The organism is Salinimicrobium aquimaris (genome assembly GCF_035607535.1).
GTDB lineage: Bacteria > Bacteroidota > Bacteroidia > Flavobacteriales > Flavobacteriaceae > Salinimicrobium.
In genome coordinates, this window is record NZ_JAYDZX010000001.1 from 1 (window position 1) to 57,671 (window position 57,671).

Consider the following 57,671-nt stretch of genomic DNA (forward strand, 5'->3'; position numbering starts at 1 on the left):
CGTTGATAGGTCACAGGTGTAAAGGCAGTAATGTCATAGCCGAGTGATACTAATAATCCGTATAGCTTAGTGCACTTCCCGGCCTGCAAAGGCCGGGAGGAACAACCTAAAGCTTTATAGCCTTGCTCAAAGTGTTTTCTTATATTATTATTTTCCAAATATGTCAACTCATTAGGTATGACATCTAGTAAGTAATCAAGAGGCTACTGCCAACTGATCACTGAACACTGCATACTAAAGACTTAAGGTGGTTATAGCAACGGGGCTCACCTCTTCCCATTCCGAACAGAGAAGTTAAGCCCGTTAGCGCAGATGGTACTGCTATCTTGTGGGAGAGTATGTCGCCGCCTTTTTTATAGAAGACCCTTACAGCAATGTAAGGGTCTTTTTTTTGGTCTAAATTTAAAACTCAAAACAGCTCTCAGCTTCCCCTCCTTGGCAGGAAAACGAAAACTCCAGATTTGTGTAGCCGGGGAGGGTCTACTTTTCCGAATTTCACTTCAAGATATCGGTCCCATGCACCACCCCGACCTGCGGCCACCCCTCCTCAGGGAGGAGGGAAACGTCAGCGCCAAAGGAAGGTCCATTCCCTCCACTTCTGATTGGGAAGGAATTTCAGTACAAAAGCTAAATCTGGAAACAAATCTAAGCACCCCTCCCTTCCAGGGAGGGGAAGGCACCGCCATAGCGGAGACGGGGAGGGTCTTCTTTTCCGAATTTCACTTCAAGATATCAGTCCTATGCACCACCCCGACCTGCGGCCACCCCTCCTCAGGGAGGAGGGGAACATCAGGGCCAAAGGAAAGTCCATTCCCTCCACTTCTGGTTGGGAAGGAATTTCAGTACAAAAGTTAAATCTGGAAACAAATCTAAGCACCCCTCCCTTCCAGGGAGGGGAAGGCTCCGCCATAGCGGAGACGGGGAGGGTCTTCTTTTCCGAATTTCACTTCAAGATATCGGTCCTATGCACCACCCCGGCCTGCGGCCACCCCTCCTCAGGGAGGAGGGGAATATTTCAACGAGAAACTTTCTTAGGATACAACTCTCAGCTCCCCACCCTCTCAGGGAGGGGAAGGCTCCGCAATAGCGGAGACGGGCAGGGTCTATTTCCCTGGATCCAAGTCAAGGAGCAGGACGGGGAGGGTCTGTCTTCAGGAATTCATGTCATCTATTACCAACAAAAAAAACCGGCACTGCCCCTACACCAGTACCGGCTTCAACAATCTCTTAAAAAGAGATTTCTGTTATTTTTTTCCTCCTACCTCAAACTCATGGTAATAACCACTGGCCATCGAATCAGGCCATTCAGCTATAAAGGCATATTTTCCGGGTTTTAGCAATGCCTGAAAATATGTGGTTCCTCCTGCAGACAATTCCTGAGCACCGCCTAAGAAAGTAAATCCTGCTGGTGCCGGAGTCATCATTCCTTCGTTTGGGGCTCCAAGATTATTCATCCAGAACATCCAGGTATTTAATAGTGCTAAATTCTCTTCATTTCCATCATCAAACCTTATCAGATGTACATCTGCAGTTAGTGCACCTTCATTGTTAACGGCAAAAGTATGTAATCCAGGACGGTTAATTTCCTTATCTATGACATAGCCATTGTTAGTTGTAACATCAATAGTAATATTTGCCTTTGGTTCTTTTTGCTTAGCTTTTTCTGTGGTAACTGTCAATTGCTTTACCATTCCAGTAGTTTCATTAACAGGAAAAGAATGAAATACTCCCCCTGGTCTCTCAAATCCACCACCGGGCATCTTTATATAACATTCCATGATGTAATTTCCTGGAGGTAAATTTATTGAAGTTACAGCAGTTTGGCCCGGATCCACTATACCTGATCCTCCATAATTCAATGTCTGACCAAACCAGTCCGGAAAATCTGGAATAGCCTCTGGATTGTCGATTAATTCCCATAACCACTCGTTAAACGGTATGGTTAACTCTGTACTATAGCGTTCAAGAGTTATATTTTCTGGTACTTTTACGAGGAGAAAGAAGTGAGGTGCAGCGGAATTATTAGTGTATTCAAAAGTATTCCATCCCGAAGGAATCTCATCGGGTGCAAAAAAGTTCATACCCGTGGAGGTGATTTTCACCGTATTCATTGATTTTAAACTGGCATTTGCAACTTCTAAATTCGTAGTGTCCACTTCTTCTTTTTCACAACTCATGGTAAAAGTTGCCAATAAAAAACATAAGAAGGTCTTGGCCAACAAGCCTTCGGTAAATACATGTAATTCTTTCATAATCTGACGTTTTTAATGGTTAACGTTATAAAAATATATTGGTATCATGGGTTCGTTTGAGGCTAATGTATAGAGGTGGCCTCTCTATTTATAATTGGTAATCCTTCAGGTTTTGAGAGATTATGAACCATTTATACAATAGAATTTGTCACTCATAAAGAAGGTCGCCTGCCATTACATTCTTTTTTGTAATTTAAATTGCAATCTATTCCTATGATACGATCGGTAATTGTTGATGACGAAGTAAGTGCGATAAAGAGCCTGCAATGGGAGATCAATGCTTTTTGTCCCTGGATAGAAGTCTGTGCCACTTATTTAAGTCCAAATGAAGCTATAAAAGGAATAGACCTTATAAAGCCCGACTGTGTTTTTCTCGACATTGAGATGCCGCAAATGGACGGTTTTCAATTGCTGCATAGTTTAAAGTTTCGAAATTTCGAATTGATATTTACCACAGCTTATGATAATTATGCTTTGCAGGCATTTAGAGAGAATGCAGTAGATTATTTGCTAAAACCTATAGACTCAGATGATCTTAAAGTTGCTGCCGAAAGGGTGTTGGACAGAAAAAAGAACAACCGCCTGGGTGAGCAACTGCGAAATATCATGCAGGACATGAGGAAGCAACCGGCTCCCAGGAAGATCCCATTGTCCTTCGTTGATAAAACGCTATATGTACCGAGCGAGGATATCATCTATTGCAAATCTGACGGCAACTATACGGAAGTCTATATGAACGACGGAAAAAAAGAAGTGCTGTCAAAGAAGATTAAAGAAGTGGAGGCGCTTATAGATAACCCATCTTTCTACCGCACTCATCATTCTTTTTTAGTCAACTTGAGCTGTGTCACCGAATTCGTTAAAAGTGATGGACAGTACCTTATCCTTAAAGATGGTTCTAGCATTCCGGTCTCCCGCTCAAAAAAGCCCCATTTACTAGAACTGCTTGGAAACTGAAACCTTGGAAGTAATCTTAGATATTATACGTCAACCTTTTACAAGCGGGCTACTCACTTTTTTTGCCGGGGTTCTTTCCATTCTGGCCATTTATCACTTCCTTCTTTATTTTCAGCAAAAGATAAGATCCTACCTTTTCTACAGTCTCTATCTTTTTCTTGTCCTGTTTTCGATACTTAGGTTTAGTAGTGGAAGATATCAGGAGATTTATATTGCTTATTTCAGGGATTTCATGTATCTCCTTACAGAAATCATCTTTGTGGTTTATCTTTTCTTTGCCTACAGCTTTCTGGAAATGAAAAAGTATGAGCCTCGCTGGAACAAATATGTTCTACGTGCCAACTGGATTTTCCTGTGCATAGCACTTTTTGTGCACTTTGTCTCTTACCTGGTGGGTGGTACTTATTTGCGGTACCTGGGCTATAACTTCTTTCTTTTCTACATGCCGATACTGGCAGCATTAGCATATTATCCAATCCTAAAGAAGCCAATCCCCTTAAGATTTTATCTTATTCTTGGTTCCTTGATCCTTTTCCTGGGATGGCTCGGTCCGGTCCTTATATATCAGCTTAACCTGGGTAAGGAAAATTTCAGGATAGCTTCAGGATTCTTTTTGCTTGCAGGAATAGTAGAGAATCTATTGTTCTCATTAGGACTTGGGCATAAGCAGAAATTGCTGTTGCAGGAAAATAGGCAGGCCAAACTTGAACTAATAAGGCAGAATGAGGAAAATGAAAGACTAAGAGCAAGAGTTCAGCAAAAACTGGAAGAGAATGTCGAAATTTTGAGTAAACAGGTAGAAAGGGATAAGCTCGAAAAACTAACTGCGCAGTATGAAAGAGAGCTCGCGGAATTGAAGGTCAATTTTCTGCGTAGTCAAATGAATCCGCATTTTATTTTCAATTCCCTTAATAGCATCAAACTATATATTATAAACAATGAAAAGGAAAATGCTGTTTACTATCTCAACAAGTTCTCAAAGTTCATCCGGAAGGTACTTGACGCGACCAGGGAGAAAGTAAGTACTCTGGCAGAAGAGATCGAAACAATTCAGCTTTATGTAAATATTGAGAACATCAGGTTTGAAAACCAGATCAAGTTTAATGTGAAGATCGGGGAAGGATTGGATTTGCAAGGGATAAAAGTTCCTTCTCTCATCCTACAATCCTTTGTGGAAAACGCAATTTGGCACGGTCTCTCTCCTGTACCCGATAAGCAGCTTTCAATTCTTATTGAAAAGCACTCTGAAAAAGAAATATCGATAGCAATTGAAGACAATGGCATTGGGATGAAGAGATCCAAAGAAAAAAACCGACAAAAGTTTCACCGTAGAAGGTCTGTAGGACTACAGATCACCAGGGAAAGACTTCAAATTTTCTATAAAGATTATGAAGGAAATTATTCTTTGAATTATGCCGTTCTTTATCCCGAAAAAGTCAATACGGGTACCCGGGTGGAGCTACGAATTCCTCTTAAGTAGGATCATTGCTCAATAAAATCCCTGTATTCAACAAAAAAAGCTTCCAGGGCACTCATTTTTTCAGCCAGCCACTCCTGTACTTCAGGCCATTGCTTTTTGTTGTGAATATTCACTCCCTTCAGGGTGACATAGATGCGGGAGATGATCTTTCCGCTCTCCAGTTCATATTCTTCAGCGAAAACAGCGTCGGGTAAAAATTCCCCTTTCAGGATATTTTGCAGGCTCTGAAGCTTTTCGAAGTAATATTGCCTCATGATCTCATCGGAAGCATCAAGATCTATAGATACTTCAGCAATTCTGCGGGTAAAAGTGAATTTCAGGGCAAGATCTTTTATCCTGGTATTGTATAAGAGCCATTTTCGGGGATAATTTTTTCCGAAGCTGGTCCAGAATTCCTGGCGAACCTTTTTACTTTCTTCGCGGCTGTACATTTTTTATAGGAAATATGCTATAAGGATCCCGGCAATGACCACTGCAAGTTTGGTGGCATTAAAACTGTGGTTTTTGGAAGCTTCAAAAAGTATTGTGGTGGAGACGTGTAGAAAGATCCCAATTACCATAGCGTTTATATAGGCAGTTTGAGCTTCAGAAATTGCAAAATTGGCATTAATAAAACTTCCCAGCGGGGTCATCAATCCAAAGATGATAAGAAAAAGAAAGGCTTTTATTTTTCCTATTTTCGAATGGAATAGAAAAGCTGCAAGTATTGCCGCTACCGGGATCTTGTGAATTACGACCCCGTGAAGCAAGTCGCTGCTGCGGGTAAGGGGAAAACCTTCCAGCAAAGCGTGTATGGACAAACTAAAGAGTAACAGAAAGGGAAACTTCACCGAATCCCGGTTATGATGCATGTGCCCGTGTTCCACGCCTTTGGAAAGGAATTCCAGAAAGATCTGCAAAAGTAATCCTGCCATAATAAAGATCCCAACCTTGTCAAAACCTGAATTATACACTTCCGGCAACATTTCAAAAACGGTAACCGAAAGCAGGAAAGCTCCGCTAAAGGAAAGCAGTAACTGGAAACCCGTTGAAGAGGAAGGTTTGAGAAATAGAGATATCACATATCCTATGACTACCGCTAACAATGGCAGTAAATACAGCATTATCTAAAAACTAGTATTAGTCGGTCAGAAGTATCTTCGTCGTAAGGTTGCAGGTCGTAGTTTCCAAAGGTGTGAACCAGTTCAATACCGGCCTTGAAAAAATATAACCGGAACTTCTCCAGCGTAAGGGCCATCACTTTCTCAGTAAAGGCATGATCTTCTCCCTGATCCTCGAACTCGATATCTTTAAGAATAAAGCCATTTTCGACACGACGGGTGATATGAAAATCAATTCCTTTCACTGTTTTAACTTCTGAAGGTACAAGATTCTTTATCACCTTTTTTACGTTCATAAAATCTATAACTCCCCAGCCACCTTCTTTAAGTTCTTCCTTAATGGCAAAAATACTTTCAAGATTCTCCTTTTCCTCATCAAAGTATCCAAAGCTTGTAAAAAGGTTGAAAACGGCATCGAATTTCTGTTCCAGGGGAGCACACATACAGTGTGTGTGAAAATGCAAATGCTCATTTTCGAACTGTTTTGCGTAGGAAATGCTGTTTTGTGAAAGATCAACTCCCGTGACATCATAGCCCAGCTTATTGAGAAAAACAGAGTGCCTTCCTTTGCCGCAGGCCAGGTCAAGAATACTGGCGCCTTTTGGTAACTTTAAAAAATCAACCAGATTTTGCATGAATTCTCTGGCTTCTTCGTCACCTCTGTTCTTGTATAAAATGTGGTAGTAAGGAGTGTCAAACCACGAAGTGAACCACCTGTTTTCTGCTAATTCCATATCCTGCAAAATTAATGTATTTTTGCCTCTCACAGAAACTGAGAAATGGGAAATAACTTTAAAATGGTAGCCAAAACTCTTTTTGGCTTTGAACCATTGCTGGCAAAGGAACTACGGAATTTAGGAGCGATAGATGTAAAGGAGGGAGTGCGTTCTGTTTCCTTTTACGGGGATAAAGGTTTTATGTACAAATCCAATCTATCCCTGCGCACCGCCATAAAGGTGCTGAAGCCCGTTACCACCTTTAAAGTTTTTTCTGAAGATGATCTGTACCGGGAGATCAGGAATATTGCCTGGGAAAAATGGATGGACGCCAATCAAACTTTGGCCATAGATGCCACTGTGCATTCAGACAGGTTCACTCATTCCAAGTATGTGGCCCTTAAATCGAAAGACGCAATAGTCGACAGGTTTAGGGACCGGACCGGGGAACGCCCGGGAATTGACCTGGATTATCCCACCTTAAGGATCAACATCCATATAGAAAAGGAATTCTGTACAGTTTCCCTGGACAGTTCAGGACAATCCCTTCACAAGAGGGGTTATAAGTCGGCCACCAATATCGCACCTATTAATGAAGTTCTGGCTGCAGGAATGCTTTTGCATTCAGGTTGGGACGGGCAATGTGATTTTATGGACCCAATGTGTGGTAGTGGAACTATCCTTATTGAGGCTGCAATGATTGCATGTAATATTCCGCCGAATATCAACCGAAAGGAATTCGGATTTGAAAAGTGGAAGGACTGGGATGAAGATCTTTTTGAGAAGATCCAGGAGTCGGTGCTGAAAAAGGTCAGGGAATTCCATTTTACGATAAAGGGATATGATAAGGCTCCTTCGGCAGTTCAAAAAGCTAAGGATAACATTGAGAATGCAAATCTTGCAGAATTTATATCGGTAGAGCACGAGGATTTTTTTAAGACTGAAAAGCAAACCGAAAGGCAATTGCATATGGTGTTCAATCCGCCATACGGAGAGCGATTAAACATCGATATGCCTGAATTTTATAAAGCAATTGGAGATACTCTGAAGCAAAGTTACCCGGGAACTCATGCCTGGTTCATCACCTCAAATCTTGAAGCTATTAAACATGTGGGGCTGAGACCTTCCAGAAAGATCAAGTTATTCAATGGTTCCCTGGAGTCCAAACTTCTTAAATACGAGATCTACGAAGGTTCCAAAAAGGCCAAAAAACAGGAAGCTTGATCTATTTCTTATAAAGAGGGATCAAATAGGAAATGGAATAGCCATAGCCCACTCCAACGCTGCTGCCGTCATAGGTGCGGTTGAAGCCGGGAATGTAAAGATTGTCGAAATTAGTAGGCTCGGTTTCATTGACCATCCGCTTTAGCTGAACATGAACGCCAAGGTAAAGATTGTTCAGGACTTCAACCTTGGTGCCTAGCTGTAACTCCAGCCAACCTGCAGTAAGATTGGAATATTCACGATCCTCGGTCCTAACATCTGGTTCAAAATAAGGGTCACGGTCATAGATGGAAAACTCCCGCAGTTCATTTGAGAAGGTGGCAAAACCGTAGCGTGCACCAATGAAAATCAGGTTTTGCATCCCGGTCCAGTTTTCATAGAAGTTATAGTTTCCACCCAATTTGATGTAGCTGCCTTTTGAAAACGCTGTCACATTGGGTTCAGAAATTACATTCTGTTCATTTCCTATTTCTCCTGCCAGGTAGATATCCTCGTACAACCTGTAATCTGCCGTGAGTTCTAACCCTTGATAATCTTTTTCAATAAAGGTCCTTGCCGGTTTGCTAAGGTCGATTCCTACCCGCAGACCATATTTCTCACGGACATCAACAGTGTCAACTGCCTGAGCCTGCTGAGCAAAAATTGCAGAAGAATGAAACCCAAGATTAATGAGTAAAATAAATATGAGCTGTTGTTTCATTTTCTACGCTTTCTTGTAAAACAGTTTCTGAAAGGATCCAATTGTCCCCATCTCCGGTCACAGCCACGTCCAAACTGTTGTAGTTCACCTTGAATCCACAGGCGCGGTTGAGATATTGAGGATCTGGAGAATAGGTGAAGGAGACAACATCTTCGTTCTCTTCATCACCCCCCGAATCATAGGTAAAAACATATTCTGTAAAATTTTCATCTGTTCTTAGCGGAATACTTACGGTATTGACGGTTGAAGGTCCCAATAGTACTTCTTCCTTTCCGCTGGCGCGAACCATGAGATTGGGAACAGCCTTTAAACGGGTAGGGTCCAGAGGGTCATAGAATTCTATCACCAGCAGGGGAGTGGTCTCAGTCCCTTCGGGGCAAATATCATCTTTTTGACACCCTAAAGCGACAAAAATAAACCCTGCTAAAAAAAGCCATTTTTGGAACCTGTTCATGATCTTCTTTCTAAGCACACCACGTTCTCAACATGGAAAGTTTGTGGGAACATATCTACTGCCTGTGTACGGGTAACTTTGTAATGTTCATCCAGCAATGCAAGATCTCTGGCCTGTGTGGCCGAATTACAGCTCACATACACAATTCGCTGAGGCAAGATACCAATTATTTGTGCAACTACATCCTTGTGCATTCCATCCCGGGGAGGATCGGTTATAAGCACATCGGGATGCCCGTGTTTATTTACAAATTCACTCGTAAACACCTTCTTCATGTCACCAACATAAAATTCGGTATTACTGATATTGTTATTTCTGGCGTTCTCTTTGGCGTCTTCAATAGCTTCGGTCACAGCTTCCACACCTACAACTTTAGCTGCTTTTGCAGCTACAAATTGAGCGATTGTTCCTGTACCTGTATACAGGTCGTAAACGAGTTCGTTCCCTGTCAATCCGGCGAAATCCCTGGTAATCTTATACAGCTCGTAGGCTTGAGCGGAATTTGTTTGATAAAAAGATTTCGCGTTGATCTTGAATTTCAAACCTTCCATTTCTTCAAAAATGTGATCTCGGCCTTTATAGCAAATCACTTCCTGATCGTAGATAGTATCATTACCTTTAGGATTGATCACATACTGAAGGCTGGTGATCTCGGGGAATTCTTCAGCTACGAAATCGAGCAGCAATTCCCGCTTTTCTTTATTTTCTTCAAAGAACTGAAGCAGCACCATGATCTCTCCTGTAGAAGCAGTCCTTATCATTAGCGTGCGCAGCATTCCTTTTTGATCCCGCGTATTGAAGAAAGGGATCTCATTTTCAATGGCAAATTTCTTAATGCTGTTCCGAATGCCGTTACTTGGCGCCTGCTGAAGGTGACATTCCTTTATATCCAAAATTTTGTCCCACATCCCCGGAATGTGAAATCCCAGAGCGTTGCGATCTTCAATATCCTTCCCACTTTGGATCTCTTCCTGTGTTAACCATCGGCTGTCGCTAAAGGAAAATTCCATTTTATTTCGGTAGAAATAGATCTCTTTGCTGCCAAGAATGGGAGTGACTTCGGGTAGTTCTATTTTTCCAAGGCGGGTAAGATTGTTCAGCACCTCTTTTTGTTTATAGTACAACTGGTGCTCATAGCCCATGAATTGCCATTTACAGCCGCCGCAAACACTAAAGTGGATGCAAGGCGGCTCAACACGTTTATCTGAAAACTCATGGATCTTCGTGGCCGTTCCTTCGTAATATGCCCGTTTTTTCTTAGTGGTCTGCACATCTACCACATCTCCCGGCACTGCATTCCCAATAAAGACCACCTTCCCATCGGGCGCTTTGGCAATGCTCTTTCCTTTTGCACCTGCATCAATGACCTCCAGGCCTTTAAATTCTTTATTTCTGTTCTTTCTTGCCATGCCGCAAAAATAGGATAAATGCCAAGAATTAATAGGCGCTGGCTTTAAAAAATCAGGAAACATTTAGTAATTTGCGACTTCTGAATTCAGGATGATTTCTCTCCTCAAAATACCTTTTTTACAGGTATTTCCGGAAAGCAGGAATTTCTTTTTTAGTAACTGTAAATAAATTGAAAATGAAGATTTCAGAAAAAATTTCTTCCCGCGAGGCTATTGAACTGGAAGACAAATATGGGGCTCACAACTATCATCCGCTTCCGGTTGTTCTGGAAAGAGGGGAAGGAGTGCATGTTTGGGATGTAGAAGGGAAAAAATATTACGATTTCCTTTCGGCTTATTCGGCCGTGAACCAGGGGCATTGTCACCCGCGAATTGTTGGAGCAATGACCGAGCAGGCGCAAAAACTAACGCTTACTTCAAGAGCTTTCCATAATGACATTTTAGGGAAGTATGAAAAATACGCGACAGAATATTTTGGTTTTGACAAGCTGCTACCAATGAATACGGGTGCAGAGGCTGTGGAAACGGCTATAAAGATCGCCAGGAAATGGGCTTATGAGAAAAAAGGAGTGGCAGAGACAGAGGCACAAATTGTGGTATGTGAGAATAACTTCCACGGAAGGACAACCACCATTATCTCTTTTTCAAATGACGAAGGTGCCCGCAAGAACTTTGGTCCTTACACCCCCGGTTTCCTGAAGATCCCTTACAATAATACTGAAGCGCTTGAAGAGGTGCTCAAGAACAATGATAATATAGCCGGTTTCCTTGTAGAACCAATCCAGGGTGAAGCCGGAGTCTATGTTCCTTCTGAAGGTTTCCTTAAGCGTGCAAAAGAACTGTGTGAACAGCATAATGTACTTTTCATAGCCGATGAAGTGCAGACGGGAATTGCGCGTACAGGAAAGTTGCTTGCCGTGGAGCATGAAGAGGTAAAACCAGATATGCTTATCCTTGGAAAAGCAATTTCCGGCGGAGTTTATCCTGTTTCGGCTGTACTTGCCAATGACGAGGTTATGAACGTTATCAAGCCGGGGCAACACGGTTCGACCTTTGGAGGAAACCCCGTAGCCTGTGCTGTTGCCATGGCCGCGCTTGAGGTGATAAAGGATGAAAAGCTGGCCGAAAATGCCGAGAAACTTGGGAACCTCTTTAGAAGAAAGATGAATGACTACATTCGCAGTTCAAATATCGTAAACCTTGTAAGAGGTAAAGGATTACTGAATGCTATTGTCATCAATGATTCAGAAGACAGTTCAACTGCCTGGGATATTTGTATGAAGCTAAAGGAAAACGGCCTTTTGGCAAAACCAACTCACGGTAATATCATAAGATTTGCACCTCCACTGGTGATGAATGAAGAACAGCTCCTCGACTGTGTGAATATTATAACCAGGACCCTGCAGGAATTTGAAAAATAACAACCTGTAGAAAGTTTAGAAAAAAAGGGCTGTCAAAAATGACAGCCCTTTTGTTTTTGGTTCAGGAAGGCCTAGTAACCGGCCCCACCACCGTATTCTCTCATCATTTCCTCCTGCATTTCCTGCAATCCTTCAATTCCGTAGAAGGCCAGCCCAACTATAGTCAGGATAAGATAAATAGCAGAAAGAACGATTCCAATGATTGCCAGGATCCTTCCCGTTTTCACATTGCTGTATCCGGAGTACAATTCCGGTTCTGCCAGATATTGTTGTTTGGCTTTTTTTGCCATCACCAGGGCCACGATTCCGAAGATTAGGCCAAGAATTCCGTAGCAACAGCAAGTAACAATCGAGAGAATCCCGAAAATGAGGATTAAAGTCGAATTGGGTAAAGTTTGTCTTTCCATAATTATGTTGGTTAGTTGATCAAAAAACTCATCTTATAAAAGTATGCGGCAACAATAGTTGTAGCGCTAATTATTATTAATCCTGCTTTCACGTACCAGTCTCCTTTAAACTTAAAGAATAAATTAATTATAAGAAAAAAGAGGAGGAGAAGAATAGGATAAATGGCAGGGAACATTTTGAAAGCTGCTATGAACTCACCCTTGAAAACAAGTACAAAAGCGCGTTGTGCACCACAGCCAAGGCAGTCTATGCCAAAAAGTTGTTTGTTTAGACAGGGAAGCATGAACTCTTCCATAGAAACTAGTTGTTGTATATAGAGATTTTTTTCACCGTTTTTTGATTGTCCATTCCCGTCACCTTTACAATATAAACTCCGTTAGGCCAGGGTAGGGTTGAGATCTCAATAGATCGCCTGTTGTCAAAGTTGCTGCGATACAATATTCTTTTACCCTGCAGGTCAAAGATTCCGATCGCCTTCACCGGAAAATAATCGTTGCCAATGATCTGAAGTTCTCCCTGCCGGTTATTCTGAAAAATATCAAACTTTGGAGCCACCGTTTCATCTTCAAAAAACTTCTGTGGCAACTCTTCCTGCGGAATCTTTTCGGCAAATGCTACCTTATAACGGCCGTGATAGGTTCCGGGTTCCAGCTCTAAAGTTAAGGGTTCTTTAGAAATAGAAAAATAATCGTTGGATTGAGTGTCTACTATGAAGATTTCGCGGTTTGTAGCGTTCGTAGCATTACCTTCTGAAAATGTCATTTTTGGAAGCTGTTCTTCCACCTGTATAAACAGCGGGATCTCTTCAAGAATGTCAAAAGGCCTCACATCGATCACAAAACTTTTGTCATCTAGCAGCCAACCGGCATCTGTAGGTGCAACTTCAAAAGTTTCGGCGTCCATGCCGGGATCTATGCCGGGTGTGGCTTCATTCCAGAAGGCGAGGCTCAAGCTCCTCTCGTATTGATCATTTACTGAAACGTTTATTCTTAGAACCGATAATTGCCGATTTTCCTCTGAATGTAAATGTTTCTTTTCTGAATTTGCCGGAATTGAACTGCTTTTTACAGAAGCATCCGGGATGAACCTTCTGTGAGCATTTCTGAAGATCATTTTACCGTTTTCCGCTCCCTGAACCATGAATCCCTGTGCTACGGGAAGATCTCTGCGATGGAAATATTTTCCTTTGCTGCCATCTTCGGCTCCGCTGATCTTCTTAAAAACAGGCGGTTCATAAACTCCGGTGGTACAGGGATCGATGGGGCTAAAGGCTCCATACCCGCCCATGTAATCCTCCAGGTAATGAGAATTTCCATCTTTTTTGGAATCCCAGAAGTACGCGATACCTGTGGTGACATTTCTCCTGTCAAGCTCTGCATAACAATTTGATTTCAGTACTCCCGTACCCGAATTTTCCAATAGGAACAGACTTAGATCAAAAGCTGAAGGATAAGGATTACCTACCAGCACAAAATTTTCGGGAGAAATAGGGATCTCAATAACCCCTGAATTCGGTTTTCCGCGGAAGTCATAGCGCTGCGCGTTTCCCGGATTGTTAGGCCGGCCATCAACAGAAACAGGGTCTTGCCCGTCTGTACCTTTCATAGTAAAGCCATAGGCAGGAGGGATGCCGGTGCTACCGCCAATAAAATTCCAGTTGGAATATTGATTTCCGGTAAAGGTGTAGATCCAGCGGGTCGAAATGGTGAGGGGATTTGCTGTTCCATTCAATGCGGTAGTAATTTGCGCCGGTTTACTAATGATATCCGAAACAGGAGCGTGCAACAGAGAGATTCCAAAAAGGTCATTTGCGGGTGCTGTTACAGGAGAGCTCCAGTAGTTATAGTCATAGGCGTTGGTACTGCCTTCCGCAAAAATGGAAATACTTCCGGTACCGGAATTGGCCTTTGTTTGCTGTTCGCCCTGTAAAAGTTGGGCTCCGCCTCGCAAATATATTGAGGACTCACTTCCCGGCTCCGGATTTTTCATTAACCGTATATCATTCTGAACATATAGTACATCTCCCTTGACGTAGAGGTAATTACTTTTTTGCCCATTTCCGGAAGGATTTACATTTAATTGAGCAAAGAACGGTTCAAAAACAAATAATAAGGCAGTAACTAAGAATATTCCTCTCATTTTCCCGAAATTTGCAGCTCGAATATTGAAGTTAATATTCTTTCCTGAGTTTAACCTGCTGGTAAACATAATATTATGAAAAAACCTTCTGCTCAATTTATCAACTCCATGCTTATTTTAGTGGGTGGTGCGATCCTGCTTTACGAAATTTCGGGTGAAGAGAGAAATGTGTACTCAATGATCGTAGGACTGGTGTTGTTAATGTACGGGCTTTTTAAAGCCACCAATTTTTGGGTGGAAACGAAGGATGACCACAAGGAAGAGCCGAAAGATGACAACCTGGACAACAAACTTTGATCATGCTAAAGCCGGGAGATAGAGTAGAGGTGCTTGATGAAGATCTGGAAGGGAAGGTGCTATCTGTTTCAGGACCTGAAGTTGAGATTGAAACTACCGAAGGTTTTGTCTTGTCTTTTAATGCTAAAGATCTCGTCAAGACAGGTGGTTCTCTACCCGATATCCTGCCGCCCGAGGTAGATAGTATTTCAGAAGTTATAAAGGAAAAGGAATCCTCAAAAAAGAGGAAATCTGTACGGGTGAAGCCAAAGGAGCGCACTCAACCTCCAATGGAAGTAGATCTTCACATAGGAAAACTGGTTGCTAAAACCGGCGGCCTTTCAAATTTCGAAATGCTTAATATCCAGATGGAAACCGCCAGGCGACAACTGGAATTCGCCATGAAAAAAAGAATTCAGAAAGTAGTTTTTATTCATGGAGTAGGAGAAGGAGTCCTGAAAGCTGAGTTGGAAACTCTTTTTCACAGGTATGAAAATCTGAAATTTTACGACGCCGATTATCAGAAATACGGCTTAGGGGCTACCGAGGTTTATATTTTCCAGAATTATTGATCTTCTTCTTCCTCTTCCCCGCCGTTTTCACCACCGGTAGGTTCGAGAACAATATTCTGTGTGGGGGAAGTGATCACTCCCAATTCATAATCCTGTAAACGAATTTGTTCCCCGTCTCCTCCCTGGTTCACGAGAGTTAAATTATTTACTGTGACGAGGTATCTAAAGCTTCTGCTAATACTGTTCTCACGTACTCCTTCAACTTCAAAAGAATCTGTGATAGCGGGATTCAAATAGTAGGCTAAACCTTCAGTATCCTGATCATCTGCCGGGTTCAGGTTTAGGTTCCAGTCTTCATTTCGGGTAGGTACGCCATCGTCGTCATCATCGGGATCCAGGTAATCTGGAATCCCATCGTTGTCAGAGTCTGGATAAGTATTTACAAAGTTTTCTGCCTCTACAGCTCTTTCCACGCGAGTCAATATATTGTCACCATCATCGTCGATGTCGAGGTAATCGGGTATTCCATCATCATCAGTATCCTGTTCAGAAGCCATATTTTCGGTTGTTGATGGCACACCATCCCCGTCATGATCTGTAGCGTTGGCAATAGTGGAAGTAATTATAACCTCACCTCCCGTCGTGCTCCTAAACTCCCTGGTGACCTGTGGCGAAACCGGCGGAATCTTATTACAAAAATAATCCCTGTTTACTTCCCCGTCAAAAACCCGGTAAACCACCTGATTTGTAGTAGAATTCAGCGGAATTCTTACCTGGCCTTCTTCAGCCAGAAAAAACTGAGGGGCGGTTGTGGTAAGATCAAATCTAAAGGCGATGGCTTCATTAACGCCGCTGTTGTTGATCTTGAACAGTACCTGCGACTGGTTATCCCCACACCAGCTAAGCTGCGGATCCTCAAAATTAAAGTCGGTCACAATAATATCCCCGTCATTACACGAAAACAGCAGCAAGGCTGCAATAGAAAGAGTCAGAAATTTTCTCATAAGACGGGTTTTGGGCAAAATTAAAAGTAATATATAATTTAACAGAGACTTCTTTAAATAATTTTAAATCTGCTATTTTTGTGGACCATGAAGAAAGTCTATTTTGATAATGCTGCAACCACGCAGATTCGCGAGGAAGTGGTCGACCGTATTTCAGAGGTAATGCGGGAAGTGTATGGGAATCCTTCTTCCAGTCATGCCTTTGGTCGCAGTGCAAAAACTCTTATAGAACAGGCTCGCAAAACTGTTGCAAAAATTCTAAATGTTGCTACTTCTGAAATTATATTCACCTCGGGAGGTACAGAAGCCGACAATCTTATTCTTAATTCGGCTGTAAGAGACCTGGGAGTGAAGCGAATCATCACCTCCAGGATCGAACATCACGCGGTTTTGTACACGCTGAATAAGCTGCACGATGTTTTTGGTGTGGAACTGCTTTATGTAGATCTTGATGACTGCGGAAGAGTAGACCTGAAGCATTTGGAGGAGTTGCTATCGGCTTCTGAAGAGAAGACCCTGGTAAGCCTTATGCACGTGAACAACGAGGTAGGGAATCTTCTGGATATCAAAAAAACGGGAGATATTTGCAGAAAGTATAATGCTTTATTTCATTCCGACACTGTGCAATCTATAGGTCATTACGAGCTGGATCTTTCTGAAATTCCGGTGGATTTCACTGCTGTTAGCGCACATAAGTTCCACGGACCGAAAGGAGTTGGCTTTGCTTATATCCGAAAGAACAGTGGCCTGCAGCCATTGATCTTTGGGGGAGAGCAGGAGCGTGGCTTTAGGGCAGGGACCGAATCTGTGCACAATATCGTAGGACTTGAGGAAGCTTTGAAGCTTGCCTATCAAAATCTCGATGAAGAGCGGGAATATATTACCTCTCTAAAAAGGCATTTTACAGACCTTTTAAAAAAGGAAATTCCGGAAGTTAAGTTCAATGGGGAGTGTGATGATTTCGAAAACAGTACCTACACCTTAATAAACGTGTGCCTGCCTATGTCCCAGGAAAAGGCTTTAATGTTGTTGTTCCAGCTGGATCTTCACGGGATCGCCTGTTCAAAAGGAAGTGCCTGTCAAAGCGGAAGCGACCAGGGATCACATGTTCTAAGCGCATTTTTATCTGAAGATGACCTGAAAAAACCTTCTTTAAGATTTTCTTTTTCACATTATAACACCAAAGAAGAGGTAGAGTATGTGGTCAAGGTGCTGAAGGAGTTTATTGAGAAATAAAAGTGTCAGAGCACAGAACTCAAGCTCCAAAATTCTAAGCACCAAATTCCAGGCCCCAAATTCCAGGCACCAAAATTCAAGCACCAAAATTCAAGCACCAAATTCCAAGCACCAAAATCCTTTTTCACAATAAATTGTTTTGCAAACTGTATTGTTGTAGATGGGGATGAGCAGGAATATGCCGCTCCTCCGGAGCTCTTAACTCTTCCAATTTTTATTCTATAAACATTCCGCTCCTCCGGAGCTGATTTGCCCTTTGTTCCCAGCCTTACAGGCTGTGGAGTACCGAATTACTGATCCCGGAGCGTTGCTCCGGGCTAAAATTTTTAAGGCCTTCAGCCTTTTCTGGGAGTGGCATCAGTTCGAAATGCTGCTCTTATTTTGTAGAAGGCCTTCAGCCTCATTTTGGCAAGGTAGGGTGATTTAAAGTTCGCCTCAAATTTTAGAACAGCTATAGAAGTTGAGCCTGGAAGGCTCTAATGACATAGCCACGGGCAGCGCCCGTGGTTATGTCATGGATGTACTACCAGCCTGTAAGGCTGGAAGAGCACCTTATTCTTGCCAGCCACCCCACCTAAGTTTTTTTCTTCCCTTTGAATTCGTTTTTGTCCCAGCCTACAGGCTGTGGAGTGCCGAATCACTGATCCCGGAGCGTTGCTCCGGGCTAAGATTTTTAAGGCCTTCAGCTTTTTTTTGGGAGTGACATCAGCTGGAAATGTTGTTCTTATGTTGTAGAAGGACTTCAGCCTCATTTTGGCAAGGTAGGGTGATTTGAAGTTCGTCTCAAATTAATTAGAACAGCTATAGAAGTTGAGCCTGAAAGGCTCTAATGACATAGCCACGGGCAGCGCCCGTGGTTATGACATGGATGTACTACCAGGCTGTAAGGCTGGAACAATCCTAAAGCTCAATTCCTATTCTCAGATTGTAGATTCTGGGGGTGAGGTAGTTGGGGACTGCATATTGTGTTTTTGTATATACATCCCTCACAAAAGTATTGGTAATGGAATTCTGTGTGTCAAAAATGTTGAAGATCTCCAGACCAATGGAGACTTCCTTAAAACCCCTTAAAAATTCTTCCCGGGATCTGTCACTTTTGACCAGGTAAAAAAGGCCGAGATCTGCTCGTTTGTAATCGGGCAGGCGGGATTGGTACAGGTAAGGATCGGCGTAGGCGGGAGATCCTCCTGGAAGTCCGGTGTTGTAGATCAGGTTGAGGTACATCTTGAGATCGGGAATGGTTGGGACATAATCCTGGAACAGAACAGCAAATTTTAACCGCTGATCTGTCGGCCGTGCGATAAAACCTCTGTCATTAATATTTTCTTCCGTTTTCAAATATCCAAAGCTCAGCCAGCTTTCGGTGCCGGTAACGAATTCTCCATTTAGGCGCATATCAAGTCCGTAAGCATAGGCTTCCGCGTTATTTTCAGCTGCATAACGTATTCTCACATTCTCCAGTGTGTAAGGATTTACCTTGTTGACATCCTTATAATAGAGCTCGGAGGTAAGTTTGAATGGCCTGTCAAACATCTCAAAACTAAAGTCATTTCCAACCACTACGTGCAATGCCTGCTGCGCCTCCACCTCAGGATTCAATTCTCCCGAATAATTGCGGAGCTCCCTGTAGAACGGAGGCTGATGATAAATACCTCCGGCCAGGCGAAAAAGCATATCCAGCTTCCATGAAGGTTTATAGGCTAATTGAGCTCTGGGACTTATCACCGTTTGTGCATCAAAAGAATTTCCTTCAGAAGAAACTGTCCAGGTGTGACTACGTACTCCCGCATTGAACCAGAGAGCATCACTTCCCACGTCCAGGCGGCGGCTCCACTGAAGATATCCCTGGAAACGGTTGATCTGCGTTTCATTATATCCTCTTATGGAAGTAAAGGGTTCAAGAGGAGCATCATAAGGTTCATAAGGCTCATTATTCCGGAAATCGGGCAGGGGAGGCCGCAGGGAAAATCCGGCAGAATCTATGATCTCATATTCCCGTATTCTGCCCCGAATGTCTTCATGGGTGAATTTAAATCCGTAGTTGAAGTTATTCTCCTTAAGATTAAGATTTCCGGTATGTTCAGCATTGAAGATCAAAGCATCCAGCTTATTGCGGGCGTGGGTGAGTTGAGCTCCCACACCTTCCGAAAATTCTACTTTTCCAAAGTCTTTGCCACCAATGTCCATATTAATCTCTCCAAGCCTGTATTGAGCGACTATATCATAATATTCCTGCTCCCGGGTGTTGTAGCCCGAAGCGGTAAAATGAGCCGTGTAGGAAGGGTTTACCTTGTAGGAGGCCTTAAGAGCTCCAAAAAGGGTCTTATAGATATCTTCTTCCCTTCCATTATAGAATACCAGTAAAGCACGAGGATCCTGCAGGGTCCCAAAATTAGTTTGGCGGGTTAAGGGGCGATAACTGTAGTCATTCAGGGAGGCATTTCCCAGGAAGCTGACCTCAAGATGGGGAGCAAAGCGGTAGATTAAATTCACCTGAGCATCAGCAAAAAGAGGCTCAAAATTGGTTTCAGTTTCCCGGGCGCCAACAAGTAAGCTGTTGTCCCGGTACCTTACTCCTCCAAGAGCACTTAATTTTTCGTTTTTTGAGATCCCTTCAGCAGCCATGTTTATTCCCAGAAAGCCGGCGTCAAGAGAAGCTTTAAAATTCACCGGTCGCCGGTAAGTAATATCCAGAACAGAGGAGAGCTTATCTCCGTATTTAGCCTGAAATCCTCCGGCAGAGAAGTGGATGTTGTGAACAAGATCGGGATTAACAAAGCTTAGTCCTTCCTGTTGACCCGAACGCACGAGAAATGGCCGGTAAACCTCAATGCCATTCACGTAGACGAGGTTCTCGTCGTAATTTCCGCCACGAACCGCATACTGGGTGCTCAATTCATTATTCGAGTTTACTCCGGGAAGCGTCTTTAGCAGGTTTTCAACTCCCGCATTGGCACCCGGGAGCTTGCGAATAACCTCGGGATCTACTGTGGTAATTCCTCTTAGGATCTCCCGGTTTTCCGTCTGAATAACGACTTCCCCGATTTGCTCGACCCTTGGATTGAGGACGGGGTTGAATTCCAGTACTTCCCCGGGTGCTAAAAGGGTTCTAAAAATGACCTTTTTGAAACCAATATGTGAAACCGTTAGCTCGATTTCCCGGTTTGCCGGAATTTCAAGAGAATAAAATCCGTTCCTGTTGCTTTGAACGCCTCCTTTTTTCCAGGAAATAGTGGCGTTATGGATAGGTGATTCGGCTTCATTAAGAATTATTCCCTGGACCACTGCTGTCTGTGCCTGGGTGCCGGTGAGGCAAAACAGGCAGCACAGTAGTAAAGGGAGCAGTATTCTCAACCGTAGATCTATTTTCTAAAGAAGGTACTCTCAAAGATAGTAGTATTTCCAACATTATCTTTCACTTCTATTCTCAAGAGGTTTTCTGTATCGGTCACCACCCCGTCTGAGAAGTCGTGAGTAAGCAGGTTTTGCTTGTATTCATATTCCATGAGGATGAACTTTCCATTGACGGTTGCCCGATAACTGTTAATGCCCGAAAGATCGTCGGATATCTTCACTTTAAGATCTTTATTCCCTGAGATCCACTGGCCATCCCTAAAGTTGACTGGAGTGACTCTTGGAGCCTGTGTATCCCTGGCAAGGGTATAGGTGCCAAAAGTGCGGGTTTTAGTAGTAAATCTTTCCCCGTCTTTTGTCGTGGTAGAGTAGTTAGGCCTATTCCATTTGTTAAGGCGGGCAATGAACATTTGTTCCCGGTCTTCGGGCTTGTATTTACTGACGTCAAAACCAATGGTAATATTAGTGTGTATAGGAATGATATCTTCATGAAGGATCACTTTCTCATCCTCAAAACTAATATCGAGATAGGCATCCTGGTAAAGGCTGTTCTTTGGAATATAAACATCTATGCCATTCCCTTCAAATTGTGCTCCCGAACCGGCAGGAACAAAGAAGTCGGTTATTTTAGAAGGGTTTTCTTTTACTTCACTTCGCTGTTTGCCTTCGATAGGAATATTTACAATGCGTTCGTTTCCTGCAAAGTCGCTTACCTTGATCGTATAATTGTATGACAGGGAATCCTGAACATTTAAATAGCCTTCATTGCTCACATTGCTGTAGATGCTTAAAGGATTGGATGGCTCTACAAACAACTTCTGAATACGGCTGTTGTTTTGTGTGTAGTAGGCATAATCTATGAGCTGATTAAGGTGCCGGGTTTCGGCAAATGAAAATTTTTCAAAGTTGGCCTGAAACAAATTATCTCCATTTGCTGAAGTTTCTATGCGATAGACGCCATTGTGATTTGGCGCTGCATTTAATTGATCTACAGTGTTGATCCCGAAGCCAATTTTGCCGCAAGCTTCAATCTTTTCTGCTCTAAAAGATCCATCTTGCTGCGGAATAAGTCGTAATTTCTGTCTTTGAGCAGAACCATTTACATGCGCTTCTTCTCCTGAAGGATAAACATAGACACCAGAAACTATCGGTGCCCGCGTATCTTCCAGATCGATTCCGAACATCAAGGGATTCATTGGCCGTTGTTCTCCATCCCGTATCTCAAAGTGAAGGTGTGGCCCACCGCTCCCACCGGTATTACCGCTGTTGGCGACCAGTTCTCCCCGTTCTACAGGTAATTCTGAAGCTGTGGGATAAACTTCCACTTCATAGCTCTCTTTTTGATATTGAAGTTTCTTGATATATTCTTCGATCCTGGGAGAAAAATTCTTCAGGTGGGCATAAACCGTGGTGTACCCGTTTGGGTGTTGGATATACAAAGCTTTTCCGTAGCCATAATGGGCAACATTGATACGACTCACGAAGCCTTCGGCAGATGCATAGACCGGAAGACCTTCCCGTTGTTGGGTCTTGATGTCAAGGCCACTGTGAAAATGATTGGAACGCAATTCTCCAAAAGTACCTGCAAGAGCAAGGGGAACCTGCAAGGGGTCATCGAAATAATCTGTTGGAACATTTGGAGCTTGAGCACCTGCAACGAGGCTTAATAGAAATAGAAGAGGGGCAAGGAACCTTTTCATAAAGATTTAAATTTTACTTTTTTATAGCGGGTTTAAAGATACCAAACCAACGTTGAAAATTAAACCCTTATTTTTGAGGAGGTTAAAATTATTTTAAAATCCGCATCTAAAATAGAGTCCAAAATATTGGGATATTTCGGTAGGTATATTAACTTTGTGAGGGTAAGCAGCAGGTTAGGCTTTAATGAGCGATTTAACAGAAATAGTTGAAAATCTTGAAGATAGGATTGAGAAGTTGCTTCAGAATTACAAGAAACTGGAGCAGAGTCAACAGAACCTTCAGGAGGAATTAACTACTCTCAGGGTCCAGAAGCAGGAATTGCAGAAAAGCCTTGAAGCTTCTGAAAATCGGGTTCAAACCCTTAAAGCCGCCAATGCGTTGCTTGGCAGTAATGATTATAAAAAAGAAACCAAGCTTAAGATAAATAGCTTGATCAGGGAAATAGATCAATGTATTGTTCACCTCTCTGAATAGAAGAATAAACAAATGTCAAATCAGCTTAAAATAAAGATCTCTATTGCAGACAGGGTTTATCCCATGACCATACTTCCAGAGCAGGAAGAGGGACTGCGAAAGGCTGCAAAAAAAATAGAGTTCATGATTAAGCAATTTGAACAAAGTTATGCCGTTAGGGATAAGCAGGATGTATTGGCAATGTGCGCCTTGCAGTTTGCAGCCCAGACCGAGCAAAAAGCAATTGACCGTAGCAGCGATGTAGTATTGGCTGAAGATAGATTGAAGGCGCTCAATGATCTGCTTGAAAAGCATTTGGTTTAACTGTTCTTTGAATTAGAAATAAAGGTTACTGCCTGTATTAGTTAATTTATTTTGATAAACTCAACACCAATTCTTTAAAAAGGGTGAGTTTAAGTTGTAAAAGCAAGCCGCCTTTGAGCGGATCCTTGATCAGCTTGTTAGCCCTAAACGTGATTTAAAGAGTTTATGCAAATCAACAACTAATACAGGCTTTTTTTTTACATAAAAACTAACTAATGGATACACTAACTATAGCGCTCATTATTATTTCACTTGTCCTGGGTCTTGCAATTGGATTTGGCCTGGCAAAATACTTTGAGAAGCAGAATGCTTCAAAGATCATTCAAAGAGCGAAGAAATCGGCTGCCGGCATTCTAAAAGAGGCCAAACAGGAAGCTGAAGGAATTAAGAAAGACAAGATCCTGCAGGCCAAGGAGAAATTCATTGAACTTAAATCTGAACACGAAAAAGTTATTCTTTCCCGTGATAAGAAGATTGCAGATGCCGAGAAAAGGATCAGGGATAAAGAGTCTCAGGTTTCCAGCGAACTGGCCAGGAACAAAAATTTAAACAAGGATCTCGAAGATAAGATTGCCGATTACAATCACCGCAATGAAGTGCTGGAAAAGAAGCAGGAGGAGGTTGATAAACTTCACAACAGTAAGGTACAGCAGCTGGAAGTGATCTCGGGACTTTCGGCCGAAGACGCAAAGGCACAACTTATAGAATCCTTAAAAGATACGGCCAAGGCAGACGCTATGGCCATGGTACAGGATACCATTGAAGAAGCCAAGCTCACTGCGCAGCAGGAAGCTAAGAAGATCATCGTTAATACCATTCAGCGGATAGGAACAGAGGAGGCGATCGACAACTGCGTTTCGGTCTTTAATCTTGAAAGCGATGACGTGAAAGGACGCATCATTGGTAGGGAAGGAAGGAACATTCGCGCTATTGAAGCTGCAACAGGAGTGGAGATCATTGTGGATGATACGCCGGAAGCTATTATTCTTTCCTGCTTTGACTCGGTAAGAAGAGAAGTAGCAAGATTGTCTCTTCATAAGCTGGTGACCGACGGAAGGATACATCCAGCACGAATTGAAGAGGTGGTGAAGAAAACTACCAAACAGATCGAAGAAGAGATCATTGAAGTAGGTAAGAGAACCGTGATTGATCTCGGAATTCACGGATTACACCCGGAATTGATCCGAATCGTGGGACGTATGAAATATCGTTCCTCTTATGGTCAAAACCTGCTACAACACTCGAGAGAGGTAGCAAAACTTTGTGGCGTAATGGCTGCAGAACTCGGGTTGAATGCAAAACTCGCCAAGCGCGCCGGACTGCTCCACGACATTGGAAAAGTGCCTGATTCAGAAACCGAAGTTCCACACGCTATCCTGGGGATGCAATGGGCCGAAAAATATGGTGAAAAACCTGAGGTTTGTAACGCTATCGGAGCTCACCATGACGAGATCGAAATGACCTCTCTTTTATCTCCAATAGTTCAGGTATGTGATGCCATAAGCGGGGCCAGACCGGGAGCAAGAAGACAGGTGCTGGATTCTTATATCCAGAGACTGAAAGATCTTGAAGATATTGCCTTTGGTTTTGGCGGGGTGAAGAAAGCCTATGCGATACAGGCAGGAAGAGAGTTGAGGGTGATTGTGGAAAGTGAGAAGGTGAGCGATGAAAAAGCTTCAAATCTTTCTTTCGAAATTTCTCAGAAGATACAGACAGATATGACCTATCCGGGTCAGGTAAAGATCACCGTGATCAGGGAAACCCGTGCAGTGAATATTGCCAAATAAATTTTAATAAAGACAGAACTTTACTCCCGCTCTCAAAAGAGGCGGGAGTTTTCTATTAGTACCGGTTTTGTTTTTGTAAATTAAAGGTTGCGAACTATACCGGCTATGCGAAAAAAAAATATCCTGAATTTCCTCTTTTTGGTAATCCTGCTTTACCCCATTTTCACTCTTTTCAATGCGGTAGGGCAGCTCAATGGACCCGAAGAGCTTGAAAGTGCAATGGATGCGGTACTGCACTACCAGATTAGCATCTGGGTAAGCTGGCTGGTACTGGTTTCGGCTTCTGTTTACTTCAAATGGACGAAGCAAAGGAATTTCTTTTTCTTTTTTACCTATGCCTTTCTCGTTGTCGCTTTCAGTTTTCTGGGGTACCTCAGTCAAGAGTTGGTAACAGATTACGAATTACCGAATAAATTCAGGGATGAATATTCCTTCGGAATTTTACATGCCTTGCAACACATTATCACTTCTGTAGTGTTGACAGCCTTTCTTCAAGCCGCGGTATGGTGGTTCACCCGCAGGTGGCACCGGAGATAGTTGATCAGTTAGTTGTTAGTAGTTAATAGTTCGGAGAAGCAACAAGGGTCAAAAATGACATTTTTCAGACCTCTGTTGAATGAGTGATCCTACCGCCATGGGAAATGATATCCTCCCGAATTCTGTTAAACGTTTCCGGAATTAGAGGAACGGCCGCATCTTCAATAAGAGTGGCTTTAAATCCTTCTTTTAGAGCATCAAGAAGAGTGTAATAAACGCAGATATCAGCTGCCAGTCCGCAGAAGTAGATATCTACGGCTCCTCTTTCCCTCAGATATCCGCTAAGACCGGTGATCTTTTTGTGACCGTTGTCGTAAAAGCCGCTGTAGCTGTCGATTTCCCGGTCCATACCTTTTCTGAAAATGGCTTCTACTGCCTTGATATTAAGATCGGGGTGAAAATCTGCTCCTTTTGTTCCCTGTACACAATGTGGAGGCCAAAGCTTTTGTTCCAGGCCGTTGAGATCAATCACTTCGAATTCTCTTTTACCGGGATGATTTACTGCAAAGCTTTTATGCTCCTGCGGGTGCCAGTCCTGGGTGGCAACTACCAGTTCAAATCGAGACAACATGTTGTTGATCACAGGTATGATCTTGTCTCCATGCTTCACTTCAAGAGCTCCGCCGGGCATGAAATCAATTTGGGCATCTACAATGACAAGCGTCTTCATGATCTTTTGTTTTTGTGTTCTGCAATTAATCGATCCCTTTCATCTCTTAGCTCCTCGCTTATCCCCACTTTGTAAAGGTGTGGATTGAAAAACCTCTTGTATTCCGGTGGAAGCTGGTTCAGGCGTTGTTTGCTGAACTTTTTAATTTCTGCAATGGTTCTCGCTTTTTCTACCCTTTTCTGATCCTCCAGGACGAGATGCAGAAGTTTTTCCTTTTTAGCATCTTTGATATAGCGGAATTTTAGAGGGTCGTAAGGATGGTACATCATTTCCGGATTTTCTTCCCCTTCAAGACAGACTACATCTGCTCCAAGAAACAGATCTGAACCGTCCAGAAGTCGATACACCTGTTTTTGGTGTGGTAAGGTAACTTTGGAGATGGTTTCCGATAATTTGATTCTGGGTTGCCCCTTGAAAAAGGACAGTTTATATACTCCGTCAAGGGCTGCATCAGGTTTTCCGGTGACCAGACTTGTACCTACTCCAAAAATATCTATAGGAGCTTCCTGGTCCAGCAAACTTTTTATTAAGTGTTCATCGAGCTGATTGGATACAGAAATTTTTACGTACTCCAACCCGGCTTTGTCGAGCATTTCCCGGGACTTTCGTGCGAGATAAGCGAGATCGCCGCTGTCAAGTCTAATTCCTTTAAGCTTATGACCACGGCTTTCCATTTCCTTTCCAACCTGAATGGCATTTGGAAGACCGCTTTTTAAGGTGTCATAAGTATCGACGAGTAAGATCGTATTTTCAGGATGGGCTTCGGCAAAATCTCTGAACGCCTCCAGTTCATGTTCGTAGCTTTGGATAAAAGAATGCGCCATGGTGCCCGATACTGCAAAGCCAAAATCCTTGCCGGCGCGCGTATTACTGGTGGCTTCAAAACCACCAATTGCTGCAGCCCTGCTGGCGTGGTAGCCTCCAAAGCCTTGAGACCTTCTCAAACCAAAGTCTATTAAGGTCCTCCCTTTTGCCTGGATGGACATTCTGGCTGCTTTTGTTGCTATCAATGTCTGGAAGTTCAGAACATTCAGAAGTAAAGTTTCAATGATCTGTGCCTCTATAATACCGGCCTCAACTCGTACCACAGGTTCTCCGGGAAAAACGAGATCTCCTTCTTTTAAGCTGTAGATCTTTCCGCGAAAGCGAAATTCCTTCAGGTAATCGAGATATTCAGAAGAGAAATTCTGGGTTTTAAGAAAATCCAGGTCCTTTTCGGTGAACTTAAAATCTTCAAGAAGATCCAGCAGCGTCTCCAGTCCGGCAAATACTGCAAATCCTCCTTCAAAAGGTAATTTCCGGAAGAAATAATCAAAGATCGCTACGTCATTGGCTTCTCCTTTTTGGAAGTAGACCTGCCCCATTGTGAGCTGATACTGATCGGTATAAGTACCGCTAATGTCTATCATACTATTAAGCTTTTGGCGGCATAGTTATTAAAGGTCTTCCTGAGCCTCCAGGTATTCATCCTGCTTATGCCAGTCAAACCTATAGGAAAGTCCGCCGGCAACCTGCCAACGGGAAGGGGTGTCCTTGAAGTTGATCAATCCGGAAATATCGGCCTGAAAATTTTTATGAAACAGATAAGCAAAGCCACCGCGGGCTATTTCGTCACTGTAGATGTCACTTATGAGGGTCTGGAATTCTCCAAACATTGCAAATTTTTTGGAAAAAGAATGCGTGAGGGTTGCAATGCCGGAATAGCTGGGGTACTCATCTCCAATACGATCGGCCATTACATTAAGAACAAGCACCCAGGGCCCCCAGTTGTTCTGAGAAATTATGGCTGCACGTGGAGAAAAGTCTTTTTGTCCTTCATAGATATAGGGATTGTTCCCAAACGAAAAATTTGCACCTGCATAAACAGCCACTGCCGGAATGAAAACACTCCAGTCAAAACGTTGATTGGCCTTCCAGCTGTAGAGGTTCGGTTTCTTTTCTTTTGCATTCTTGTTAGGGTCGTAAACCAGGTATTTTACTCCAATGGCATTGGAATTAAAGTTGCTCACTCCGTAGGTTTGGGTGTTTGCACCAACTACGTAACTGGTAGATTGATCCAGAAAAGAACCCATTAGGTTGATCTCCAGTTCTTCAAACAGGAAACCAAATCTTACTGCGTAATCTACTCCCCAGAGTTCAGTGTCCGTTTGCAGCAACTCATGATCATCGTTTCCAAACATTCCACCTGCTTCAACCTGCAATACCATAGGTCCAACCGCAAAGGCACCCTGGGAATTTCCGGGGCGGTTAGAATTTATGGTTTCAGTATATTGAGCAAAGACAGAAAAACTTCCGAAGAAGAACAGAAGAAAAAAACTCGCGTAGATCCTCATATTTGGGCTGATTGGTTCTAACCAAATATAGAGATTTTATCATTTTTTTCGGCTGCAGCAATGGTTTTCTTTAAGCAGAATGGTAATTTTACCAAAACTTTTAGAATGCATGAAGCTTCATTGACCCAGGTGTTAAAAGTGGTATTAATTGTACTGCTTATCTACTTTGGTCTTAAACTTTTCATCCGCTGGTTTGGCCCTATACTTTTGCGCTGGGTACTAAAGAAGATAGGGAAGAAGTTTGAGCAACGATTCAGTCAGTTCGACCCAAACAGGACGCAGAAGCGAACAGAAGGTGAAGTAACCATAGATAAAAAACCCAAAAACGGCCGGAAATCGAAGAATGACGTGGGAGAGTACATCGATTATGAAGAAATTGACTAATTTCCGCTCCAAAATCCTCTCTTTATGAATTTTTCCCTGAAGAAAGTTCTTCCGCACCTTTTTGTATTCCTGGGTTTCATTGTTATATCTCTGGCATATTTTTATCCTGTGCTGCAGGGAAAGGAGATCTTTCAAAGTGATATTGCGCAGTATATTGGAATGGCCCGGCAGCAGAATGAATTTAGGGCAGAGACAGGGGAGGAGCCCTATTGGACCGATGCTGCTTTTGGGGGAATGCCTACTTACCAGTTGGGCGCGAACTATCCGCACAATTATGTGAAGGAACTTGACAGGGCCCTGCGATTCCTACCACGTCCTGCCGATTATCTTTTCCTGTATTTCATTGGGATCTACATTTTGTTACTGGTCCTAAAAATTGATTACAGACTGGCATTTTTGGGAGCTCTGGCATTTGGTTTTTCTACCTATCTAATAATAATTCTCGGCGTTGGGCATAATGCCAAGGCACATGCCATTGCCTACATGCCATGGGTGCTTGGCGGAATTCTCCTGTGTTTCCGGCAAAGATGGATTCCCGGATTTTTACTGCTGGCCTTCGGAATGGCGCTGGAAATTAGTGCGAACCACTTCCAGATGACCTTCTACCTGCTCCTGCTGGTGATCGTCATTGGGATCGTTTATCTTATTGATGCTTTTAAAAAGAAAGCCCTGCCTCAATATTTTAAGGCGCTTGGAGTTATGCTTGCTGCTGTCATCCTTGCTATCGGTGCAAATGCTACCAATTTGATGGCTACGCAGGAATATGCCGACTTTAGTACCCGCGGTGACACCGGACTTACAATTACTCCTGAAGGAGCGGCAGAAAAGACCGACGGCCTTGACTATAATTATATTACCGAATACAGCTATGGGATTATGGAAAGCTTTAACCTTTTCATTCCCCGCTTTATGGGTGGTTCCAGTGCAGAGAATGTAGGGACAGATTCGGCTATTTATTCCCAGTTGATCCAACTCGGTGCCAATCCAATGCAGGCGGCACAATTTGCAGAATCGGCTCCAACTTATTGGGGAGATCAGCCGTTTGTGGGCGCTCCGGCTTATATTGGGGCTACAGTGCTTTTTCTGTTTGTGTTTGCCCTTTACCTGGTTCGTGGCAGGCTTAAGTGGTGGATCGTTGGTGGATCTCTGCTCGCTCTTGTCCTTTCATGGGGAAAGAACTTCGGGTTTTTGACCGATTTCTTTATCGAATATGTTCCGCTGTACAACAAATTCAGGGCGGTTTCATCCATACAGGTAATTCTGGAATTATGTATTCCGGTTTTTGCTATTGCAGGGCTATCCAGGTTGTTATTCAGGGAAGAATCAGAAGAAAGTAAGCTGCACGCTCTCAAGCTGGCAACATTGATTACAGGAGGTATTGCTTTATTATTCCTGCTGTTCAAAGGTATGTTCTTCAGCTTTACAGGTGCCAATGACGGAGTTTTGATCCAGCAGCTGGGGCCTGAATTCGTCAGGGCGCTTAAGGAAGACAGAAAAGCGGTTTTCACTGCCGATGCTATCAGGTCTCTGGTCCTGGTCCTTTTAACGGCTGCTGTCCTGTGGTTCTACCTGAAGAAAAAACTTACCCGAAATATTGCATTTTTGGGACTGGGTGTTCTCATCCTTTTCGACCTCGTAGGCGTGGACAAACGCTATGTCGATGCTGAAGATTTTGTTCGCTCCAGTGTAGTGAACAGGCCCTTTGAAGCTACGGAAGCCGACCGGGAGATCATGAAAGATGATTCTCATTACAGGGTTTTTGATCTTAGCGGAAGCCCGTTCAATACTGCACGCACATCTTTTTTCCATAATTCAATTGGAGGCTACCACGCTGCCAAACCCGGCAGAATGCAGGAGTTGTATGACTTTTACCTGTCCCGTAATAACCTGCAGGTACTCAATATGCTGAACACCAAATATTTCATTATCCCTACCGAAGAAGGTCCCGTTGCGCAGGAAAACCCTGAAACCAACGGCAATGCCTGGTTTGTACAGGAAGTAAAAATGGTAGAAAATGCAAATGAGGCTATTCAGGCACTTGATGGAATCAACACTAAAAAAGTGGCCGTTGTAGATAATGATTTCGCGGAATTCCTTCCAAAAAAGCAATTTGAAGCCGATACTACTGCTACTATTGAACTCATTTCTTATCAGCCGAACGAGCTTGTCTATAGGTTTTCTTCTGAAAAGGACCGGATGGCGGTGTTTTCAGAAATCTATTATCCTCATGGCTGGCAGGCCTATATTGACGGGGAAGAGGTACCGCATTTCAGGGCAAATTATGTGCTTAGGGCAATGATGGTACCTGCAGGCGAGCATGAGATCAGCTTTAAATTTGAACCACAGGTTGTGAAAACCGGAAGTTCAATTGCACTTGCAAGTTCGATCCTTTTAGGGCTGCTGCTTCTTGGGGGAATTGTTTGGGGAATAAGGAAAAGGTAATTTCCATTGTTAAGCAGGGCTATGAAAAAAGTACTCATCGTTACTTATTACTGGCCCCCGGCCGGTGGCCCGGGAGTGCAGCGCTGGCTAAAATTCATCAAATACCTGCCGGAAAATGGAATTGTACCCATAGTTTATGTTCCCAAGAATCCACATTATCCCTTAAAAGATGCTTCTCTTGAAGCTGAAATTCCTTCAGAAATAGAGGTGCTCAAAAATGACATTTTTGAGCCCTATGCTTTTGCCGGATTTCTTTCCAAAAAAGATACTGCCACAATTAGTTCGGGTATAATTCCGAAGGAACAGAAGCAGGGATTTCTGCAAAGGCTCATGCTGTTCATCCGCGGAAATTTTTTCATTCCCGATGCACGCAAGTTCTGGATCAAACCTTCGGTAAGATTTCTTTCAGAATATCTGAAGGAAAATGATGTTGATGCCGTCATTACTACCGGTCCGCCACATAGCATGCACCTGATAGGCCTGCATCTAAAAAGAAAGACAGGAGTGAAATGGATCGCCGATTTTCGGGATCCCTGGACGCAGATTGGCTATCACAGTAAACTTAAGCTCTTGGCCCGCTCGAAAAAGAAGCATGAAAAACTGGAAAAGGAAGTGCTGCAGTCGGCAGACACAATCCTAACCACCAGCTTTACCACCCGCGAAGAATTTGTTGGTAAGACCGGCAGACCTGTAGAAGTGATCACCAATGGTTATGACGTGGAACAGGTAGAAAAACTGCCCATGGATGAAAAATTCAGTCTGGCTCATATTGGTTCCCTGCTTTCCGGAAGAAATCCTGAAAACCTGTGGAAAGCCCTTGCCGAATTAGTTGCTGAAAATGAAAATTTTGCAGCCGATTTTCAGCTGAAACTGATAGGTGCAGTGGGAGAACCTGTGTTGGAGAGCATCCAAAAATGGGATTTAAAGGAGTTTCTTCAGATAAAGAATTACGTGTCTCATTCTGAGGCCTTACAGTTGCAGAGAAGTTCGCAGCTACTATTGTTGATTGAAATTGACAGTGAAGAAACAAAAGGAATTATTCCGGGGAAATTATTCGAATACATGGTGAGTGAAAGGCCCGTCCTGGCTGTGGGACCTGCCGGAGCAGATATCGAAAAGATCCTTAGAGAGACCAATACAGGAGCTTTTTACCTGTACTCTCAAAAAGGGGAAATTAAGAACTTCCTTTTGGAAAAGTATGAGCTGTTCAAAAAGGGAGAATTGAAGTCTTCCCCCGTGGGTCTTCAAAAATATAGCCGAAAGAATTTGACCAGGGAATTGGCAAAACAAATAAAGGAGCTTTAATGGGGATCATCGTTAGCCAGTCGGCCAAAAATCTTACCACGACCTATGCAGGTTTTGGGATTGGTGCTATAAATACGCTGTTCCTGTACACAAACTTTCTTACGCCGGAATATTACGGGCTGGTGGGGTTTCTACTTTCGGCGGCAAATCTTATCTGGCCTTTAATGGCTTTTGGGGTGCATAATACGCTGGTGAAATTTTACACCTCTTACGATTCACAGGAACAAAAGGATAAACTCCTGAACGTGATCCTGTTCCTGCCACTGGTAATTTCGTTGATCCTTGGGTTGATGGGATATTTCTTCTACGACCTGCTTCTCGATTATTTTTCTGATGGGGAAGGGCTGGTGCAGCCTTATATCTGGCTGATCTTTCTTATAGCTTTGGCTACATCATATTTCGAAATTTTCTTTTCGTGGGCAAAGATCCATTACAAAAGCGTTTTTGGAAACTTCATGAAGGAGGTTTTTCACAGGGCCTGTATCTCTTTGTTGTTGCTTACAGTTTACTTCAGCTATATCTCCATAGAGAATTTCGTCTATGCGATAGGTGGCGTTTTTTTGCTGAGGCTGCTAATTATGATGCTGTACGCTTTTAGGCTCTATGTTCCGCGCTTTCATTTTTCTTTTCCGCACAACAAATCATTTATTCTTAAATATTCGGCTTTGATCCTCATAGCTGGATCGGTGGCAATGGTGCTGCTGGATTTGGACAAGGTGATGATCGAAAAATATCTTCCCATTGAAATGGTGGCGGTCTACGGAATTGCAGTTTATATTTCTTCCGTTATTGCAGTGCCTTCAAGGGCTATGCATCAAATTACCTATCCTATGACAGCAACCCTGCTGAACAAGAAGGATAAAAAAGGGCTTTTAGAGCTGTATGAAAAAAGCTCTTTGAACCTGTTGATCATTAGTGGTCTCATTTTCCTGTTGATCATCACTAACATTTCCCAGCTGTACGCTTTAATTCCGGAGGAATACCAGATTAGTTATTCCATTGTCATTTTGATTAGCAGCGTCAAACTTTACGACAACCTGCTGGGGAATAATAACAGTATTCTTTTTAATTCAGATTATTACCGGTTGGTGCTGGCAATAGGGGTTTTTCTTGCAGTGCTGGCCTTCGTCTTTAATATTATTTTCATTCCAAGGTTTGAGCTGCTGGGAGCGGCTTTGGCAACTTTTTTAGCCTTCGCGTGCTACAACACAGCGAAACTGGTGATAGTTCATAAAAAATTCAGGATACATCCTTTTACTAAAGAAACTGCTTACAGCCTGCTGATAATCCTGTTGTTTAGCTTCCTGTTTTACTTCTGGGATTTCCCCTGGCATCCCGTAGTGAATATTGTACTAAAGTCGGGTGTGATAGGTTTGCTTTATGTGCTGGTAATTTATCTGCTGAAGTTGTCCCCGGATATCAATGGAATTATTGAAAAAACCCTGAAGCTTCGGCCCAGGTAATAGCTTCGGTATTCATGTTAAAAAAGATCCCCGGCGCTTTCGCAACCGGAGACCTAACCAACTAACCAACCAAAATTAAAAACTAATTATTTCCACTTGAACTTCTACTGCTGCGGACAGGAGTAGAAGAATTTTCTTCTGAATTTACAGTAGCCGAAGGTTCTGTGCGCCTGCTCTCTACCCTGGCTGCCCTTGGGGGAGCTGTGGTAACAGGAGACCTTCTGCTTTCCTGCTGAACATTGTTTTGAGCTGCACTCCGCGCCGAACGGTTCTCGCGAACAGTTCTACGCTGTTCAATTCTTTGTTGTTCCACTTCCCTTTGTACAGTTCTTTGCTGCTCAGTTCTTTGCTGTACAGAAGGAACGGATGTTCTCCTGGATGTACGGGTACTCATTTCTGATCTTTGAGTAGCAGAAGGAGTTCTTCTAATATCTCTCTGTTCAAGCCTTTGGCTCGAACTCACCTGATTACGGGGAAAATTTGATTGTCTTCTCACCTCCCTAGGTTCTTCAACTCTTCTTCCTCTTTGATAGGAAGTCACTCTTTCACCCGGCCTGTAATAGCTTTTTCGGAAAGAATCATTGTTGTAATAATTCTTTTGATAATATCTTTTGTAGGCGTTGTACTTCATCCTGTTTGGGTGATAATACAACCTGTAGGGTTCATTATAGACTATACTGAAATGAGAATAGGGTCTCATGTAGTAATCGTGCCACGGGCGATACGTATACCTTACATTCCTGTTGTTGATAAAGCCCGAAGTATGTGTGTAACGGTGGTAAGGATCATAATGAACAAACATGTTCCCAATCCTGTTTACCATTCCAAAGGCGTTGTATCTTATCTGCACCCGGCCTGCCTGAATGATCCTTCCGTAGTAATCATAATAAACCGGGACATGTTCTATTTGAATCACTGCCCCAAAATCATCATACTGCACAAAGGGTCCATAGTTGTACCCGGAGTTAAAACTGTAATTAATATGTGAAGGTATCCCCCTGAAGTTACCGCGGGGATCAAAAAAGAAATCAAACTGTCCGTCAAGGAAAACGGCAAATTCAACCCCTCTTTCCACAAAAATAAAGGCTTCGCTATAACTGCGGCGGTCAAAACCTACCTCGGCTACAGGTGCAGCTTTAGTAGAAACTCCAGCCACAAGAAAAGCGAGAAGAAAGTAAAGCTTTTTCATAATAAGGGGAATTAAGATTTAAACTGTTGACCAAGCTATTTGGTCTGTTAATCTATATTCAAACGGCGTGCCATAAATTAGAAAACCCCTGAAGCTCAAAGCTTCACGGGGTTTCCAAACTAACCAACCAAAAAATTATTAATTACAACTAATTATGTAACACGTAATCTTGCAATACTGTATTTAATTCAAAGGTTGTGCCAAGAATAATATAATTGTAATTTTTACTGTTAAAAATTAGGGTTCAAAAATGACATTTTTTACAACTTTTCTTTCAGAAATGGTGCGGTATAAGATTCCTCATTTTCAGCTACTTCCTCCGGAGTGCCGGCAGCAATGAGTCGGCCGCCAGCTTCCCCACCTTCAAGACCCAGATCGATCACATGATCGGCACATTTCACCAGGTCCATGTTGTGTTCAATAACAATTACAGAGTGGCCTTTTTTTAGAAGAGCATTAAAAGATTTCAGCAATTTTTGAATGTCGTGGAAATGCAATCCTGTAGTAGGTTCATCAAAAATAAAAAGTGCCTTCTCTTTTGATGTACCTTTGACCAGGAAAGAAGCCAGCTTTATTCTTTGGGCTTCGCCACCCGAAAGGGTAGAGGAGCTTTGCCCCAGCTGCACATAACCCAATCCAACATCTTGCAGAGGCTTCAGTTTTGACATTATCTTTTCCTCTCCATTTTCTGCAAAGAACTCCACTGCGTCATCAATGGTCATGTTAAGGACATCATCAATATTTTTTCCTGCAAAATTTACCTCTAAGATCTCTTTTTTGAAGCGTTTACCGTTACAGGTTTCACACACCAGGTGAACATCGGCCATGAACTGCATTTCGATGGTCACTTCTCCTTCACCTTTACAGGTCTCGCAGCGCCCGCCATCAACATTAAAAGAAAAATGCTTGGGTTTATATCCTCTTATATCGCTAAGTTTCTGATTTGAAAACAAGTTCCTGATATCATCATAAGCTTTTATGTAAGTCACGGGATTAGAGCGGGAAGAACGACCGATGGGATTTTGATCTACAAATTCTACCGAAGTCACATTGCTGTATTTCCCTTCGATCTTGCTGAACTGACCTGCCTTTTCTCCATAACCTCCAATTTCCTTGCACATGGCAGGATAGAGTATCCTTTTTATCAAAGTACTTTTTCCACTTCCCGAAACTCCGGTCACAGCTGAAAAGACCCCAAGCGGAAACCTTACATCAATGTTCTTCAGGTTATTTTCCCGCGCTCCAATGACATCGACATAATTTTTGTATTCCCGACGTTTGGAAGGCACCTCTATTTGTAGTGAGTTATTAAGGTATTTTGAGGTAAGGGAATCGGAAACCAGGATGTCGCTATAGGTTCCGGAGGCTACAACTTCCCCGCCATGGGTTCCGGCTTCGGGGCCTATGTCAATGATCTCATCTGCCGCTTTCATGATATCTTCGTCGTGCTCGACCACAATAACCGTGTTACCAAGATCTCTCAGGGACTTTAGAACCTCGATTAGCTTGAGGGTATCCCGCGGGTGCAGACCAATAGAAGGCTCATCCAGAATATACATGGAACCTACAAGGCTGCTTCCCAGGGAAGTTGCCAAATTAATACGTTGAGATTCCCCTCCCGACAAGGTATTGGATTTCCGGTTGAGGGTAAGGTAGGTGAGTCCCACTTTGGATAGAAAGCCAAGCCTGTTCCTGATTTCCGTTAAAAGCCTTTTTGCAATGGCAGCATCAGATTCGCTAAGCTCCAGTTGATCAAAGAAAGCGGCTACTTTGTTGATCGGCATTTCAACCAGATCGGTGATTGTAGTCCCGCCTACCTTCACGTAATTCGCCTCGGGACGCAATCTTTTCCCTTTACAAACGGAACATCGGGTCTTTCCGCGGTAGCGGGAAAGCATCACCCTGTTTTGAATTTTATAGGCTTTGGATTCCAGAAAAGCAAAGAACTGGTTAAGTCCTTCAAAATATTTGTTTCCGTTCCAAATGAGATCTTTTTGTTCCTGAGTCAGTTCAAAATAAGGTTTATGAATTGGAAAATTGAACTTATGGCTGTTGTTCACCAGCTGATCTCTGTACCAACTCATACTTTCCCCGCGCCAGGGAAAAATTGCATTTTCATAGACCGATAATCCCGTGTTGGGAATTACAAGATCTTCGTCAATTCCTATAACATCTCCGTAACCTTCACATTTAGGACAGGCACCATATGGATTATTGAAGCTGAAAAGATGCACATTGGGCTCCAGAAATGTCATGCCATCCAACTCAAATTTGTTGCTGAACTGCCTCAGCTTCTTATCGGAAAGGGTTTCAACAAAAAGTTCTCCTTTCCCTTCAAAAAAGGCAGTTTGAACGGCATCTGCCAGGCGGTTCAGGAAATCTTCATCTTCTTTGGTAACGATCCTGTCCACAACCAGAAAGAGGTTTTTTTCTTCTATTTTTGAAAGGTCAGTTTCATCTATCCGCAGTACTTCGTCCTTCCACTTTATGCGGCTGTAACCCTGCTGCAACAGTACTTTCAGTTTTTCTTCGGGCGTACGGCTCTGTTCCACATGAACAGGTGCCAAAAGAAGCATTTTTGAACCCTCAGGAAATGACTTTACATAATTCACCACATCGGTCACCGTATCTTTCTTAACCTCGTCTCCAGAAACCGGGGAGTAGGTTTTCCCTATGCGGGCAAAGAGCAACTTCAGGTAATCATAAATTTCCGTAGAAGTCCCTACGGTTGAACGCGGATTGGTAGAATTTACCTTCTGCTCTATAGCAATGGCAGGTGCGATCCCCTTAATGGATTCTACCTGGGGCTTGTTCAGTCTTCCTAAAAATTGCCTGGCATAAGAGGAAAGACTTTCCACGTAACGCCGCTGACCTTCAGCATAAAGTGTATCAAAAGCCAGGGAAGATTTACCCGACCCTGAGAGACCGGTAAGTACTACCAGCTTGTTACGCGGAATTACAACATTTATATTCTTAAGGTTGTGGAGACGGGCTCCCTTTATAATAATATTCTCCTTTGGATCAACTCCCGAGATGTCTACTTGCATACTAAAATTTATGATGAATTTGCAAAGGTACTTAAACTTCAAATTTTTTTCTTTGGCTATCACTTTTTATAACTACCTGAAGCTGTTTCTGTTAAAAACATTAACCTTTTATTTGTTTATGTGAAAATTTTGCTGTTATATTTGCTATAGCTAAACCTAAATCTGAATTGCCTATAGCATAAAGTTACTTTTGAACCTGTCTTAACTAACCACCAGGCCTACCCCAACAGCCTGTTAAAAGTAACTCTTATGAACTACACCGAGGCAAATGATGCTCTTCTCGTGAAGAGCTATATTGAAGGCGATGAGCAGTCACTTTCAATTTTGATCAACAGACATCAGCAACGCATTTACAGTTTTATTTTTTCCAAAGTCTTTGATAAAGACATTGCAGAAGACATTTTTCAGGACACCTTTATTAAGGTGATCAGGACCCTTAAAAGAGGGAAGTATAATGAAGAGGGCAAATTCCTTCCATGGGTGATGAGGATAGCTCATAACCTGGTGATAGATCATTTTAGGAAGAACAAAAGAATGCCGAAGTTTGAGAACAGCGGTGACTTCAACATTTTTTCTGTGCTTTGTGATTCTGATCTTAATGCTGAAAAACAAATCATTAAAGATCAAATCGAAGCCGATGTGCAGGAGTTGATCAAAGAACTGCCTGAAGATCAGCTGGAAGTACTTGTAATGAGAATTTATAAGGATATGAGCTTTAAAGAAATATCAGAAAGAACGGGGGTTAGCATCAACACAGCATTGGGAAGGATGAGGTATGCGCTGATCAATCTTAGAAAGGTCATTGAAAAGCATAAATTAGTTTTAACTAATTAGCACAATAAGTTTAGAGTAAAGCCGTTATTAAGTTACAACCTTAAATAACCCATAATGGCAAAACTTTACTCAGAAAAAAAATTGAAGAAAATGACCCCAAGAAAGGAAACAATAGATTTCCTTTTGAACTACTCTAAGGCTTTGAGAATAAGCACTTATAAAAAGTTACAGTTCGAGAGTATTTTGAATTAGTTAATGAGAAGCCCGCGATTTTAGCGGGTTTTTCTTTTATAGTACTCATCCAGCACCTTTTTGCGGCCAATTGTTTTGGTTATGATATCTTTTTCAAGATCCCAGCCTCTTGCGGGAGAATATTCCCGGCCGTACCAAATGATCTGCAGGTGAAGCTCATTCCATAATTCCTTTGGAAAAAGCCTTTTTGCATCCTTCTCTGTCTGTACTACATTTTTACCGTTAGAAAGATTCCAGCGATACATGAGCCTGTGGATATGAGTATCTACAGGAAAAGCCGGAATATTAAACGCCTGCGACATCACCACGCTGGCGGTTTTGTGCCCTACAGCCGGAAGTTCCTCGAGCGCATCAATATCGGCCGGAACTTCGCCATTGTATTTTTCTATCAGGATCTTCGAGAGTCCATAGATCCCTTTTGCCTTCATTGGCGAAAGCCCAACAGGTTTTATGATCTCCCTGATTTCTTCTTCCGAAAGTTTGACCATGGCGTATGGATTGTCGGCTTTTGCGAACAGGAGAGGAGTGATCTGGTTGACTCTCACATCTGTACTTTGTGCAGAGAGCAATACAGCAATCAACAGCGTATAGGGGTCTTTGTGGTCTAAGGGAATGGGAACATTGGGATAAATATCGGCGAGAGTGTCTATAACGAACTGAACTTTTTCCTGCTTGGTCATTAATGCTTAAATTTGAGACAAAAGTACTAATTATGACAACACTACAACCGGGCGACAAGGCGCCACAATTTTCTGCAAAAGATCAGGATGGAAATCTACATAAACTGGAAGACTATAAAGGGAAGAAGCTGGTAGTTTTCTTTTATCCCAAAGCCAGTACTCCCGGCTGCACGGCCGAAGCCTGTAATCTAAGGGATAATTACGAAGCTTTTCAAGCCAAAGGATTTGAGATCCTGGGAGTGAGTGCCGATTCCCCAAAACGTCAGCAAAATTTCAAAAATAAGTATGAACTTCCTTTTCCACTTTTGGCTGATGAGGACAAAGAGGTGATCAATGCCTTTCAGGTTTGGGGGCCAAAGAAATTCATGGGGAAAGAGTACGACGGAATTCACCGTACGACTTTTGTTATAGATGAGGAGGGAAAGATCTCTGACGTTATTTCCAAAGTGAAGACCAAGGAACATGCTGGACAAATCCTGTAAAGGGTTAAGGTTTAAGGATTAACGGATAAGTATTATTCTTTTTTCCATATTTTCTGAAGGGTGGCAGTGGAGTCGCAGTTTTCGAAGAGCATTTCCAACTCTCCGGACTGCGAATTTCCAGTGACCAAATAGATCTTGCAGGAGTCAAGGTCTGTATTACTTCGGCTGAAGTCTACATCACCTTTTTTGAGAATAGTGGTAATTGAGGCAGTATCTATTTGGAGCCGTTGGAGTTGTTCAGCGGCTTCTTTAGAATATGCTCTTTCTTTGTTCCTGATATTTTTAAGTACCCTGGCATCCGGTCCATAAGCGCAGGATGTTTTCTTTCCGCTAAGGAAAAAAGCCAGAATGACTAAACCAATGGCAAAACCTCCCAGGTAATAGCCAAGTCTGTGAATAAATTTCATGAAGGATTAAAATATGAGGAGGTTGATGTCCCGGTAGGAGAGATCGAACCAGTCTGCAATAGATTTATTGGTTAAAATTCCGTGGTAAAAGTACAAACCATTTCGCAGACCTCTGTCAAATCTCAGGGTATTTTCCAGTCCGCCCTGCTCGGCTATATGCAGCAGGTAAGGAGTAAAAATATTACTGATGGAGAGCGAAGCAGTTCGGGCATAACGGGAAGGAATGTTGGGTACGCAGTAATGCACCACTCCGTGCTTTACAAACGTAGGTTTGTCATGAGTGGTGATCTCACTGGTTTCAAAGCAGCCGCCCATATCTATACTTACATCAATGACCACGGCGCCTTTCTTCATGTGTTCCACCATGGTTTCGGTGACCAGGATCGGTGACCGGTTCTTGCCTCTAACCGCACCAATGACCACATCACTACGTTTTAAAGCCTTTATAAGGTTCTTTGGTTGAATGGTAGAAGTGTGAAGAGGTCTTCCAAGATTTGCCTGGACTTCCCGAAGCCGGGTAAGGGAATTGTCGAAGATCTTTATGTTTGCACCTAACCCCAGAGCAGAGCGCGCTGCGAATTCACCAACAGTTCCGGCTCCAAGAATAACAACCTCAATGGGAGGAACTCCGCTAATATTCCCGAACATTAATCCGTTCCCTGCCGGATTGTTACTCATGATCTCCGAAGCAATGAGAATAGAAGCTGTACCTGCAATTTCACTCAAAGCTCTGACGGCAGGGTAGGAGCCGTCATCATCTTTAATGAATTCAAATGCGAGAGCGGTGATCCTTTTTGAAGCGAGTTTTTGGAAGTAATCCTTTTTCTGGGTCTTAAGCTGAAGTGCCGAAATAATGGTGGTTTGCGGATTTACCAGGTCCAGCTCCTCCATGGTAGGTGGCTCCACCTTTAGGATCACGGGACAGGAAAAAACCTTTTTGGTGTCTTTGGTAATTTCGGCTCCGGCCTCGGAATAATCCCTGTCGCTGAATTTTGCTCCCTCTCCCGCACCAGATTCTATCATTACCCGGTGCCCATGAGCTGTCATTGCTGCTACAGCATCGGGGCTAAGGCAGACCCTCTTTTCCTGGTAGGCGTTTTCTTTAGGAATACCAAGAAACAGCTGACCTTTATGTTTATAAACCTCCAGGGTTTCTTCCTGCGGAATCAATTGTTCCTTTGTAAAGGGAGATACGTGCTCTGTCATAATTTGTGGGTCACAAAGATAAAATTACGACATTTTTAAGGAGTAACAGTATTAGAGCTTTACGTAGTATTCTTCCTGGACCTCTGCCTCAGGTATCTGACCGTCCCTAAATTCTTTAATTTCAGAATATTCCTTATCTGAAAAAGGGGAAAAGGGAGAGATGTTTTCGCGTTCAATTTCAGTCAGGTCAATACCGTAGATACGATCAAATATTTTAATTCGTATTAAATAAACAATGGATAAGATGATAATAAAGAATGGAGCTAAATATATCAATTGGTTTACATCAATAACGCCTTCCCCATAAAAATCTTCATAAACAGCAGATGCTAGTTGGTATGCATACATCACTACAGGAACCAGTATAACGTGATACCACCAATGTTTACAGGTGAAAAACCAAATCAATAATAGAAATAAAGGAGTTATTTTTCCAAAGAAAGTCCAGGCTGCAGTTAAAACATCTTTATAGTATTTACTCTCGTAGACAAAAAAAGAATTTTCCCAAACGGGACCGCTTGGGAAAATTTCATATAAGTAGAATAAATAAGGTGAAAATGCTATGCAGACAGCAATAATACTACCCGTTAGTAGGAACGCGGATGAGCCTTGTGTCGACAGCTGTTTTCTTAATTTCATTTTTCTTGTCGTTATCAGTGTTGGAAGTTACAAAGAAAGTTGCTCCAAAAATAGATACTGCTAGAAATAAGGCTTTAATTTTCATGATATAGTTTTTTAAGGTTGTGTGTGTTTCGATTTGTTGATACAAACCTATAGAAAACTAAATCTCTAATTATTAATGCATTATTCGTACTTTTGCCGCCTTTTTGAAAGAAATTTCTTTGACTTCTTAAATTATTTAATTCCTATTAAAATAGTTAAAATAAATTTTATTTCGTCCAGTTGCTCCTGGTCAATCAGAATCTGTTAACAAAAGCTTAAATGCGAAAGAGATTTCGTACATGAGCTTTTATTTTAAAAACAGAATTTTTCCTGTAAAATTAACAAAACTTTAACTTTCTTTTCTCATTATCAAGAACAAATATCTCCACTTTTTGATGCTCTTCCTCTATAAAATTTGAAATTTTTTGAGGCCATTCTATTAAATTCCAGTTTCCGGAATCCAAATATTCCTCAAATCCCATGTCCCAGGCTTCAGATTCCTCTTTGATCCTGTAGAAATCAAAGTGATTTACTGTTCCATTTTCAGTTTCATATACATTTACCAGGGAAAAAGTAGGACTGGCGCCAGTATCTACGGCACCTAAGGCTTTAAGAATGGCTTTAATTAAAGTCGTTTTACCTGCGCCCATTACACCATAGAACAACAAGGTCTTGCTCCTGGTTTTTTCCAGAAGTTCGCGCGCAACAGTATCAATTTCAGACAGAAGGTAGGTTACTTCCATTCAAAAGTATTACGATTTGGGACGATAAAGATAGTTAATTTCTTGTTATCTAGGAGATAAGACGCTAAAAGGAATGATCATCTCCTCCATAGAAACCCCTCCATGCTGAAAAGTGTTCCGGTAATAACTCACATAATGATTGTAATTATTTGGATAGGCAAAGAAGAGATCTCCCTTGGCAAAAATAAAGGAAGAACTCATATTTATGGCAGGTAGATGTATTGTCTTAGGATTTGGGGCAGCCAGCACATCTTTATCCTCATAGGTAAGGCTCTTTCCTGTTTTGTACCTCAGGTTAAGGCTAGTTTGTTTGTCTCCAATAACTTTTGAAGGATTTTTTACATTGATAGTACCGTGGTCTGTAGTCAGGATCAATTTAAATCCTAAATTTTGTGCCTGCTGAATGATCTCCAGTAAAGGAGAATTCTTAAACCAGCTATGGGTAAGCGAACGATAGGATTTATTGGTAGAAGCCAATTCTTTGATAACCTCCATTTCAGTTTTTGAATGGGAGAGCATATCCACAAAATTGTAGACTACCACTGTAAGGTCATTTTCTTTTTGGCTCCTAAAGTTCTCAACCAGCTTTTTGCCCGCTTTTAAACTGCTTATTTTATGGTACTCGTGCCTGATGTTTGCCCCTAATCTTTTTAGTTGGGCCTGCAAAAATTCAGCTTCATGTAAATTCTTTCCGCCTTCATCTGTGTCGTTTTTCCAAAGGTTGGGATATAACTTCTCCATTTCACTGGGCATTAGCCCCGAAAAAATGGCATTACGGGCATATTGTGTTGCAGTAGGCAGGATGCTGTAAAAGGGAATTTCCTGTTCTTTTTTATAGTAGTTATTGATAACCGGTTCAAAGGCCTTCCATTGGTCGTACCTCATATTATCGATCACCACCAAAAGAGTAGGTTGTTCTTTGCTCACTTCGGGCAATATCTTTTCCTTAAATAAGGTGTGGGACATAATAGGAGCATCTGCATTTTTCTCAAACCATCCGGGATAGTTCTTGTCTATAAATTTGCAGAACTGCGAATTAGCTTCAGTCTTTTGGGATTCTAGGATCTCAAACATGCCGCTGTCTTCTATATTTTCCAGTTCCAGTTCCCAATAAATAAGCTTCTGATACAGTTCAGCCCAACCCTCATAAGAATTGATCATCGCCATATCCATCGCGATCTTTCTAAATTCCTGTTGATAGCTTGAAGTGGTTTTTTCAGAAACAAGCCGGGAATGATCAAGATTCTTTTTAATGCTCAGCAGGATCTGGTTTGGATTTACAGGTTTTATAAGGTAATCTGCTATTTTAGAGCCTATAGCTTCTTCCATTATATATTCCTCTTCACTTTTGGTGATCATCACCACCGGAATATTAGCCTGTTTCTCCTTAATTTCTGAAAGCGTTTCAAGCCCCGAAAGTCCGGGCATATTTTCGTCCAGAAAAACAATATCAAAATTCTCCTTTTCTATTTCTTCCAAAGCTTCGGTGCCGCTTTGGCAGGTGTAGACTTTGTAGTTCTTGCTTTCGAGGAATAGAATGTGAGGTTTAAGCAGATCGATCTCGTCATCTACCCACAGTATTTTGATATCATTCATATATGTATCTTTGTTGACATTAATAAATAAAAGACCAGGCTTGCTTCAAGGAAACAAACTCAAGATTTTAAACGATCCAATTTACGGATTTATTACTATTCCCAATGAGCTGCTCTTTAACATCATTGAGCATAAATACTTTCAAAGACTACGGCGTATTTCTCAAATGGGGTTGTCTTACCTGGTCTATCCCGGAGCCCACCACACCCGCTTTCATCATGCTCTAGGCTGTCTTCATCTTATGCAGAAAGCTATAAGGGTATTGAGGCTTAAGGGGATAGAAATTTCTGAAAATGAGGAAGAAGCTTTGCAGATCGCTATTCTCCTCCATGATATTGGCCACGGACCTTTCTCCCATGCCATGGAACACAGTATAGTTGAAGGGGTGAGTCATGAGACCATTTCTTTTCTCTTTATGGAAGAAATGAACCGTGAGTTTAACCAAAAATTAACTTTGGCCATTGAAATTTTCCGCGGAAAGTATCCCCGGAAATTTCTTTGTCAGCTTATCTCGAGTCAGCTTGATATGGACCGGATGGACTATCTCAAGCGGGATAGTTTCTATACCGGTGTGGCTGAAGGCAACATCAACAGCGAGAGACTTATTAGTATGCTCACTGTGGTTGACAATGAGCTGATGGTAGAGGAGAAGGGAATTTATTCGGTTGAAAAATTCCTTCTGGCGCGTAGACTTATGTACTGGCAGGTCTATTTGCATAAAACCGGGGTAGTAGCCGAACAACTATTGATCAGAGTGCTTCAGCGGGCTAAGGAACTGGTTAATTCCGGTAGGACTCTTTTCGCAAGCACCGCTTTGAATTACTTTTTAAAGCAGCAGGTTACTGCCGATAATTTTTCCGAAGAAACCCTGCAGGTGTTTGCCCGTCTTGATGATTACGATATACTTTCAGCAATGAAAGAATGGGCGCATGATGAGGACTTTGTGCTTAGTAAACTGTGCCAGATGATCATAAACAGAGACCTGTTGAAGGTGAAGCTAAAAAAACGACCTGTTTCTGAGGAAAAACTCGAAAGCCAGGTACAAAAGGCTATGAAGCGTTACAATTTGAGCAGGGAAGAAGCCGGTTATTTCGTTTTCAGCGGTGATATTAGTAACCTCGCCTATAAGCGGGAAGACGAGAAGATACATATCCTCTTTAAAAGTGGAAAAATCACCGATGTTATTAAAGCTTCAGATCATTTCAACCTCAAGGCTCTGTCCCGGCCGGTGACCAAATATTATATCTGTTACCCCAAACATCAAGATTAACTCATTTTTTTTACTTTTGCCAGAATGAAGTTTACAGCAGCTCAAATAGCAGGTATTTTGGATGGGGAGGTCGAAGGAAATCCCCAGGCAGAAGTTGACAGGCTTGCAAAGATCGAGGAAGGGACAGAAGGTTCCATTACTTTTTTGGCCAATCCAAAGTACACCTCCTTTATATATTCCACAAAGGCAACAATTACTATAGTTAGCAGCAATTTTAAAGCGGAACATGATCTAACTACAACGCTTATTAAGGTTGATGATCCATACAACGCTTTTTCTAAACTTCTGGAATATTACAACCAGGTAAAGTTGAATAAATCGGGAATTGAACAACCTAATTTTATATCAGACTCAGCTTCCTACGGTGAAAATCTTTATTTAGGAGCCTTTTCATATATAGGAGACCAGGTTAAAATAGGGGACAATGTTAAGATCTTTCCCAACACTTATATAGGGGACAATGTGCAGATCGGGAATCATGTGACTATTTTCCCGGGAGCCAAGATCTATTCTGAAACCATTATTGGTAATAATTGTGTGATCCATGGCGGAGTGGTAATTGGTGCCGACGGATTTGGTTTTTCACCAAACCAGGAAGGGGTGTATTCAAAAGTTCCTCAGATTGGAAATGTTATTATTGAAGATAATGTCGATATTGGGGCCGGTACTACTATAGATAGAGCCACCTTAGGTTCTACCATTATTAGAAAAGGAGCTAAACTCGATAACCAGATCCAGATAGCTCATAATGTAGAGGTTGGTGAAAATACTGCCATTGCAGCGCAAACCGGAATTGCCGGATCCACAAAAATCGGCAAAAATTGCCTCATCGGCGGCCAGGTAGGAATTGCCGGCCATATACAAATCGGTAATGGCGTTAAGATTCAGGCGCAGTCGGGAATCGGCCGTAATATTAAGGACGGCGAAATGATCCAGGGAACCCCGGCAATAGGCTATAGTGAATACAATAAGGCCTATGTACATTTTAAACACTTACCCAAAATAGAAGATCGCTTAACCAAACTAGAAAAAAAACATTCAGATAATGGCTAAACAACGCACCATAAGTAAAGAAGTTTCTTTACAGGGAGTGGGGCTTCATACAGGTAATGAAGTCACTCTTACTTTTAAACCGGCTCCAAACAACACCGGTTACTGTTTTGTGAGAACAGATCTTGAGGGTAACCCTATGGTGGAAGCCGATGCCAACTATGTGGTGAACACCCAGCGCGGCACAAATCTGGAAAAGGATGGAGTGACCATTCAAACTTCCGAACACGTTCTTGCCGCCTGTGTGGGGCTTGAGATCGACAACCTGATCATCGAGCTAAATGCTTCTGAACCGCCAATTATGGACGGTTCTTCCAAATTCTTCATCGAAGCTTTGGAAGAAGCCGGTATTGAAGAGCAGGAATGTGATAGAGAGGAATTTGTGGTTACTGATGTTATTCGCTACCACGACGAAAAAACTGGCAGTGAGATCATCTTAATGCCTGCAGATGAGTACCAGGTGACAACCATGGTCGATTTTGGAACAAAAGTTTTGGGAACTCAGAATGCTTCCCTTCAAAAACTTTCAGATTTTAAAGCTGAAATTGCCGATGCCCGTACCTTCAGCTTTCTTCATGAACTTGAAACTCTGTTGGAGCATGGTCTTATAAAGGGAGGGGATCTAAATAATGCTATTGTTTACGTAGATAAGGAGTTGAGTCCTGAAACCATGGACAAACTAAGAGTAGCATTTAAAAAAGACAATATTGCTGTAAAACCTAACGGTATCCTCGATAACCTGACTTTACATTATCCCAATGAAGCAGCAAGACATAAGCTTCTTGACGTCATTGGAGATCTTGCTTTAGTGGGAACCAGGATCCGCGGAAAAGTTATTGCCAATAAACCCGGTCACCACGTCAATACGCAGTTCGCCAAGAAACTTTCCAAGATCATCAAGACCGAAAAAAGGAACAATGTTCCCAAATATGATCTGGACCAGGAGCCTTTAATGGATGTGAATGAGATCATGAACATCCTGCCTCACAGACCTCCATTTGTTCTGGTTGACAAGATCATTGAGCTTACCAGTGAGACTGTTGTAGGTGTCAAAAATGTCACTATGAACGAACCATTCTTTGTAGGTCATTTTCCCGGAAAACCTGTAATGCCCGGAGTCCTGCAGGTAGAGGCTATGGCACAAACCGGTGGTATCCTGGCATTAAAATCAGTGCCCGATCCTGAAAATTACCTCACCTTCTTCATGAAGATTGACAATGTAAAATTTAAAAGACAGGTAGTTCCCGGGGATACCCTCATTTTCAAGCTGGAACTGCTGGCACCTATTAGAAGAGGGATCTGCCAGATGCAGGGATATGCCTATGCCAATGGAAAATTGGTAACAGAAGCCATTTTAATGGCTCAAATTGTAAAACAAAAATAAAAATTATGAATCAACCCTTAGCATACGTACATCCCGGAGCCAAGATTGCAAAAAATGTTGTTATTGAACCATTTACTACAATTCACAATAATGTGGTAATTGGAGAAGGAACCTGGATTGGCTCGAATGTTACTATTATGGAAGGGGCAAGGATTGGTAAAAATTGCAATATTTTTCCCGGAGCAGTAATTTCTGCAGTGCCACAGGATAAAAAATTTAATGACGAAGACACCATTACCGAGATAGGTGACAACACCACAATTAGAGAGTGCGTTACCATAAACCGTGGTACTACCGACAGGATGAAGACCAAAATTGGTAGCAACTGCTGGATCATGGCTTACTGTCATATTGCGCATGACTGCGTGGTGGGTGACAATTGTATTTTCTCAAACAACAGTACCCTTGCTGGTCACATTAACGTAGGGGATTATGTGGTTCTAGCCGGAATGGCAGCCATTCAGCAGTTTTGTAGCATTGGGAGCCACGCCTTTGTGACCGGTGGTTCACTGGTGCGTAAAGATGTTCCGCCGTTCGTTAAAGCCGGTAGAGAGCCACTTTCCTATGTTGGTGTGAATTCCATCGGGTTGAGACGTCGCGGTTTTACTACTGAAAAGATCCGCGAGATCCAAGATATCTACAGGATATTGTATCAAAAGAATTATAATAACAGCCAGGCAGTTGCTATTATTGAAGCCGAAATGGAAGCAACATCCGAAAGGGATGATATTTTAGAGTTTATAAAGAATTCCCAGCGCGGAATTATGAAAGGATATATTAGTTCAAATTAATCAAGTCGTAAAATGGCAAGTACAAGCGATATTAGAAATGGGTTGTGTATAAGATACAACCATGATATTTACAAGATCATTGAATTTCTTCATGTTAAACCGGGTAAAGGTCCTGCTTTTGTAAGAACAAAACTTAAAAGCGTTACCACCGGAAAGGTGATTGACAATACATTCTCTGCAGGTCACAAGATCGATGATGTAAGGGTTGAGACTCACAAATTCCAGTTCCTTTATAATGACGGGGAATTTTACCACTTTATGAACACCGAAGATTACACGCAGATAAGGCTTACAGAAAATGCGCTTGATGCTCCCGGACTTCTTAAAGAAGGAGAAGTGGTGACTATTCTTATCAACACCGAGGATCAAATGCCTTTATCTGTAGAAATGCCTGCAAGTGTGATTCTTGAGGTAACACATACAGAACCCGGAGTAAAAGGAAATACTGCAACTAACGCCACTAAGCCCGCAACAGTAGAAACTGGAGCCGAAGTGAACGTTCCGCTTTTCATCAATGAGGGAGACAAGATCAAGATCGAAACCGAAAAAGGAACTTACAAGGAAAGAATTAAGGAGTGATCAGTGATCAGTGTTCAGTGATCAGAAAAAATCTCACATCTCACATCTCATATCTCATATCTAAATGAAGTTTCCTCAGCAACATACTCTTGAGCAGATCGCGACCATCATTTCTTCGGAATTTGTTGGTCCGGCAGATTTTCCTGTTTTTGGAATGAACGAGATTCATGTGGTGACACCGGGAGATATTGTGTTTGTGGATCATCCTAAGTATTACGACAAGGCATTGAATTCGGCGGCCACGGTTGTTTTGATCAACAAAAAGGTGGAATGTCCTGAAGGAAAAGCGCTGTTGATTTCAGACGACCCTTTCAGGGATTTTAATAAGCTCACAAAGTACTTTAAGCCGTTTGAAAAGGCAACATCAAATATTTCAGCATCGGCAGAGATAGGAGAGGGAACTGTGGTGCAGCCGGGAGCTTTTGTGGGCAACAATGTAAAGATTGGGAAGAATTGTCTGATTCATTCCAATGTAAGTCTTTATGACAATACAGTGATAGGTGACAATGTTACTATTCATTCAGGTTCAGTTTTGGGTGGCGATGCTTTTTACTACAAAAAACGTCCTGAAGGATATGACAAGCTTATTTCCGGTGGTAGGGTAGTTATTAAAAATCACGTTGATATTGGTGCTAATTGTACTATTGATAAAGGGGTTACGGGAGACACTACTATTGGAAAGGGGACAAAGCTGGATAATCTTATTCAGGTGGGGCATGATACCGTGATTGGAGAGAATTGCCTTATTGCTTCCCAGGTGGGAATTGCAGGTGCAGTTGTAATTGAAGATGATGTGACGATCTGGGGACAGGCAGGATTCCGTAGTGGTATTGTAGTCAAAAAAGGAACTGTGGTTATGGGACAGGCCGGGATCACAAAATCAACAAAAGAAAATACTGTATATTCGGGAAATCCTGCAATGGAATCGCGGGAGTGGCTCAAGGAGTTGGCTCTTTTGCGCCGTTTGCCTAAATTAATGGAAAAAATAAACAGTTGATATGGAACCAAAAGACTGCGTTGCAAAATTCTATTCTTCAGATTTCTACAAGAACCCAGATTCAGTAAAGGAATATCTGCATCCCGAAGCACAACTTTTCTGGAACAGTAGCGCAGGTTTTCACAAGCTTTCCTATTCAGAGATTGCCGATATGTCCAAAGAACTTTCCCAGTCCTTTGAACATCTAAGGGCAGACATAAGCCACCTTCTTAGTGACGGCAATACTGTGACAATTAGGTTCACCTATTATGTTCGCACGGTGGAGAATCCCGATGAGGAACTTCCTATGGCACATTTTATTGCCATTTGGGAATGCAGGAACGGCAAAATGTACAAGGGCCATCAAATTAGTCAGCAGGCCGATGACAGCCCTGAAAATCTCGATTCTTTCCTTCCAATTAATTAGTAAAAACACTTTAGGTTTCTTTTATAAAAACCTAATTTTGCAACTGAAAAATCAAATAATCAACTATGAGCGTTTTAGTCAATAAAGATTCAAAAATAATTGTACAAGGATTTACCGGAAGTGAAGGTACTTTTCATGCCGGCCAAATGATAGAATATGGAACAAATGTAGTAGGTGGAGTTACTCCGGGAAAAGGAGGACAAAAGCACCTTGAAAAGCCTGTTTTTAACACCGTATCTGATGCTGTGAAAGAAACAGGAGCCGATGTTTCAATTATTTTTGTACCGCCGGCATTCGCAGCCGATGCTATTATGGAAGCTGCCGATGCAGGGATCAAAGTAATTATCACTATTACTGAAGGAATTCCTGTTGCCGATATGATTAAAGCCGCCGATTATATTAAAGATAAAGATTGTCGACTTGTGGGGCCTAACTGTCCCGGAGTGATCACTCCGGAAGAGGCGAAAGTGGGAATTATGCCTGGCTTTGTCTTCAAAAAAGGTAATGTTGGTATCGTTTCTAAATCCGGGACGCTTACTTACGAAGCAGCCGATCAGGTTGTAAAGCAGGGACTTGGAATCACAACTGCAATTGGAATTGGAGGAGACCCAATTATTGGAACTACTACCAAAGAAGCTGTTGAGCTGTTGATGAACGACGATGAGACAGAATGCATCGTTATGATTGGAGAGATTGGTGGACAACTTGAAGCCGATGCTGCACGTTGGATTAAAGAGAATGGGAACAAAAAACCTGTTGTTGGTTTTATTGCAGGTGAAACTGCGCCAAAAGGAAGAACAATGGGACACGCCGGAGCTATTGTTGGTGGAAGCGAAGATACCGCGGAAGCTAAGAAAGCCATCATGCGCGAGTGCGGAATCAATGTAGTTGATTCTCCTGCCGAAATTGGTAAAAAGGTTAAAGAAGTTATGGGATAAGCATTCCCGTACAGGATAGATAAAACCTCCGTTACCTGTCAAAAATGGCAGTTTCCGGAGGTTTTTTAGTCTTGACCGTTGTTTTAGTATATTTGAACGAATAAAAACCACACCAGGAAAACAGATATTTAATCATGAAATTACTAGAAGGAAAAAATGCCATTATCACCGGTGCCAGTAGAGGGATTGGGAAAGGAATAGCCGAAGTATTTGCAAAACACGGCGCCAATGTCGCCTTTACATACAGCTCTTCTGCCGAAGCTGCTAACCAGCTTGAAAAGGAGCTTCAGGAACTGGGAGTTAAAGCAAAAGGTTATAAATCTAACGCGGCCGACTTTAAAGAAGCTGAAGAACTCGTGAAAAATGTTCTTGAAGACTTCGGAAGCATTGACGTACTTGTAAATAATGCCGGAATTACAAAAGATAACCTGCTTATGCGAATGAGCGAGGAAGATTTTGACAAGGTGATCGAGGTAAACCTGAAGTCTGTTTTCAACATGACAAAAGCTGTTCAAAGAACCATGCTTAAACAGCGCCAGGGAAGCATTATCAACATGAGCAGTGTAGTTGGAGTGAAAGGTAATGCCGGCCAGGCAAACTATGCCGCCTCTAAAGCCGGAATGATTGGTTTCTCTAAATCTATGGCTCTTGAACTTGGTTCCCGAAACATTCGTACGAACGTAATCGCACCGGGCTTCATTGAAACCGAGATGACCGGAAAACTGGATGAAAAAGTTGTTGAAGGTTGGAGAGAGGCTATCCCGCTTAAACGTGGCGGTACGCCCGAAGATATTGCAAATACCTGCGTCTTCCTGGCAAGTGACCTTAGTGCCTATATTACCGGACAGGTCATCAATGTTGACGGCGGAATGCTCACCTAATTCTATATTGAATATTGAGAATTTGAAATTAAGGCTGCTTAAAAAGGGCATTTTAGAATGAACTTTTTGAGCAGCCTTTTTCACTTGGCATTATTTGCGTATTTTTCTTTCTCTAATCAATCCCATGCCTGCTTCAACGATTTTTCTACTCCTTCTTTCCTTTGTGCTTGCACTAGCCCTGGCGTTATTCCAGTATTTCTATAAGGCAAAAAAAAGAGGTTCCAAAAATGCCATTTTTGCGGCCCTTCGTTTTGTCACAATTTTTTCACTTCTGGTCCTGCTCATCAATCCAAAGATCAGCAGTACAGAATACTACAATGAGAAACCATCGCTTGTACTTGCTGTAGATAATTCTTCATCAATTAAGGAATTCGGGGCAGGAGAAGAGGTGAAAGAGCTGGTGGATCAAATACAACAGGACCCGCAGCTGAGGAATAATTTCGACATTGAAGCTTATAGCTTTGGAAGTGAATTGCAGCAATTTGATACTCTTAATTTTGAAGAAGGGCAAACCAATTTACCTTCGGTTTTTAAGGATCTTTCGGGTTTGTATGAAAATAAGGTCGCTCCGGTGATCTTCATAACCGATGGAAACCAAACTTTGGGCGAGGACTTCACATTTGTCGCAGATCGTTTCCGGCAGCCGATCTTGCCTGTGGTTGTGGGTGATACAGCAAAGTATCAGGATCTTAGTATTTCCAGGATCAATGTCAATAAATATGCTTTTTTAAATAACCGCTTTCCGGTGGAGATATTTGCGAATTACTCCGGAAATACTTCCGCAGAGACCAGGTTGGAAATTCGCAGGGGAAATGCAGTGGTCTATTCTAAAGCTGTTTCATTTTCTTCGGAAAAGAATTCGGAAGTAATTCAGGTTCAACTACCTGCAAATTCTATAGGAGTTCATATTTATGAGGTACGACTGTTGCCGCTTGAAGCCGAAAAGAATATTCTGAACAATAGCCGCGAATTTGCGGTGAGGGTAATTGATGAACGCACCAAAGTCCTGGTGGCGTATTCGATCCTGCATCCCGATCTGGGAACGCTTAAAAGTTCTATTGAAAGCAACCAGCAGCGTGAGGTAGAACTAAAGCCAGTTTCTGAGGTTTCAGGTTTAGATGAATATCAGCTTGTCATTTTGTATCAGCCAGATGGTAGATTCAAAGCTTTAATAAATCAGCTTGTGGCTCAAAACCGAAACTATTTTCTTATTACCGGCCCCGAAACAGATTTCTCATTTCTTAACAGACAACAGGAGATTTTTCAGCAGGAGATCACTAATCAGTCAGAAGAATATTTCCCGGTGTGGAATGAGAATTTCAAGGCATTTCAAACGGAGGATATTGGATATTCAGATTTTCCGCCGCTGGAAGGTAGCTTTGGAAATCTCAACTTCCCCCAAACACTCGACGTTCTTCTTTACAGAGAGGTGCAAGGAATAAAAACCAATGTTCCGCTTTTAGGACTTGCCACTAGTGGAGATTCAAAAATGGCATTTTTGTTCGGTGCTAATATCTGGCGGTGGAGGGGAGTTGTTTACCGGGAAACAGGTTCCTTTCAGAAATTTGATGATCTAATGGGGAAGTTCGTACAATTCCTTGCCTCCAAAAGCAGACAGGAGTGGCTTCTGGTCGAATATGAGCCTCTCTATGCAGGTAGTGAAGCTGTGATTATAAGTGCGGACTACTTTGACCAGAGCTATAATTTTGATCCCCGTGCAAATCTTGAACTTCAGCTTGAGAACATCGAGACGGGGGAGCAGCGACAGGTTCCATTTTTGTTGAAGGGAAACTCGTTTGAGGTGGATCTTAGCAGCCTACAGGCAGGAAATTATTCGTTCGAAGTAAAGGTAGCCGGAGAAAATATTTCCCGTTCCGGCAGTTTCAGGATCTTAGATTTCAATGTTGAACAACAATTTGCCCGGGCCAACCTTGAAGGGCTTCAGCAAATAGCTGCTCAAAAAGGGCAGGAGATTTATTTTTTATCGGAATTCAGCAGGCTCAAAAATGAGCTTTTGTCCTCCAATTCTTACGCAACAATTCAAAAAAGCCGTCAAAAGGACGTATCTTTGATCGACTGGAAATATTTGCTGGGAATCATCATTTTAGCCCTGAGTGCAGAATGGTTTCTCAGAAAATACTACGGCCTTATTTAACTATTTATTTATTTTTTATGGAAAGATTACCCAAAATAGGCCTGCCTATTCTGTTTGCAGGTATTATTTTAATTATCCTCATTGCCAAGTCGACGATTACTATTGATTCGGGAGAAGCCGGAGTTCTCTATCAAACCTTTGGTGGAGGAGTTGTTGTAGATGAACCACCCCTGGGGGAAGGTTTTCACTTTGTAGCTCCCTGGAACAAAGTTTATGTTTATGAAGTTCGCCAGCAATCCCTCGATGAAAGAATGCAGGTTTTGTCCTCCAACGGTCTCGAGATCGAAGTAGATGCTTCGGTGTGGTTTCAACCGGACTATGAGGATCTTGGAGCCTTACACAAGGAAAAGGGAGAAGCATACATTCAGAGGGTGTTGCAGCCTGCGGTGCGCTCGGCTGCCCGTGCGGTAGTGGGAAGATACAATCCGGAGCAGCTTTATGCCAGCAAACGTGAGGCTATTCAGAAGGAGATCTTTGAAGAAACTCAGTTGCTGCTTAAAGATCAATACGTGCAGATCAACGAGGTGTTGGTAAGGGATGTTTCTCTGCCTTCCACTATTAAGGAAGCGATCGAGAGAAAACTGAGACAGGAACAGGAGTCACTGGAATACGAATACCGTCTTACTAAAGCTGAACAGGAAGCCGAAAGACAGCGAATTGACGCCGAAGGAAAGGCGCGTGCTAACCAGATCCTGGCTGCTTCTCTTACTGATAAAGTCCTGGAAGAAAAAGGAATTCAGGCTACCCTGGAACTAGCAAGATCTCCTAACGCGAAAGTTGTGGTGATAGGTGGAGAAAATGGAATGCCATTGATCCTTGGAAATAACTAAAACTTTATTTAAATATTTCCGTTTTTCAAATAAAACTGTATTTTTGCAGTAGTAAAATGAAAACACAACAACTACATCATCATCATTCTCATACGTTCGCTCTTGCGAGGTGAGATTGATATGTGTATAAACCATATTTTTAAAACCCGTTTGAGCAGCTCAAACGGGTTTTTTTATTTCCCTTTGTGCTGTCCAGACCAAAAATGAAAAACATGAAGAGAATAAGAATTGCAGTTCAAAAGTCGGGAAGGTTACACGATGACTCCCTCAAACTACTAAAGGATGCCGGAATTTCAATCGACAACGGGAGAGAGCAATTGAAAGCTACCTCCGGAAATTTTCCGCTGGAGGTTTTTTACCTCCGCAATGGGGACATTCCGCAGTACCTAAGAGATGGTGTTGTTGATGCTGCGATCATTGGAGAGAATGTGCTGGTTGAAAAAGGCGAGGACATTAGAATGGCCGAAAAACTTGGCTTTTCCAAGTGCCGGGTTTCCCTGGCTGTTCCCAAGACGGCAAAGTACACAGGGGTAGAAGGGCTGGAAGGGGCAAGGATCGCAACTTCTTACCCAAACACGGTTCGGAATTACCTCTCAAAAAAGGGAGTTACAGCCGACCTCCATATTATCAACGGCTCGGTAGAGATCGCGCCAAATATTGGACTGGCCGATGCAATTTGTGATATAGTATCCAGCGGTAGCACCCTTTTTAAAAATAATTTGAAGGAGGTAGAGGTAATGCTCAAAAGTGAAGCTGTGCTTGCCGTTTCTCCAAAAATTTCTTCGGAAGTTGACGAGATCCTGAAGAAACTTCAGTTCAGGATCAAAGCTGTATTGCGAGCCCGTAATTCAAAGTACATTTTGATGAACGTTCCCAATTCGAAAATAGATGCTGTAGTTAAGTTATTGCCGGGCATGAGAAGTCCCACCGTTCTGCCACTGGCTGAAGAAGGCTGGAGCTCTCTGCACACCGTAATTTCTGAAGAAAAGTTCTGGGAAGTTATCGATGAACTTAAGTCCAACGGCGCCGAGGGAATACTCGTTGCTCCAATAGAAAAAATGGTACTCTAAAAGCTGAAACAATGAAAAAATTCTTTGATCCGGAGCAACAGGAATGGGAAGCGATCCTTGAGCGACCAACCAAAACTGTTGCCGATATCGAGCAGATCGTAGAACAGATCTTTAGGGAAGTCAAAACCGGTGGTGATTCATCGGTCCGGAAGTACGCCGAATTATTTGACGGTTTCAATTCTGAAACCTTTGAAGTTTCCTCTGAAGAGATTGAAGCAGCAACCGGCAAGGTTTCAAAAG

General features: G+C 42.4%; 54 protein-coding genes, 1 rRNA gene and 1 other RNA gene (1 of these 56 running past the window's edge). 32 read left to right on the forward strand and 24 right to left on the reverse strand.

Annotated features, from left to right (window positions below):
• Positions 1-243 precede the first annotated feature (243 nt).
• A 5S ribosomal RNA gene (gene rrf, locus VR862_RS00005) occupies positions 244-353 on the forward strand.
• 891 nt (positions 354-1,244) lie between these two features.
• On the opposite strand, the gene VR862_RS00010 is transcribed toward rrf, so the two are convergent.
• Positions 1,245-2,252 carry a hypothetical protein gene (locus VR862_RS00010; RefSeq protein ID WP_324718876.1) on the reverse strand — a complete coding sequence of 336 codons (1,008 nt, stop codon included), beginning with the start codon at positions 2,250-2,252 and terminating at the stop codon, positions 1,245-1,247.
• A 213-nt stretch (positions 2,253-2,465) separates the two neighbouring features.
• Here VR862_RS00010 and VR862_RS00015 point away from each other — a divergent pair, with 213 nt between their 5' ends.
• Both VR862_RS00015 and VR862_RS00020 read left to right on the forward strand, forming a co-directional pair.
• On the forward strand, positions 2,466-3,209 hold the full coding sequence (locus VR862_RS00015; protein WP_324718877.1) for a LytR/AlgR family response regulator transcription factor: 744 nt from the start codon (positions 2,466-2,468) through the stop codon (positions 3,207-3,209).
• A 4-nt stretch (positions 3,210-3,213) separates the two neighbouring features.
• A complete protein-coding gene (locus VR862_RS00020) occupies positions 3,214-4,689 on the forward strand; it encodes a sensor histidine kinase (protein ID WP_324718878.1) in 1,476 nt (491 codons plus the stop codon).
• Between the two features lie 2 nt (positions 4,690-4,691).
• Here the strand turns inward: VR862_RS00020 and VR862_RS00025 are convergent, their stop codons facing one another.
• From VR862_RS00025 to VR862_RS00035, 3 genes are read right to left on the reverse strand one after another with little or no spacing between them, the layout of a single operon-like run.
• Positions 4,692-5,120, reverse strand: coding sequence for a DUF4268 domain-containing protein (locus tag VR862_RS00025; protein ID WP_324718879.1), 429 nt, complete (start codon positions 5,118-5,120; stop codon positions 4,692-4,694).
• 3 nt (positions 5,121-5,123) lie between these two features.
• The gene (locus VR862_RS00030; protein WP_324718880.1) at positions 5,124-5,792 is read right to left on the reverse strand and encodes a ZIP family metal transporter; all 669 of its coding nucleotides are present in this window, start codon (positions 5,790-5,792) and stop codon (positions 5,124-5,126) included.
• Complete coding sequence (locus VR862_RS00035; RefSeq protein ID WP_324718881.1) at positions 5,792-6,523, reverse strand: class I SAM-dependent DNA methyltransferase; 732 nt, start codon at positions 6,521-6,523, stop codon at positions 5,792-5,794. The genes VR862_RS00030 and VR862_RS00035 overlap by 1 nt, the downstream gene beginning before the upstream one ends.
• Positions 6,524-6,568: 45 nt before the next feature.
• Here VR862_RS00035 and VR862_RS00040 point away from each other — a divergent pair, with 45 nt between their 5' ends.
• Entirely contained in the window at positions 6,569-7,729 is a 1,161-nt protein-coding gene (locus tag VR862_RS00040; RefSeq protein WP_324718882.1) for a THUMP domain-containing class I SAM-dependent RNA methyltransferase, read from the forward strand.
• Between the two features lies 1 nt (position 7,730).
• Here VR862_RS00040 and VR862_RS00045 read toward each other — a convergent pair whose 3' ends face one another.
• The 3 genes from VR862_RS00045 to rlmD are packed head-to-tail and all read right to left on the reverse strand — an operon-like array spanning position 7,731 to position 10,292.
• A complete protein-coding gene (locus VR862_RS00045; RefSeq protein WP_324718883.1) occupies positions 7,731-8,429 on the reverse strand; it encodes a DUF6048 family protein in 699 nt (232 codons plus the stop codon).
• Positions 8,395-8,883 (reverse strand): DUF6452 family protein, encoded by a 489-nt coding sequence (locus VR862_RS00050; protein ID WP_324718884.1) that lies wholly within the window; start codon positions 8,881-8,883, stop codon positions 8,395-8,397. Before VR862_RS00050 ends, VR862_RS00045 begins: the two co-directional genes overlap by 35 nt.
• The gene (gene rlmD / locus VR862_RS00055; protein ID WP_324718885.1) at positions 8,880-10,292 is read right to left on the reverse strand and encodes a 23S rRNA (uracil(1939)-C(5))-methyltransferase RlmD; all 1,413 of its coding nucleotides are present in this window, start codon (positions 10,290-10,292) and stop codon (positions 8,880-8,882) included. The genes VR862_RS00050 and rlmD overlap by 4 nt, the downstream gene beginning before the upstream one ends.
• A gap of 176 nt (positions 10,293-10,468) precedes the next feature.
• Between rlmD and rocD the strand changes: the two genes are divergently transcribed.
• Complete coding sequence (rocD, locus tag VR862_RS00060) at positions 10,469-11,713, forward strand: ornithine--oxo-acid transaminase (protein WP_324718886.1); 1,245 nt, start codon at positions 10,469-10,471, stop codon at positions 11,711-11,713.
• Between the two features lie 71 nt (positions 11,714-11,784).
• On the opposite strand, the gene VR862_RS00065 is transcribed toward rocD, so the two are convergent.
• From VR862_RS00065 to VR862_RS00075, 3 genes are read right to left on the reverse strand one after another with little or no spacing between them, the layout of a single operon-like run.
• Positions 11,785-12,120, reverse strand: coding sequence for a CCC motif membrane protein (locus VR862_RS00065; protein ID WP_324718887.1), 336 nt, complete (start codon positions 12,118-12,120; stop codon positions 11,785-11,787).
• Between the two features lie 11 nt (positions 12,121-12,131).
• The gene (locus VR862_RS00070; RefSeq protein WP_324718888.1) at positions 12,132-12,416 is read right to left on the reverse strand and encodes a DUF2752 domain-containing protein; all 285 of its coding nucleotides are present in this window, start codon (positions 12,414-12,416) and stop codon (positions 12,132-12,134) included.
• Between the two features lie 5 nt (positions 12,417-12,421).
• A complete protein-coding gene (locus VR862_RS00075; RefSeq protein ID WP_324718889.1) occupies positions 12,422-14,260 on the reverse strand; it encodes a T9SS type A sorting domain-containing protein in 1,839 nt (612 codons plus the stop codon).
• 75 nt (positions 14,261-14,335) lie between these two features.
• On the opposite strand from VR862_RS00075, the gene VR862_RS00080 reads away from it, so the two are divergent.
• A complete protein-coding gene (locus tag VR862_RS00080) occupies positions 14,336-14,557 on the forward strand; it encodes a hypothetical protein (protein ID WP_324718891.1) in 222 nt (73 codons plus the stop codon).
• 2 nt (positions 14,558-14,559) lie between these two features.
• Positions 14,560-15,108, forward strand: coding sequence for a DUF8465 domain-containing protein (locus VR862_RS00085; protein ID WP_324718892.1), 549 nt, complete (start codon positions 14,560-14,562; stop codon positions 15,106-15,108).
• Here VR862_RS00085 and VR862_RS00090 read toward each other — a convergent pair.
• Complete coding sequence (locus VR862_RS00090; protein ID WP_324718893.1) at positions 15,102-16,052, reverse strand: hypothetical protein; 951 nt, start codon at positions 16,050-16,052, stop codon at positions 15,102-15,104. The genes VR862_RS00085 and VR862_RS00090 overlap by 7 nt on opposite strands.
• An 87-nt stretch (positions 16,053-16,139) precedes the next feature.
• Here VR862_RS00090 and VR862_RS00095 point away from each other — a divergent pair, with 87 nt between their 5' ends.
• Positions 16,140-17,288, forward strand: a complete 1,149-nt coding sequence (locus VR862_RS00095; protein WP_324718894.1) for a cysteine desulfurase family protein — start codon at positions 16,140-16,142, stop codon at positions 17,286-17,288.
• 900 nt (positions 17,289-18,188) lie between these two features.
• Here VR862_RS00095 and VR862_RS00100 read toward each other — a convergent pair.
• Together VR862_RS00100 and VR862_RS00105 are read right to left on the reverse strand one after the other, a co-directional pair.
• Positions 18,189-20,642, reverse strand: a complete 2,454-nt coding sequence (locus tag VR862_RS00100; protein WP_324718895.1) for a TonB-dependent receptor — start codon at positions 20,640-20,642, stop codon at positions 18,189-18,191.
• An 8-nt stretch (positions 20,643-20,650) separates the two neighbouring features.
• Positions 20,651-22,342, reverse strand: a complete 1,692-nt coding sequence (locus VR862_RS00105; protein WP_324718896.1) for a M23 family metallopeptidase — start codon at positions 22,340-22,342, stop codon at positions 20,651-20,653.
• A gap of 184 nt (positions 22,343-22,526) precedes the next feature.
• Between VR862_RS00105 and VR862_RS00110 the strand changes: the two genes are divergently transcribed.
• The 5 genes from VR862_RS00110 to VR862_RS00130 all read left to right on the forward strand — a co-directional run bounded on the left by VR862_RS00110 (position 22,527) and on the right by VR862_RS00130 (position 25,444).
• Complete coding sequence (locus VR862_RS00110; protein ID WP_324718897.1) at positions 22,527-22,817, forward strand: hypothetical protein; 291 nt, start codon at positions 22,527-22,529, stop codon at positions 22,815-22,817.
• 12 nt (positions 22,818-22,829) lie between these two features.
• The gene (locus VR862_RS00115) at positions 22,830-23,120 is read left to right on the forward strand and encodes a cell division protein ZapA (RefSeq protein WP_324718898.1); all 291 of its coding nucleotides are present in this window, start codon (positions 22,830-22,832) and stop codon (positions 23,118-23,120) included.
• A gap of 58 nt (positions 23,121-23,178) precedes the next feature.
• Positions 23,179-23,285, forward strand: a non-coding RNA gene (gene ssrS / locus VR862_RS00120) — 6S RNA.
• A 50-nt stretch (positions 23,286-23,335) separates the two neighbouring features.
• The gene (rny, locus tag VR862_RS00125) at positions 23,336-24,907 is read left to right on the forward strand and encodes a ribonuclease Y (protein WP_324718899.1); all 1,572 of its coding nucleotides are present in this window, start codon (positions 23,336-23,338) and stop codon (positions 24,905-24,907) included.
• Positions 24,908-25,012: 105 nt separating this feature from the next.
• A complete protein-coding gene (locus VR862_RS00130) occupies positions 25,013-25,444 on the forward strand; it encodes a hypothetical protein (RefSeq protein WP_324718900.1) in 432 nt (143 codons plus the stop codon).
• A gap of 64 nt (positions 25,445-25,508) precedes the next feature.
• On the opposite strand, the gene pncA is transcribed toward VR862_RS00130, so the two are convergent.
• From pncA to VR862_RS00145, 3 genes are read right to left on the reverse strand one after another with little or no spacing between them, the layout of a single operon-like run.
• Positions 25,509-26,114, reverse strand: a complete 606-nt coding sequence (gene pncA / locus VR862_RS00135; protein ID WP_324718901.1) for a bifunctional nicotinamidase/pyrazinamidase — start codon at positions 26,112-26,114, stop codon at positions 25,509-25,511.
• Positions 26,111-27,523, reverse strand: coding sequence for a nicotinate phosphoribosyltransferase (locus VR862_RS00140; protein ID WP_324718902.1), 1,413 nt, complete (start codon positions 27,521-27,523; stop codon positions 26,111-26,113). The genes pncA and VR862_RS00140 overlap by 4 nt, the downstream gene beginning before the upstream one ends.
• A gap of 27 nt (positions 27,524-27,550) precedes the next feature.
• Positions 27,551-28,447, reverse strand: coding sequence for a transporter (locus VR862_RS00145; RefSeq protein WP_324718903.1), 897 nt, complete (start codon positions 28,445-28,447; stop codon positions 27,551-27,553).
• A gap of 105 nt (positions 28,448-28,552) precedes the next feature.
• On the opposite strand from VR862_RS00145, the gene VR862_RS00150 reads away from it, so the two are divergent.
• The 4 genes from VR862_RS00150 to VR862_RS00165 are packed head-to-tail and all read left to right on the forward strand — an operon-like array spanning position 28,553 to position 34,041.
• Positions 28,553-28,831, forward strand: coding sequence for a DUF4834 domain-containing protein (locus tag VR862_RS00150; protein ID WP_324718904.1), 279 nt, complete (start codon positions 28,553-28,555; stop codon positions 28,829-28,831).
• Positions 28,832-28,855: 24 nt separating this feature from the next.
• Positions 28,856-31,273: a YfhO family protein gene (locus VR862_RS00155; protein WP_324718905.1), complete on the forward strand. Its 2,418-nt coding sequence runs from the start codon at positions 28,856-28,858 to the stop codon at positions 31,271-31,273.
• A 21-nt stretch (positions 31,274-31,294) separates the two neighbouring features.
• A complete protein-coding gene (locus VR862_RS00160) occupies positions 31,295-32,578 on the forward strand; it encodes a glycosyltransferase (RefSeq protein ID WP_324718906.1) in 1,284 nt (427 codons plus the stop codon).
• A complete protein-coding gene (locus VR862_RS00165) occupies positions 32,578-34,041 on the forward strand; it encodes a lipopolysaccharide biosynthesis protein (protein WP_324718907.1) in 1,464 nt (487 codons plus the stop codon). Before VR862_RS00160 ends, VR862_RS00165 begins: the two co-directional genes overlap by 1 nt.
• An 82-nt stretch (positions 34,042-34,123) precedes the next feature.
• Here the strand turns inward: VR862_RS00165 and VR862_RS00170 are convergent, their stop codons facing one another.
• Positions 34,124-35,230, reverse strand: coding sequence for a hypothetical protein (locus VR862_RS00170; protein WP_324718908.1), 1,107 nt, complete (start codon positions 35,228-35,230; stop codon positions 34,124-34,126).
• Positions 35,231-35,490: 260 nt separating this feature from the next.
• Positions 35,491-38,277, reverse strand: a complete 2,787-nt coding sequence (gene uvrA / locus VR862_RS00175; protein WP_324718909.1) for an excinuclease ABC subunit UvrA — start codon at positions 38,275-38,277, stop codon at positions 35,491-35,493.
• Positions 38,278-38,526: 249 nt separating this feature from the next.
• Between uvrA and VR862_RS00180 the strand changes: the two genes are divergently transcribed.
• The gene (locus tag VR862_RS00180; RefSeq protein ID WP_324718910.1) at positions 38,527-39,111 is read left to right on the forward strand and encodes an RNA polymerase sigma factor; all 585 of its coding nucleotides are present in this window, start codon (positions 38,527-38,529) and stop codon (positions 39,109-39,111) included.
• 212 nt (positions 39,112-39,323) lie between these two features.
• On the opposite strand, the gene VR862_RS00185 is transcribed toward VR862_RS00180, so the two are convergent.
• Positions 39,324-39,983 (reverse strand): endonuclease III domain-containing protein, encoded by a 660-nt coding sequence (locus VR862_RS00185; RefSeq protein ID WP_324718911.1) that lies wholly within the window; start codon positions 39,981-39,983, stop codon positions 39,324-39,326.
• Positions 39,984-40,015: 32 nt separating this feature from the next.
• Between VR862_RS00185 and bcp the strand changes: the two genes are divergently transcribed.
• The gene (bcp, locus tag VR862_RS00190) at positions 40,016-40,465 is read left to right on the forward strand and encodes a thioredoxin-dependent thiol peroxidase (RefSeq protein ID WP_324718912.1); all 450 of its coding nucleotides are present in this window, start codon (positions 40,016-40,018) and stop codon (positions 40,463-40,465) included.
• Between the two features lie 32 nt (positions 40,466-40,497).
• Here bcp and VR862_RS00195 read toward each other — a convergent pair whose 3' ends face one another.
• The 5 genes from VR862_RS00195 to porX form a co-directional block, all read right to left on the reverse strand.
• The gene (locus tag VR862_RS00195; protein ID WP_324718913.1) at positions 40,498-40,872 is read right to left on the reverse strand and encodes a DUF4258 domain-containing protein; all 375 of its coding nucleotides are present in this window, start codon (positions 40,870-40,872) and stop codon (positions 40,498-40,500) included.
• 6 nt (positions 40,873-40,878) lie between these two features.
• Complete coding sequence (locus VR862_RS00200) at positions 40,879-42,078, reverse strand: alanine dehydrogenase (RefSeq protein ID WP_324718914.1); 1,200 nt, start codon at positions 42,076-42,078, stop codon at positions 40,879-40,881.
• 51 nt (positions 42,079-42,129) lie between these two features.
• Positions 42,130-42,717, reverse strand: coding sequence for a hypothetical protein (locus VR862_RS00205; RefSeq protein WP_324718915.1), 588 nt, complete (start codon positions 42,715-42,717; stop codon positions 42,130-42,132).
• Between the two features lie 362 nt (positions 42,718-43,079).
• Positions 43,080-43,484, reverse strand: coding sequence for a tRNA (adenosine(37)-N6)-threonylcarbamoyltransferase complex ATPase subunit type 1 TsaE (gene tsaE / locus VR862_RS00210; protein WP_324718916.1), 405 nt, complete (start codon positions 43,482-43,484; stop codon positions 43,080-43,082).
• Between the two features lie 45 nt (positions 43,485-43,529).
• Positions 43,530-45,080, reverse strand: a complete 1,551-nt coding sequence (porX, locus tag VR862_RS00215; RefSeq protein ID WP_324718917.1) for a T9SS response regulator signal transducer PorX — start codon at positions 45,078-45,080, stop codon at positions 43,530-43,532.
• Between the two features lie 40 nt (positions 45,081-45,120).
• Between porX and VR862_RS00220 the strand changes: the two genes are divergently transcribed.
• The 13 genes from VR862_RS00220 to hisD form a co-directional block, all read left to right on the forward strand.
• Positions 45,121-46,350 carry an HD domain-containing protein gene (locus tag VR862_RS00220; protein ID WP_324718918.1) on the forward strand — a complete coding sequence of 410 codons (1,230 nt, stop codon included), beginning with the start codon at positions 45,121-45,123 and terminating at the stop codon, positions 46,348-46,350.
• A 24-nt stretch (positions 46,351-46,374) separates the two neighbouring features.
• Positions 46,375-47,403, forward strand: coding sequence for a UDP-3-O-(3-hydroxymyristoyl)glucosamine N-acyltransferase (gene lpxD, locus VR862_RS00225; RefSeq protein WP_324718919.1), 1,029 nt, complete (start codon positions 46,375-46,377; stop codon positions 47,401-47,403).
• Entirely contained in the window at positions 47,396-48,784 is a 1,389-nt protein-coding gene (locus tag VR862_RS00230) for a bifunctional UDP-3-O-[3-hydroxymyristoyl] N-acetylglucosamine deacetylase/3-hydroxyacyl-ACP dehydratase (protein ID WP_324718920.1), read from the forward strand. Before lpxD ends, VR862_RS00230 begins: the two co-directional genes overlap by 8 nt.
• Before the next feature lie 5 nt (positions 48,785-48,789).
• Positions 48,790-49,575 carry an acyl-ACP--UDP-N-acetylglucosamine O-acyltransferase gene (lpxA, locus tag VR862_RS00235; RefSeq protein WP_324718921.1) on the forward strand — a complete coding sequence of 262 codons (786 nt, stop codon included), beginning with the start codon at positions 48,790-48,792 and terminating at the stop codon, positions 49,573-49,575.
• Positions 49,576-49,587: 12 nt separating this feature from the next.
• On the forward strand, positions 49,588-50,154 hold the full coding sequence (gene efp / locus VR862_RS00240; protein WP_324718922.1) for an elongation factor P: 567 nt from the start codon (positions 49,588-49,590) through the stop codon (positions 50,152-50,154).
• 64 nt (positions 50,155-50,218) lie between these two features.
• Complete coding sequence (locus VR862_RS00245) at positions 50,219-51,151, forward strand: UDP-3-O-(3-hydroxymyristoyl)glucosamine N-acyltransferase (protein ID WP_324718923.1); 933 nt, start codon at positions 50,219-50,221, stop codon at positions 51,149-51,151.
• 1 nt (position 51,152) lies between these two features.
• Positions 51,153-51,557 (forward strand): nuclear transport factor 2 family protein, encoded by a 405-nt coding sequence (locus VR862_RS00250; protein ID WP_324718924.1) that lies wholly within the window; start codon positions 51,153-51,155, stop codon positions 51,555-51,557.
• A 65-nt stretch (positions 51,558-51,622) separates the two neighbouring features.
• Positions 51,623-52,495: a succinate--CoA ligase subunit alpha gene (sucD, locus tag VR862_RS00255; RefSeq protein ID WP_324718925.1), complete on the forward strand. Its 873-nt coding sequence runs from the start codon at positions 51,623-51,625 to the stop codon at positions 52,493-52,495.
• Positions 52,496-52,629: 134 nt separating this feature from the next.
• Positions 52,630-53,376: a 3-oxoacyl-[acyl-carrier-protein] reductase gene (fabG, locus tag VR862_RS00260; RefSeq protein WP_324718926.1), complete on the forward strand. Its 747-nt coding sequence runs from the start codon at positions 52,630-52,632 to the stop codon at positions 53,374-53,376.
• 124 nt (positions 53,377-53,500) lie between these two features.
• On the forward strand, positions 53,501-55,531 hold the full coding sequence (locus VR862_RS00265) for a VWA domain-containing protein (protein WP_324718927.1): 2,031 nt from the start codon (positions 53,501-53,503) through the stop codon (positions 55,529-55,531).
• 17 nt (positions 55,532-55,548) lie between these two features.
• Positions 55,549-56,361, forward strand: a complete 813-nt coding sequence (locus VR862_RS00270) for a prohibitin family protein (RefSeq protein WP_324718928.1) — start codon at positions 55,549-55,551, stop codon at positions 56,359-56,361.
• Positions 56,362-56,573: 212 nt separating this feature from the next.
• Positions 56,574-57,431, forward strand: a complete 858-nt coding sequence (gene hisG / locus VR862_RS00275) for an ATP phosphoribosyltransferase (protein WP_324718929.1) — start codon at positions 56,574-56,576, stop codon at positions 57,429-57,431.
• Between the two features lie 11 nt (positions 57,432-57,442).
• Positions 57,443-57,671: the beginning of a histidinol dehydrogenase gene (hisD, locus tag VR862_RS00280; protein WP_324718930.1), read on the forward strand. It continues 1,070 nt past the right edge of the window; the window shows 229 of its 1,299 coding nt (coding positions 1-229); the start codon lies at positions 57,443-57,445; its stop codon lies beyond the right edge, outside the window.

Coding starts and splice junctions, on each gene's coding strand:
- VR862_RS00040 (WP_324718882.1), top strand. CDS start 6,569: ATGGGAAATAACTTTAAAATGGTAGCCAAAACTCTTTTTGGCTTTGAA.
- bcp (WP_324718912.1), top strand. CDS start 40,016: ATGACAACACTACAACCGGGCGACAAGGCGCCACAATTTTCTGCAAAA.
- VR862_RS00115 (WP_324718898.1), top strand. CDS start 22,830: ATGTCAAATCAGCTTAAAATAAAGATCTCTATTGCAGACAGGGTTTAT.
- VR862_RS00075 (WP_324718889.1), bottom strand. CDS start 14,260: ATGAGAGGAATATTCTTAGTTACTGCCTTATTATTTGTTTTTGAACCG.
- VR862_RS00110 (WP_324718897.1), top strand. CDS start 22,527: ATGAGCGATTTAACAGAAATAGTTGAAAATCTTGAAGATAGGATTGAG.
- VR862_RS00150 (WP_324718904.1), top strand. CDS start 28,553: ATGCATGAAGCTTCATTGACCCAGGTGTTAAAAGTGGTATTAATTGTA.
- uvrA (WP_324718909.1), bottom strand. CDS start 38,277: ATGCAAGTAGACATCTCGGGAGTTGATCCAAAGGAGAATATTATTATA.
- porX (WP_324718917.1), bottom strand. CDS start 45,080: ATGAATGATATCAAAATACTGTGGGTAGATGACGAGATCGATCTGCTT.
- lpxD (WP_324718919.1), top strand. CDS start 46,375: ATGAAGTTTACAGCAGCTCAAATAGCAGGTATTTTGGATGGGGAGGTC.
- VR862_RS00185 (WP_324718911.1), bottom strand. CDS start 39,983: ATGACCAAGCAGGAAAAAGTTCAGTTCGTTATAGACACTCTCGCCGAT.
- VR862_RS00105 (WP_324718896.1), bottom strand. CDS start 22,342: ATGAAAAGGTTCCTTGCCCCTCTTCTATTTCTATTAAGCCTCGTTGCA.
- VR862_RS00065 (WP_324718887.1), bottom strand. CDS start 12,120: ATGGAAAGACAAACTTTACCCAATTCGACTTTAATCCTCATTTTCGGG.
- VR862_RS00155 (WP_324718905.1), top strand. CDS start 28,856: ATGAATTTTTCCCTGAAGAAAGTTCTTCCGCACCTTTTTGTATTCCTG.
- hisG (WP_324718929.1), top strand. CDS start 56,574: ATGAAGAGAATAAGAATTGCAGTTCAAAAGTCGGGAAGGTTACACGAT.
- lpxA (WP_324718921.1), top strand. CDS start 48,790: ATGAATCAACCCTTAGCATACGTACATCCCGGAGCCAAGATTGCAAAA.
- VR862_RS00170 (WP_324718908.1), bottom strand. CDS start 35,230: ATGAAAAAGCTTTACTTTCTTCTCGCTTTTCTTGTGGCTGGAGTTTCT.
- VR862_RS00205 (WP_324718915.1), bottom strand. CDS start 42,717: ATGAAATTAAGAAAACAGCTGTCGACACAAGGCTCATCCGCGTTCCTA.
- rny (WP_324718899.1), top strand. CDS start 23,336: ATGGATACACTAACTATAGCGCTCATTATTATTTCACTTGTCCTGGGT.
- VR862_RS00015 (WP_324718877.1), top strand. CDS start 2,466: ATGATACGATCGGTAATTGTTGATGACGAAGTAAGTGCGATAAAGAGC.
- rlmD (WP_324718885.1), bottom strand. CDS start 10,292: ATGGCAAGAAAGAACAGAAATAAAGAATTTAAAGGCCTGGAGGTCATT.
- VR862_RS00085 (WP_324718892.1), top strand. CDS start 14,560: ATGCTAAAGCCGGGAGATAGAGTAGAGGTGCTTGATGAAGATCTGGAA.
- VR862_RS00050 (WP_324718884.1), bottom strand. CDS start 8,883: ATGAACAGGTTCCAAAAATGGCTTTTTTTAGCAGGGTTTATTTTTGTC.
- fabG (WP_324718926.1), top strand. CDS start 52,630: ATGAAATTACTAGAAGGAAAAAATGCCATTATCACCGGTGCCAGTAGA.
- VR862_RS00245 (WP_324718923.1), top strand. CDS start 50,219: ATGAAGTTTCCTCAGCAACATACTCTTGAGCAGATCGCGACCATCATT.
- VR862_RS00035 (WP_324718881.1), bottom strand. CDS start 6,523: ATGGAATTAGCAGAAAACAGGTGGTTCACTTCGTGGTTTGACACTCCT.
- VR862_RS00200 (WP_324718914.1), bottom strand. CDS start 42,078: ATGACAGAGCACGTATCTCCCTTTACAAAGGAACAATTGATTCCGCAG.
- VR862_RS00270 (WP_324718928.1), top strand. CDS start 55,549: ATGGAAAGATTACCCAAAATAGGCCTGCCTATTCTGTTTGCAGGTATT.
- VR862_RS00140 (WP_324718902.1), bottom strand. CDS start 27,523: ATGATAGACATTAGCGGTACTTATACCGATCAGTATCAGCTCACAATG.
- VR862_RS00180 (WP_324718910.1), top strand. CDS start 38,527: ATGAACTACACCGAGGCAAATGATGCTCTTCTCGTGAAGAGCTATATT.
- VR862_RS00230 (WP_324718920.1), top strand. CDS start 47,396: ATGGCTAAACAACGCACCATAAGTAAAGAAGTTTCTTTACAGGGAGTG.
- VR862_RS00130 (WP_324718900.1), top strand. CDS start 25,013: ATGCGAAAAAAAAATATCCTGAATTTCCTCTTTTTGGTAATCCTGCTT.
- VR862_RS00250 (WP_324718924.1), top strand. CDS start 51,153: ATGGAACCAAAAGACTGCGTTGCAAAATTCTATTCTTCAGATTTCTAC.
- VR862_RS00195 (WP_324718913.1), bottom strand. CDS start 40,872: ATGAAATTTATTCACAGACTTGGCTATTACCTGGGAGGTTTTGCCATT.
- sucD (WP_324718925.1), top strand. CDS start 51,623: ATGAGCGTTTTAGTCAATAAAGATTCAAAAATAATTGTACAAGGATTT.
- VR862_RS00010 (WP_324718876.1), bottom strand. CDS start 2,252: ATGAAAGAATTACATGTATTTACCGAAGGCTTGTTGGCCAAGACCTTC.
- VR862_RS00090 (WP_324718893.1), bottom strand. CDS start 16,052: ATGAGAAAATTTCTGACTCTTTCTATTGCAGCCTTGCTGCTGTTTTCG.
- rocD (WP_324718886.1), top strand. CDS start 10,469: ATGAAGATTTCAGAAAAAATTTCTTCCCGCGAGGCTATTGAACTGGAA.
- VR862_RS00045 (WP_324718883.1), bottom strand. CDS start 8,429: ATGAAACAACAGCTCATATTTATTTTACTCATTAATCTTGGGTTTCAT.
- VR862_RS00145 (WP_324718903.1), bottom strand. CDS start 28,447: ATGAGGATCTACGCGAGTTTTTTTCTTCTGTTCTTCTTCGGAAGTTTT.
- VR862_RS00165 (WP_324718907.1), top strand. CDS start 32,578: ATGGGGATCATCGTTAGCCAGTCGGCCAAAAATCTTACCACGACCTAT.
- pncA (WP_324718901.1), bottom strand. CDS start 26,114: ATGAAGACGCTTGTCATTGTAGATGCCCAAATTGATTTCATGCCCGGC.
- tsaE (WP_324718916.1), bottom strand. CDS start 43,484: ATGGAAGTAACCTACCTTCTGTCTGAAATTGATACTGTTGCGCGCGAA.
- VR862_RS00160 (WP_324718906.1), top strand. CDS start 31,295: ATGAAAAAAGTACTCATCGTTACTTATTACTGGCCCCCGGCCGGTGGC.
- VR862_RS00030 (WP_324718880.1), bottom strand. CDS start 5,792: ATGCTGTATTTACTGCCATTGTTAGCGGTAGTCATAGGATATGTGATA.
- VR862_RS00095 (WP_324718894.1), top strand. CDS start 16,140: ATGAAGAAAGTCTATTTTGATAATGCTGCAACCACGCAGATTCGCGAG.
- VR862_RS00025 (WP_324718879.1), bottom strand. CDS start 5,120: ATGTACAGCCGCGAAGAAAGTAAAAAGGTTCGCCAGGAATTCTGGACC.
- VR862_RS00080 (WP_324718891.1), top strand. CDS start 14,336: ATGAAAAAACCTTCTGCTCAATTTATCAACTCCATGCTTATTTTAGTG.
- efp (WP_324718922.1), top strand. CDS start 49,588: ATGGCAAGTACAAGCGATATTAGAAATGGGTTGTGTATAAGATACAAC.
- VR862_RS00070 (WP_324718888.1), bottom strand. CDS start 12,416: ATGGAAGAGTTCATGCTTCCCTGTCTAAACAAACAACTTTTTGGCATA.
- VR862_RS00265 (WP_324718927.1), top strand. CDS start 53,501: ATGCCTGCTTCAACGATTTTTCTACTCCTTCTTTCCTTTGTGCTTGCA.